This is a genomic window from Acidovorax sp. GW821-FHT10E04, assembly GCF_059415185.1.
Genome location: NZ_JBWKMT010000007.1, coordinates 56,165 through 110,275, shown reverse-complemented (window position 1 = coordinate 110,275; position 54,111 = coordinate 56,165). Strand labels below are relative to the sequence as shown.

The 54,111-nt window shown below is 68.6% G+C and carries 57 protein-coding genes (2 of these 57 only partly in view); 22 read left to right on the top strand and 35 right to left on the bottom strand.

The genetic code is table 11. The annotated features are described in order from the left end of the window. The 6 genes from AC07OC_RS21420 to AC07OC_RS21395 form a co-directional block, all read right to left on the bottom strand. Positions 1-101, bottom strand: partial view of a DSD1 family PLP-dependent enzyme gene (locus AC07OC_RS21420; RefSeq protein ID WP_218293113.1) — the beginning only. Its footprint begins 1,069 nt before the window's first position; the window shows 101 of its 1,170 coding nt (coding positions 1-101); the start codon lies at positions 99-101; its stop codon lies off the left edge, out of view. Then, entirely contained in the window at positions 85-723 is a 639-nt protein-coding gene (locus AC07OC_RS21415) for a histidine phosphatase family protein (RefSeq protein ID WP_218340554.1), read from the bottom strand. The genes AC07OC_RS21420 and AC07OC_RS21415 overlap by 17 nt, the downstream gene beginning before the upstream one ends. Positions 724-783: 60 nt before the next feature. Further along, positions 784-1,395, bottom strand: coding sequence for a DUF4136 domain-containing protein (locus AC07OC_RS21410; protein WP_494602155.1), 612 nt, complete (start codon positions 1,393-1,395; stop codon positions 784-786). A gap of 63 nt (positions 1,396-1,458) precedes the next feature. After that, positions 1,459-2,397, bottom strand: a complete 939-nt coding sequence (gene ttcA, locus AC07OC_RS21405) for a tRNA 2-thiocytidine(32) synthetase TtcA (protein ID WP_494602298.1) — start codon at positions 2,395-2,397, stop codon at positions 1,459-1,461. A gap of 84 nt (positions 2,398-2,481) precedes the next feature. Further along, the gene (locus AC07OC_RS21400; protein ID WP_218293118.1) at positions 2,482-2,853 is read right to left on the bottom strand and encodes a dihydroneopterin aldolase; all 372 of its coding nucleotides are present in this window, start codon (positions 2,851-2,853) and stop codon (positions 2,482-2,484) included. Between the two features lie 29 nt (positions 2,854-2,882). Further along, positions 2,883-3,668, bottom strand: a complete 786-nt coding sequence (locus tag AC07OC_RS21395; RefSeq protein WP_494602153.1) for an SDR family oxidoreductase — start codon at positions 3,666-3,668, stop codon at positions 2,883-2,885. A gap of 15 nt (positions 3,669-3,683) precedes the next feature. On the opposite strand from AC07OC_RS21395, the gene AC07OC_RS21390 reads away from it, so the two are divergent. Next, complete coding sequence (locus tag AC07OC_RS21390; protein ID WP_492254554.1) at positions 3,684-4,802, top strand: class I SAM-dependent methyltransferase; 1,119 nt, start codon at positions 3,684-3,686, stop codon at positions 4,800-4,802. Here AC07OC_RS21390 and eutC read toward each other — a convergent pair whose 3' ends face one another. After that, positions 4,803-5,618 (bottom strand): ethanolamine ammonia-lyase subunit EutC, encoded by an 816-nt coding sequence (gene eutC / locus AC07OC_RS21385; protein WP_494602151.1) that lies wholly within the window; start codon positions 5,616-5,618, stop codon positions 4,803-4,805. Next, positions 5,615-7,024, bottom strand: a complete 1,410-nt coding sequence (locus AC07OC_RS21380) for an ethanolamine ammonia-lyase subunit EutB (RefSeq protein ID WP_218340550.1) — start codon at positions 7,022-7,024, stop codon at positions 5,615-5,617. The genes eutC and AC07OC_RS21380 overlap by 4 nt, the downstream gene beginning before the upstream one ends. Positions 7,025-7,219: 195 nt before the next feature. On the opposite strand from AC07OC_RS21380, the gene AC07OC_RS21375 reads away from it, so the two are divergent. From AC07OC_RS21375 to AC07OC_RS21355, 5 genes are all read left to right on the top strand, one after another. Beyond that, on the top strand, positions 7,220-8,140 hold the full coding sequence (locus tag AC07OC_RS21375) for a TauD/TfdA dioxygenase family protein (protein ID WP_218340549.1): 921 nt from the start codon (positions 7,220-7,222) through the stop codon (positions 8,138-8,140). An 86-nt stretch (positions 8,141-8,226) separates the two neighbouring features. Beyond that, positions 8,227-9,279: an ABC transporter substrate-binding protein gene (locus AC07OC_RS21370; RefSeq protein ID WP_494602148.1), complete on the top strand. Its 1,053-nt coding sequence runs from the start codon at positions 8,227-8,229 to the stop codon at positions 9,277-9,279. A 13-nt stretch (positions 9,280-9,292) separates the two neighbouring features. After that, positions 9,293-10,318, top strand: coding sequence for an ABC transporter ATP-binding protein (locus AC07OC_RS21365; protein ID WP_218340547.1), 1,026 nt, complete (start codon positions 9,293-9,295; stop codon positions 10,316-10,318). Then, positions 10,315-11,190: an ABC transporter permease gene (locus AC07OC_RS21360; protein ID WP_218340546.1), complete on the top strand. Its 876-nt coding sequence runs from the start codon at positions 10,315-10,317 to the stop codon at positions 11,188-11,190. Before AC07OC_RS21365 ends, AC07OC_RS21360 begins: the two co-directional genes overlap by 4 nt. A 106-nt stretch (positions 11,191-11,296) precedes the next feature. Next, complete coding sequence (locus AC07OC_RS21355; RefSeq protein WP_056164478.1) at positions 11,297-11,491, top strand: DUF2905 domain-containing protein; 195 nt, start codon at positions 11,297-11,299, stop codon at positions 11,489-11,491. 51 nt (positions 11,492-11,542) lie between these two features. Here AC07OC_RS21355 and otsA read toward each other — a convergent pair whose 3' ends face one another. From otsA to otsB, 3 genes are read right to left on the bottom strand one after another with little or no spacing between them, the layout of a single operon-like run. Then, positions 11,543-12,922 (bottom strand): alpha,alpha-trehalose-phosphate synthase (UDP-forming), encoded by a 1,380-nt coding sequence (otsA, locus tag AC07OC_RS21350; protein WP_218293127.1) that lies wholly within the window; start codon positions 12,920-12,922, stop codon positions 11,543-11,545. A 48-nt stretch (positions 12,923-12,970) separates the two neighbouring features. Beyond that, on the bottom strand, positions 12,971-14,776 hold the full coding sequence (locus AC07OC_RS21345) for a glycoside hydrolase family 15 protein (RefSeq protein ID WP_218340545.1): 1,806 nt from the start codon (positions 14,774-14,776) through the stop codon (positions 12,971-12,973). Continuing rightward, positions 14,773-15,510 carry a trehalose-phosphatase gene (gene otsB, locus AC07OC_RS21340; RefSeq protein WP_218293129.1) on the bottom strand — a complete coding sequence of 246 codons (738 nt, stop codon included), beginning with the start codon at positions 15,508-15,510 and terminating at the stop codon, positions 14,773-14,775. Before otsB ends, AC07OC_RS21345 begins: the two co-directional genes overlap by 4 nt. A gap of 206 nt (positions 15,511-15,716) precedes the next feature. Here otsB and trxC point away from each other — a divergent pair, with 206 nt between their 5' ends. Beyond that, a complete protein-coding gene (gene trxC / locus AC07OC_RS21335) occupies positions 15,717-16,154 on the top strand; it encodes a thioredoxin TrxC (protein ID WP_218293130.1) in 438 nt (145 codons plus the stop codon). A gap of 14 nt (positions 16,155-16,168) precedes the next feature. Here trxC and AC07OC_RS21330 read toward each other — a convergent pair whose 3' ends face one another. From AC07OC_RS21330 to AC07OC_RS21315, 4 genes are read right to left on the bottom strand one after another with little or no spacing between them, the layout of a single operon-like run. Beyond that, positions 16,169-16,642, bottom strand: coding sequence for a DoxX family protein (locus tag AC07OC_RS21330; protein WP_369641324.1), 474 nt, complete (start codon positions 16,640-16,642; stop codon positions 16,169-16,171). 9 nt (positions 16,643-16,651) lie between these two features. Continuing rightward, positions 16,652-17,419: an HvfC/BufC N-terminal domain-containing protein gene (locus AC07OC_RS21325; protein WP_494602144.1), complete on the bottom strand. Its 768-nt coding sequence runs from the start codon at positions 17,417-17,419 to the stop codon at positions 16,652-16,654. Beyond that, complete coding sequence (gene bufB / locus AC07OC_RS21320; RefSeq protein ID WP_494602142.1) at positions 17,410-18,255, bottom strand: MNIO family bufferin maturase; 846 nt, start codon at positions 18,253-18,255, stop codon at positions 17,410-17,412. The genes AC07OC_RS21325 and bufB overlap by 10 nt, the downstream gene beginning before the upstream one ends. Positions 18,256-18,259: 4 nt before the next feature. Continuing rightward, complete coding sequence (locus AC07OC_RS21315; protein WP_492246353.1) at positions 18,260-18,547, bottom strand: BufA1 family periplasmic bufferin-type metallophore; 288 nt, start codon at positions 18,545-18,547, stop codon at positions 18,260-18,262. 207 nt (positions 18,548-18,754) lie between these two features. On the opposite strand from AC07OC_RS21315, the gene AC07OC_RS21310 reads away from it, so the two are divergent. Then, positions 18,755-19,399: a sigma-70 family RNA polymerase sigma factor gene (locus AC07OC_RS21310; protein ID WP_218293135.1), complete on the top strand. Its 645-nt coding sequence runs from the start codon at positions 18,755-18,757 to the stop codon at positions 19,397-19,399. After that, a complete protein-coding gene (locus tag AC07OC_RS21305) occupies positions 19,386-20,027 on the top strand; it encodes an NrsF family protein (RefSeq protein ID WP_218293136.1) in 642 nt (213 codons plus the stop codon). The genes AC07OC_RS21310 and AC07OC_RS21305 overlap by 14 nt, the downstream gene beginning before the upstream one ends. Positions 20,028-20,062: 35 nt before the next feature. Here AC07OC_RS21305 and AC07OC_RS21300 read toward each other — a convergent pair whose 3' ends face one another. Next, on the bottom strand, positions 20,063-20,521 hold the full coding sequence (locus AC07OC_RS21300) for a GNAT family N-acetyltransferase (RefSeq protein ID WP_218293137.1): 459 nt from the start codon (positions 20,519-20,521) through the stop codon (positions 20,063-20,065). A gap of 134 nt (positions 20,522-20,655) precedes the next feature. Then, positions 20,656-21,909 carry a multifunctional CCA addition/repair protein gene (locus AC07OC_RS21295; protein ID WP_218293138.1) on the bottom strand — a complete coding sequence of 418 codons (1,254 nt, stop codon included), beginning with the start codon at positions 21,907-21,909 and terminating at the stop codon, positions 20,656-20,658. Positions 21,910-21,954: 45 nt separating this feature from the next. Between AC07OC_RS21295 and AC07OC_RS21290 the strand changes: the two genes are divergently transcribed. Further along, positions 21,955-22,410: a hypothetical protein gene (locus AC07OC_RS21290; protein ID WP_494602139.1), complete on the top strand. Its 456-nt coding sequence runs from the start codon at positions 21,955-21,957 to the stop codon at positions 22,408-22,410. A 24-nt stretch (positions 22,411-22,434) separates the two neighbouring features. Here the strand turns inward: AC07OC_RS21290 and AC07OC_RS21285 are convergent, their stop codons facing one another. The 3 genes from AC07OC_RS21285 to AC07OC_RS21275 all read right to left on the bottom strand — a co-directional run bounded on the left by AC07OC_RS21285 (position 22,435) and on the right by AC07OC_RS21275 (position 24,155). Continuing rightward, positions 22,435-22,743, bottom strand: a complete 309-nt coding sequence (locus AC07OC_RS21285) for an NIPSNAP family protein (protein WP_492254562.1) — start codon at positions 22,741-22,743, stop codon at positions 22,435-22,437. Positions 22,744-22,751: 8 nt separating this feature from the next. After that, entirely contained in the window at positions 22,752-23,444 is a 693-nt protein-coding gene (locus tag AC07OC_RS21280; RefSeq protein ID WP_494602137.1) for a glutathione S-transferase family protein, read from the bottom strand. A gap of 138 nt (positions 23,445-23,582) precedes the next feature. After that, complete coding sequence (locus tag AC07OC_RS21275) at positions 23,583-24,155, bottom strand: 5-formyltetrahydrofolate cyclo-ligase (protein WP_218293142.1); 573 nt, start codon at positions 24,153-24,155, stop codon at positions 23,583-23,585. 14 nt (positions 24,156-24,169) lie between these two features. Between AC07OC_RS21275 and AC07OC_RS21270 the strand changes: the two genes are divergently transcribed. Continuing rightward, the gene (locus tag AC07OC_RS21270; protein ID WP_494602135.1) at positions 24,170-26,155 is read left to right on the top strand and encodes a lytic transglycosylase domain-containing protein; all 1,986 of its coding nucleotides are present in this window, start codon (positions 24,170-24,172) and stop codon (positions 26,153-26,155) included. Positions 26,156-26,266: 111 nt separating this feature from the next. Then, a complete protein-coding gene (locus AC07OC_RS21265; protein ID WP_494602133.1) occupies positions 26,267-26,866 on the top strand; it encodes a DUF4124 domain-containing protein in 600 nt (199 codons plus the stop codon). Between the two features lie 107 nt (positions 26,867-26,973). Here AC07OC_RS21265 and AC07OC_RS21260 read toward each other — a convergent pair whose 3' ends face one another. The 9 genes from AC07OC_RS21260 to AC07OC_RS21220 all read right to left on the bottom strand — a co-directional run bounded on the left by AC07OC_RS21260 (position 26,974) and on the right by AC07OC_RS21220 (position 37,060). Further along, positions 26,974-27,906, bottom strand: a complete 933-nt coding sequence (locus tag AC07OC_RS21260; protein ID WP_218293145.1) for an MBL fold metallo-hydrolase — start codon at positions 27,904-27,906, stop codon at positions 26,974-26,976. 147 nt (positions 27,907-28,053) lie between these two features. After that, positions 28,054-28,443, bottom strand: a complete 390-nt coding sequence (gene rbsD, locus AC07OC_RS21255) for a D-ribose pyranase (RefSeq protein WP_494602130.1) — start codon at positions 28,441-28,443, stop codon at positions 28,054-28,056. Continuing rightward, positions 28,440-29,390 carry a ribokinase gene (gene rbsK, locus AC07OC_RS21250; protein WP_494602128.1) on the bottom strand — a complete coding sequence of 317 codons (951 nt, stop codon included), beginning with the start codon at positions 29,388-29,390 and terminating at the stop codon, positions 28,440-28,442. The genes rbsD and rbsK overlap by 4 nt, the downstream gene beginning before the upstream one ends. Next, on the bottom strand, positions 29,387-30,412 hold the full coding sequence (locus tag AC07OC_RS21245; protein WP_218293149.1) for a LacI family DNA-binding transcriptional regulator: 1,026 nt from the start codon (positions 30,410-30,412) through the stop codon (positions 29,387-29,389). The genes rbsK and AC07OC_RS21245 overlap by 4 nt, the downstream gene beginning before the upstream one ends. Positions 30,413-30,468: 56 nt before the next feature. Next, complete coding sequence (locus tag AC07OC_RS21240) at positions 30,469-31,461, bottom strand: ABC transporter permease (protein WP_218340529.1); 993 nt, start codon at positions 31,459-31,461, stop codon at positions 30,469-30,471. Further along, entirely contained in the window at positions 31,458-33,125 is a 1,668-nt protein-coding gene (locus tag AC07OC_RS21235) for a sugar ABC transporter ATP-binding protein (RefSeq protein ID WP_494602125.1), read from the bottom strand. The genes AC07OC_RS21240 and AC07OC_RS21235 overlap by 4 nt, the downstream gene beginning before the upstream one ends. Positions 33,126-33,163: 38 nt before the next feature. Further along, positions 33,164-34,117: a sugar ABC transporter substrate-binding protein gene (locus AC07OC_RS21230; protein WP_218293152.1), complete on the bottom strand. Its 954-nt coding sequence runs from the start codon at positions 34,115-34,117 to the stop codon at positions 33,164-33,166. Positions 34,118-34,558: 441 nt separating this feature from the next. Then, positions 34,559-36,244 (bottom strand): AMP-binding protein, encoded by a 1,686-nt coding sequence (locus AC07OC_RS21225; protein WP_218340527.1) that lies wholly within the window; start codon positions 36,242-36,244, stop codon positions 34,559-34,561. A gap of 69 nt (positions 36,245-36,313) precedes the next feature. Then, positions 36,314-37,060 (bottom strand): FFLEELY motif protein, encoded by a 747-nt coding sequence (locus AC07OC_RS21220; protein WP_218293154.1) that lies wholly within the window; start codon positions 37,058-37,060, stop codon positions 36,314-36,316. A gap of 93 nt (positions 37,061-37,153) precedes the next feature. Here AC07OC_RS21220 and AC07OC_RS21215 point away from each other — a divergent pair, with 93 nt between their 5' ends. Next, entirely contained in the window at positions 37,154-38,050 is an 897-nt protein-coding gene (locus tag AC07OC_RS21215) for an esterase/lipase family protein (RefSeq protein ID WP_218340526.1), read from the top strand. A 936-nt stretch (positions 38,051-38,986) separates the two neighbouring features. On the opposite strand, the gene phhA is transcribed toward AC07OC_RS21215, so the two are convergent. From phhA to AC07OC_RS21190, 5 genes are all read right to left on the bottom strand, one after another. Beyond that, entirely contained in the window at positions 38,987-39,826 is an 840-nt protein-coding gene (gene phhA, locus AC07OC_RS21210) for a phenylalanine 4-monooxygenase (protein WP_218340525.1), read from the bottom strand. 62 nt (positions 39,827-39,888) lie between these two features. After that, positions 39,889-40,866: a Bug family tripartite tricarboxylate transporter substrate binding protein gene (locus AC07OC_RS21205; RefSeq protein WP_218293157.1), complete on the bottom strand. Its 978-nt coding sequence runs from the start codon at positions 40,864-40,866 to the stop codon at positions 39,889-39,891. A 73-nt stretch (positions 40,867-40,939) separates the two neighbouring features. Continuing rightward, positions 40,940-42,052 carry a 4-hydroxyphenylpyruvate dioxygenase gene (hppD, locus tag AC07OC_RS21200; protein ID WP_218340524.1) on the bottom strand — a complete coding sequence of 371 codons (1,113 nt, stop codon included), beginning with the start codon at positions 42,050-42,052 and terminating at the stop codon, positions 40,940-40,942. 180 nt (positions 42,053-42,232) lie between these two features. After that, a complete protein-coding gene (locus AC07OC_RS21195; protein ID WP_218340523.1) occupies positions 42,233-43,228 on the bottom strand; it encodes a lipase secretion chaperone in 996 nt (331 codons plus the stop codon). Positions 43,229-43,231: 3 nt separating this feature from the next. Beyond that, on the bottom strand, positions 43,232-44,170 hold the full coding sequence (locus AC07OC_RS21190; protein ID WP_218340522.1) for a lipase family alpha/beta hydrolase: 939 nt from the start codon (positions 44,168-44,170) through the stop codon (positions 43,232-43,234). 165 nt (positions 44,171-44,335) lie between these two features. On the opposite strand from AC07OC_RS21190, the gene AC07OC_RS21185 reads away from it, so the two are divergent. The 6 genes from AC07OC_RS21185 (at position 44,336) to fabB (ending at position 50,331) form a co-directional block, all read left to right on the top strand. Continuing rightward, positions 44,336-44,818, top strand: coding sequence for an Lrp/AsnC family transcriptional regulator (locus AC07OC_RS21185; RefSeq protein ID WP_218293161.1), 483 nt, complete (start codon positions 44,336-44,338; stop codon positions 44,816-44,818). A 272-nt stretch (positions 44,819-45,090) separates the two neighbouring features. Beyond that, complete coding sequence (locus AC07OC_RS21180) at positions 45,091-45,828, top strand: GNAT family N-acetyltransferase (protein ID WP_218293162.1); 738 nt, start codon at positions 45,091-45,093, stop codon at positions 45,826-45,828. Between the two features lie 97 nt (positions 45,829-45,925). Then, on the top strand, positions 45,926-46,810 hold the full coding sequence (locus AC07OC_RS21175; RefSeq protein WP_218293163.1) for a CorC family transporter: 885 nt from the start codon (positions 45,926-45,928) through the stop codon (positions 46,808-46,810). Next, positions 46,810-48,429: an apolipoprotein N-acyltransferase gene (gene lnt / locus AC07OC_RS21170; RefSeq protein ID WP_218340521.1), complete on the top strand. Its 1,620-nt coding sequence runs from the start codon at positions 46,810-46,812 to the stop codon at positions 48,427-48,429. Before AC07OC_RS21175 ends, lnt begins: the two co-directional genes overlap by 1 nt. A gap of 160 nt (positions 48,430-48,589) precedes the next feature. Beyond that, a complete protein-coding gene (gene fabA, locus AC07OC_RS21165) occupies positions 48,590-49,120 on the top strand; it encodes a 3-hydroxyacyl-[acyl-carrier-protein] dehydratase FabA (RefSeq protein ID WP_218293165.1) in 531 nt (176 codons plus the stop codon). Next, complete coding sequence (gene fabB / locus AC07OC_RS21160; RefSeq protein WP_218293166.1) at positions 49,117-50,331, top strand: beta-ketoacyl-ACP synthase I; 1,215 nt, start codon at positions 49,117-49,119, stop codon at positions 50,329-50,331. The genes fabA and fabB overlap by 4 nt, the downstream gene beginning before the upstream one ends. Positions 50,332-50,384: 53 nt before the next feature. Here fabB and AC07OC_RS21155 read toward each other — a convergent pair whose 3' ends face one another. Next, complete coding sequence (locus AC07OC_RS21155; RefSeq protein WP_218293167.1) at positions 50,385-51,290, bottom strand: LysR family transcriptional regulator; 906 nt, start codon at positions 51,288-51,290, stop codon at positions 50,385-50,387. 169 nt (positions 51,291-51,459) lie between these two features. Here AC07OC_RS21155 and AC07OC_RS21150 point away from each other — a divergent pair, with 169 nt between their 5' ends. The 3 genes from AC07OC_RS21150 to glyS all read left to right on the top strand — a co-directional run. Beyond that, complete coding sequence (locus tag AC07OC_RS21150) at positions 51,460-52,530, top strand: type II asparaginase (protein ID WP_218293168.1); 1,071 nt, start codon at positions 51,460-51,462, stop codon at positions 52,528-52,530. Positions 52,531-53,013: 483 nt separating this feature from the next. Continuing rightward, the gene (gene glyQ, locus AC07OC_RS21145) at positions 53,014-53,919 is read left to right on the top strand and encodes a glycine--tRNA ligase subunit alpha (RefSeq protein ID WP_010462637.1); all 906 of its coding nucleotides are present in this window, start codon (positions 53,014-53,016) and stop codon (positions 53,917-53,919) included. A gap of 11 nt (positions 53,920-53,930) precedes the next feature. Next, positions 53,931-54,111: the 5' end (the start) of a glycine--tRNA ligase subunit beta gene (gene glyS / locus AC07OC_RS21140; protein WP_218340519.1), read on the top strand. 1,988 nt of this gene lie beyond the right edge of the window; the window shows 181 of its 2,169 coding nt (coding positions 1-181); the start codon lies at positions 53,931-53,933; its stop codon lies beyond the right edge, outside the window.

Sequence of the window (54,111 nt, the reverse complement as noted above, 5' to 3'; positions counted from 1 at the left end):
TTGCGGTCCATGGCGTCCAGGTCGATGACGAGGGAGGGGGTGTCGATCAGGTCCACCCGCAGGCCGACGGTGGCCTGGAGGGCGTCAGGAATGGGTTTCATCGCGCGCTGCGTTGTCCAGGTGCTGGGTGTCGGCCCAACCCACGAGGGTCAGGCCATCCGGGGTCCACAGCAGCCGGTTGATGGCCGCGTTGGAGAGTTGCCAGGTGCGCGGCGCCTGGATGTCCTGGCGGGTGGCCAGGCGGTACAGCACGTCCAGCACACCGCCGTGCGCCACCATCACCACCTGCTCGCCCACATGCTGCTGGGCCAGGGCCGTCACGGTGCGCTCGATGCGCTCGCGCAGCGCCACCAGCGATTCGCCGCCCTCGGGCGTGTAGTGCGGATCGCGCTTGCGCCAGCGCAGGGCATCTTCGGGCAGCTCGGCCTCAATCTGCGCGAAGGTGCGCCCCTGGAAATGCCCGAAACTGCGCTCGCGCAGGCCGGGCTCCGCCGTGAGGGGCGCACCGGTGGCGCGGGCCACGGCCTGGGCCGTGGCGTGGGCGCGCTGAAGGTCGCTGGTATAGATGGCGGCGATCGGCTCGCCCGCCAGGGCGCGGGCGACCTGGTCGGCCTGCCACAGGCCGGTGTCGTTGAGGGGGATGTCCAGGTGGCCCTGGATGCGGGTGTCCACATTCCAGGCGGTTTCGCCGTGGCGGATGGCGACGATGCGGGTGGCGTGCATGCAGGTGGCGGTGTGTGTGGGCGGGCGGGCGGAAATGAAACAGTGTTTGGTGAGCGTTCTTCAGGGCGCGGGCGGCGCCAGCGGCAGCCGCACCTGGCGTACCCCGCCGGGCGGCTTGGGGAATCCGCTGAGCGCGGCATCGAACAGCACGCCATAGACGGCCGGGTCGCTCACCCACACGTCCTCGTGCACGGCGGAGGTCTCGTACACCACGGCCTGCGTGGCCGCGTCGCGCAGCACGATGCTGACCGCGCGGCGGTGCAGGGGCGTGGGTTCGCTGAACCGCCAGGCGCCCTGCATGCCCCAGCCCCGGCCGTACCAGCCGCCAAAACCCCAGGGATAGGGGCCGTAGGGGCCGTACGGACGGAAGGGGTCGTGGCGCGGCACGGCGTCGGCGTGGGCGCCGATCTGCACGAGCAGCCGGGGGGCGGTCTCGTCGCGCTGCAGGCCCGCGCGCGCCAGCGCCTGGTCAGCCAGGGTGGCGATCGGGTCGAACGACGGCGTCTGTTGCGATGGCAGGCGCTCGATGCGGTAGGTGGCGGGCGTGGGCAGGGCCGCCAGGGTGGAAAAGCTCTGCACCTGGCCCTCGACGATCCGGGGGGCGCTGCTGCAGCCCATCAGGACGGCCGCGGCCGCATGCAGGAACAGGGTGGAAATCCATCGGCGCGTCATGGTGAAGCCTCCTGGGCGGAAGGAAAAGGGATTCCCGTCAGAGTGCTGCGGCACCCGGGAGGTTCACGACAGCTGGACCACCTGCACACCCGGCAGCGAGGGCGACGGCGCCGAGAACTCCTCCTTGTCGAAGGCCTTGTCGCCGTCCTCGTTCGCCACGCCCGTGGCCTTGGCATTCTTGAAGTCGTACAGGCCGCCGTCGAGCAGGTGCGAGGGCACCACGTTCTGCAGGGCGTTGAACATGTTCTCCACGCGGCCGGGGAATTTTTTCTCCCACTCGCGCAGCATCTCGCCCACCTGCTTGCGCTGCAGGTTCTCCTGGCTGCCGCACAGGTTGCAGGGGATGATGGGGAAGTCGCGGTGCGCGGCCCAGCGGGCGGTGTCCTTCTCGGCCACGTAGGCCAGCGGGCGGATCACCACGTGCCTGCCATCGTCGCTCACCAGCTTGGGGGGCATGCTCTTCATCTTGCCGCCAAAGAACATGTTGAGCAGCAGGGTCTGCAGGATGTCGTCGCGGTGGTGGCCCAGCGCGATCTTGGTGCAGCCCAGCTCGTCGGCTACGCGGTACAGGATGCCCCGGCGCAGGCGGCTGCACAGGCTGCAGGTGGTCTTGCCCTCGGGGATCAGGCGCTTGACGATGCTGTACGTGTCCTCGTTCTCGATGTGAAACGGCACGCCGGTGCTCCGGAGGTACTCGGGCAGCACGTGCTCGGGAAAGCCGGGCTGCTTCTGGTCGAGGTTGACGGCCACCAGGCCGAAATGGATGGGCGCCCGCGCCTTGAGCTTGAGCAGGATGTCGAGCAGGGCATAGCTGTCCTTGCCGCCGGACATGCAGACCATCACCTTGTCGCCTTCCTCGATCATGTTGAAGTCGACGATGGCCTTGCCGACCTCGCGGCACAGGCGCTTCTCGAGCTTGTGGGTTTCGCGCTCGATCTTCAGTCGTGCCGGAGCGCCGGCCTCTGGCACCGCGGGCGCGGCGGCCTCGGGCACGTCCGCCATGGCCCAGGTGGAATCCGGCCGGGTCTGGGCACCGGGGTGAGTTGCTGTCGTCATCGTCATCGTTGCTGCGCTCATGGGGTCACCTCACCACTGTCCTGTCTCTACGCGAATCGCCACTTCGCAGTCATCAAAAATCTCCAGCTTGGCGATCTTCACGCGCACGCCCAGCACGCCGGGCAGCTGCATGAGGCGGTGGGCCAGCTTGCCGATCAGGCTCTCGAGCAGGTTCACATGTTCGGCCCGGCATTCGTCGATGATGATCTGGCGCACCTTGCGGTAGTCCAGTACATGCAGGATGTCGTCGTCGCGCGGCGTGAGCGGCTGCACGCCCAGGCTCAGCTCGGCATCCACCTGGATGGGCTGCGGCGTCGTCTTCTCATGCGACAGGATGCCCAGGTTGGCGTCAAAGCGCAGTCCGGTGAGCGTGAGGATCTGGGTGCCAGCGGCGTTGTTCATGGATGGATGCTTTCTGCGTGAGCATGTGCTCACATCATGGAGAAGTCGCGCTCGAACTTCATCAGGTGCTGGCCGCCGTCGACCAGCAGCGTGGTGCCGGTGATCGAGCGGTTCTCCAGCGCGAATTTCACGGTCGCGGCCACGTCCTCGGCCGTGGACGATCGGCCCAGCGGGCTCAGCGCATGCAGCTGCTGGAACTTTTCCTGCGCCAGCATGTGGCTCGTGATCGTGAGGCCGGGAGCCACGCCGACCACGCGCACCCGCGGTGCCAGGGCCAGCGCCAGCATGGTGCCGGCGGCTTCGAGCGCCGCCTTGGACAGCGTGTAGCTCACGAAGTCGGGGTTCTGGTTCCAGAGCTTCTGGTCCAGCAAGTTGACCACGGCGCCCTGCGCGTCGGCCTCGCCCTTGGCAACGCGGTCGGCCACGTGCTGGTGCAGCGCCTGGGCCAGCAGCATGGGGGCGGCGGTGTTGCTGCGCAGGTGCTTTTCGAGCGCGGCAAAGCCAAAGGTGGCGGCGTTGTCGTGCTCAAACAGCGAGGCGCTGTTGACCACCGCATCCACGCCGCCAAAGTGCGCCACCACGCGGGGCAGCAGGCCACGCACGGCGGCCTCGTCCTCGAAATCAGCGTCAAAATGGGCGCTGGCGCTTGTCAGTTGTGCGCAAGCAGCTACGGTATCGATAGCATCCTGCTTGGATGAACGGTAGTGCACCGCCACCTGCCAGCCCCCCGCCGCCAGGGCCAGCGCAATGCTGCGGCCCAGGCGCTTGGCGGCGCCTGTGACCAGAACGGTGCGTGCGGGGGCGGGGTGGGACATGTGGGGTGGGAGACAATGCGGGCCGTGACCCAAAGACCCGACAGTTTAACGACCGCCCTGCACCAGCACATTGCCCAGGCCATTGCCGCCGAGGGTGGATGGCTGGGTTTTGACCGCTTCATGGCGCTGGCCCTGTACACCCCGGGCCTGGGCTATTACGCCAACGATTCCACCAAGTTCGGCGCCATGCCCGAGTCCGGCAGCGACTTCGTCACCGCACCTGAGATGACCCCGCTGTTCGGCCAGGCGCTGGCCGTGCAGGTGGGCGAGGCCCTGGCGCAGACTGGTACCTCCGAGGTGTGGGAGTTTGGCGCGGGCTCAGGCGCGCTGGCGCTGCAACTGCTGGATGCCCTGGGCGACCAGGTGCGGCGCTACACCATCGTCGATCTGTCGGGCAGCCTGCGGGCTCGCCAGCAGGCCAAGCTGGTGGCGCATGCCGACAAGCTGCGCTGGGTGGATGCACTGCCCGACCAATTCAGCGGCGTGGTGGTGGGCAACGAAGTGCTCGATGCCATGCCCGTGCAACTGCTCGCCCGCCACGGCGGCCAGCAGAATGGGGCGTGGCACGAGCGCGGCGTGGTGGTGCAGGCTGACGGCAGCTTTGCCTGGGCCGACGTCCCCACCGGCCTGCGCCCGCCCGTCGACATCGACGGCCCGCAGGATTACCTGACCGAGATCCACACCCAGGGCGAGGGCTTCATCCGCACGCTGGCCGACCGGCTCACGCGCGGCGCGGCTTTCCTGCTGGACTACGGTTTTGGCGAGAGCGAGTACTACCACCCCCAGCGCCACATGGGCACCGTGATGTGCCACCAAGGCCACCAGGCCGATGGCGACCCGCTGGTGGAAGTGGGGCGCAAGGACATCACCGCCCATGTCAACTTCACCGCCATGGCCCTGGCCGCGCAGGAGGCCGGGTTGAACGTGCTGGGCTACACCACGCAGGCGCACTTCCTCATCAACTGCGGGTTGCTGCAAAAAATGGAGCAACTACCGCAAGCACAGCGGGCGATAGCGGCCAAATTGATCATGGAACATGAAATGGGCGAGCTGTTCAAGGTGCTGGCCCTCGGCGCGGGCGAGGCGTGGGAGCCCGTGGGGTTCGTGCACGGGGACCGGTCGCACCGGCTGTAGTCAGGCCGCGGCGGGCCCGCCGGGCAACACCTTGCCTGCCGCGTTTCCCACCACCACGCCATCACTGCGGTCCTTCAGGCCCACGCCCGTCAGGGCCAGGCGCCGGGCCTCCTGGCACAGCCACCACAGGCGGGCTGCGGCAGCCGACGGCGCCAGCCCCTCGGCCCGCACGTTGGAGATGCAGTTTCGCTCGGCGTCGCTGCGGCCCACCTGCGGGTGCCAGGTGAGGTAGATGCCCAGGCTGTCGGGCGAGCTCAGGCCCGGGCGTTCGCCGATCAGCACCGCGACCATGCGTGCGCCCAGCAGCGCGCCCACCTCGTCCCCCAGCGCCACGCGGGCCTGGGTGGCGACGATCACCGGACCGATCTGCCAGCCCTGCGGCGCGGTGCGCACGATGGTTTCCACAAGGGGCATGGCGTTGCGTTCGACGGCCAGGGACGAGAGCCCGTCGGCCACGACCACAAGCAGGTCGCAGGGTGTGTGGCCGTCCCCCAGACCGCGCAGCCGCTCCGCATCCGCATCGCCAAGCCGCCGGCCGAGGTCGGGCCGCAGCAGGTAGGTGGCGCGGTCGGGTGCGGCGCTGGCCACCTGCAGCGTGCTGCAGCCCAGCGCCCTGATTTGTGCCGCCAGCGCCTCCGCGCCGAGCTGCAGGTGCACGGCATCGCGCGCCTGCGCGTGGGCCAGGCCAAAACGGAGCAGCTCGCGCGTGGGGACGGCCGTGCCCGCGCGGCCCAGCGCCAGCCGCGCGGCGGTGTGGGCGCGCAGGTCATCCCAGGGGTCGGGCAGAGGGCCGGTGATAGGGGCCGGCTCGCTCATCTCCGCATCCCGATCTGCCGCAACTGCGCAATGGCGGCCTGCTGCTGTGCGGCAGGCAGCAGCCGGCCCGCGCCATCGGCCAGGTGCATGTGCTGCAGCCAGGCCTCGAACTCGGGCGCGCGTTGCAGACCCAGCACCTCGCGCAGGTACAGCGCGTCGTGGAAGGAAGTGCTCTGGTAGTTGAGCATGATGTCGTCCGCCCCCGGCACGCCCATGATGAAGGCCACGCCCGCCACGCCCAGCAGCGTCATCAGCGTGTCCATGTCGTCCGAATCGGCCTCGGCATGGTTGGTGTAGCAGACGTCGCAGCCCAGCGGCACGCCCAGCAGCTTGCCGCAGAAATGGTCTTCGAGGCCGGCGCGGATGATCTGCTTGCCGTCGTACAGGTACTCCGGGCCGATGAAGCCGACCACCGTGTTGGTGAGCAGCGGCGAGAACGCGCGCGCCACGCCGTAGGCCCGGGCCTCGCAGGTCTGCTGGTCCACGCCATGGTGGGCGTTGGCCGACAGCGCGCTGCCCTGGCCGGTCTCGAAATACATCACGTTGTCGCCCCGGCCATCGCCAAAGTCCGTGCCGCGCTTCAGGGACAGGGCCGCCTCGCGTGCTTCGCGCAGCAGCGCCAAGTTGATGCCGAAGCCGGTGTTGGCCTTCTCGGTGCCTGCGATGGACTGGAACACCAGGTCCACCGGCGCGCCCTGCTCGATCATCTGCACCGTGTTCGTCACGTGCGTGAGCACACACGACTGCGTGGGAATCTGCAGCTTGGTGATGACGTCGTCCAGCATGTGCACCAGCCCCGTGAGGGCAGCGATGCTGTCCGTCGCCGGGTTGATGCCGATCACCGCGTCGCCCGCGCCGTACAGCAGGCCATCGACCATCGACGCCGCGATGCCACGCACATCGTCGGTCGGGTGGTTGGGCTGCAGGCGCACGGCCAGGTGGCCGGGCAGACCGAGGGTGTTGCGAAAGCGCGTGACCACGCGGCAGTTGCGCGCCACGGCGATCAGGTCCTGGTTGCGCATGAGCTTGCTCACGGCGGCCGCCATCTCGGGCGTGAGGCCCGGTGCCACGGCGGTCAGGGCGGCCGTGTCAGCTGCCAATAGCCAGTCACGCAGCCCGCCCACGGTGAGGTGGGCGATGGGCGCAAAAGCCGCCGCGTCGTGCGTGTCGATGATGAGGCGCGTGACCTCATCGCTCTCGTAGGGCACCAGCGCCTCGTTCAGGAAGCGCGCCAGCGGCACGTCGGCCAGGCACATGCGCGCGGCCATGCGCTCCACCGCCGAGCCTGCGGCAATGCCGGCCAGCGTGTCGCCCGAGCGCGCGGGCGTGGCCTTGGCCATCACCTCGCGCAGGTCGCAGAACGACCAGCGCTGGCCGCTGACGGTGTGGTGGTAGGTCGCAGGCATCGGCAAGGATGGAAGTGGGCCCGGTGGCGATGATGGCATGTGCGTGCCGCAGAGCGCCATAGCGGGTGGGAGCCACAGGGCACGTTAGCTGTTTTGGTTGTTAACAACTGAGAAAACCTTCGTTCCCTGAATAAGCAACGCGGCCTAGAGTGCAGACCTCGGGGCACGCCTGTCCCCATTCCCCACGAGGCTCCCATGTCGGCTGTTCCGTCATTCCCGTCCCTTTCCGCCACCGATGGCGACGCGCCACCGCAAGGTCTGGTGATCCGCACTGTGGCGGGCTCTGCCGGCCCGCTGGGGGCCGAGGTGCTGGGCCTGGACCTGTCGCGCCCGCTGGGCCGCGAGGACTTCGCGCGCATCCACCGCGCGCACCTGGACCACCATGTGCTGGTGTTCCGCGACCAGCGCATCACGCCGCAGCAGCACATCGACTTCAGCCGCCTGTTCGGGCCGCTGCAGATCCACGTGCTCAAGAACTTCCAGCTCGCGGACCACCCCGAGATCCTGATCGTCTCCAACATCAAGGATGCGGCCGGCCAGCCCATCGGCCTGGGCGACGCGGGCCACTACTGGCATTCGGACCTGTCGTACAAGGACAAGCCCAGCCTGGGCTCGCTGCTGCACGCGCAGGAGCTGCCGGGCGAAGGCGGCGACACCCTGTTCGCCGACCAGCATGCCGCCTACGATGCGCTGCCCGAAGCGTTGAAGGCGCGCATCGCGCCGCTCCAGGCCGAGCACAGCTACCTGGCCAAGTACGAAGAACTGCGCGCCAGGAGCCCCTGGCGCCCGAAGCTCACCCAGGCGCAGATCGCCGAGGTGGCGCCCTCCATCCACCCCGTGGTGCGCACCCACCCCGAGACGGGCCGCAAGGCCCTGTTCGTGAGCGAGCACTTCACCACGCGCATCGTCGGCCTGCCCGAGGACGAAAGCCAGGCCCTGCTGGCCGAGCTGTTCGCCGCCAGCGTGCGCCCCGAGTTCACCTACCGCCACCCGTGGCAGCCGCACGACCTGGTGTTCTGGGACAACCGGTCTGTCATGCACCTGGCGGCGGGCACGCCAGACACCGAACGCCGCAAGCTGTACAGAACCACGATCGAAGGCGACCTGCCTTTCTGAGTTTGCTCTGTTTTTAATAGCTGTCAGCGCTTGTTGGATAAGCGCTGAGGCCATATTTTGTTTGATTTTTGATTTGAAGGACTTCCATGACCACCTCCACCCACCACCGTTTTGACCGCCGAAGCCTCGGCCGCAAGACCGCCGCGTGGCTCGCTGCCACGGGCCTGCTGCTGGCCGGCGGGTTGAGCGCTACTGCCCATGCCGCTGAAGGCCAGCTGCGCATCGCGCAGCAGTTCGGCATCGTCTACCTGCTGCTCAACGTGGCGCAGGAGAACAAGCTCATCGAGAAGCACGGCAAGGCCGCGGGCGTGGACATCAAGGTCGAGTTTTTGCAGCTGTCGGGCGGTTCGGCCGTCAACGATGCGCTGCTGTCGGGCAACATCGACATCGCGGGTGCCGGCGTCGGCCCGCTGTTCACGCTGTGGGACCGCACCAAGGGCCGCCAGAACGTCAAGGGCGTGGCCTCGCTGGGCAACTTCCCCTACTACCTGGTGAGCAACAACCCGGCCGTGAAGACCATTGCCGACTTCACCGACAAGGACCGCATCGCGCTGCCGGCCGTCGGTGTCTCGGTGCAGTCGCGCGTGCTGCAGATGGCCTCGGCCAAGCTCTGGGGCGACAAGGAGTTCAACCGCCTGGACAAGAACCAGGTGGCCCTGCCGCATCCCGATGCGGCGGCCGCCATCATCAAGGGCGGCACCGAGATCACGGGCCACTTCGGCAACCCGCCCTTCCAGGAGCAGGAACTGGCCGGCAACCCCAAGGCGAAGATCGTCCTCAACTCGTACGACGTGCTGGGCGGCCCGGCATCGGCCACCGTGCTCTACGCCACGGAGAAGTTCCGCGCCGAGAGCCCCAAGACCTACAAGGCCTTCGTCGATGCGCTCGACGAGGCCGCGAAGTTCGTCGCCGCCAACCCCGAGAAGGCGGCCGACATCTACCTCAAGGTGTCGGGCGGCAATACCGACCGGGGCCTGCTGCTCAAGATCATCCAGAACCCCGAGGTGCAGTTCAAGGTGCGTCCCGAGAACACGCTGGGCATGGGCCAGTTCCTGCACCGCGTGGGTGCCATCAAGAACCAGCCGGCCGCGCTCAAGGACTATTTCTTCGAAGACGCGCACACGGCGTCGGGCAACTGAGAGAGTCTCGGGCATGAGCGAGCACACCCTCCGCATGGGCCCCTTCTCGCCGCCGCTGCAGAGCGAACGCAATGCGCTGGAGGACGAGGCGCAGGCATTGGCACTGGGCTGGGCCATGGGCGAGGGCCGTGCCTCCGCCGCGCCCACCCGCCCCAACGCCGCCTTGCTGCAGGTGCAGGGCGTGAGCATCGACTACCGCACGCGCGAGCGCGTGGTGCGCGCCACGCACCGCGTGGGTTTCGACGTGTTTGCGGGCGACCGCTTCGTGCTGCTCGGTGCCTCGGGCTGCGGCAAGTCCACCTTGCTCAAGTCGATCGCCGGCTTCATCGCGCCCAGCGAGGGCCAGATCCTGCTGGATGGCCGCGCCGTCACGCGGCCCGGGCCCGACCGGGTGGTGGTGTTCCAGGAGTTCGACCAGCTGCCGCCGTGGAAGACCGTGCGCGACAACGTGATGTTCCCGCTGCTGGCCTCGCGCAGCGTGGGCCGCAAGGAGGCGGCCGAACGCGCGGCTCTGTACATCGACAAGGTGGGCCTGTCCAAGTTCGCCGACGTGCATCCGCACCAGCTCTCGGGCGGCATGAAGCAGCGCGTGGCCATTGCGCGCGCGCTGGCCATGCAGCCCCAGGTGCTGCTGATGGACGAACCCTTTGCCGCGCTCGACGCCCTCACGCGCCGGCGCATGCAGGAGGAATTGCTCTCGCTGTGGGACGAGTTCCGCTTCACGCTGATCTTCGTCACGCACTCCATCGAAGAGGCACTGGTGGTGGGCAACCGCATCGCCATCCTCTCGCCGCATCCGGGGCGGCTGCGCGCCGAGGTCAACAGCCACCAGTTCGGCCTGCACAGCCTGGGCGGCACCGAGTTCCAGGCCACGGCCCAGCGCATCCACCGCCTGCTGTTCGACGAACCCGCCGCCGGTGCCGTGCCGGGGTCGGTACAGGCCGATGCCGAAGCTCTGGCACCTGGCCGCCGTGGTGGCGTGCCGCTCATTCCCCCACAGCGGCCTGCGGGTTCGCTGCCCTTCCAGATTTCCGTATGAGTGCCTCCCTGCTGACCCCTCCCGTGCGCCCCGAGTTCGAGCGCAGCCTGGAGCCGCTGGGCGGTATCGCGCCCGTGTTGCCCCTGCCGCTGACGGCGCGCATCTGGCAGCAGGCCTTTGTGCGCAAGCTCGTGATCCTGGCGGTGCTGGCCGTGCTGTGGGAGGTGGTGGCGCGCTGGCAGGACAACGACCTGCTGCTGCCCACCTTCCTGCAGACCGCCAGGGCGCTGGTCGAAGGACTGGCGTCGGGCGAGCTGATCGGCAAGACTGCGATCTCGCTGTCGGTGCTGCTCAAGGGCTACCTCGCGGGCATCCTCGGGGCCTTCGTGCTCACCACGCTGGCCGTGTCCACCCAGTTCGGGCGCGACCTGCTGTCCACGCTGACCTCCATGTTCAACCCCTTGCCGGCCATCGCGCTGCTGCCGCTGGCGCTGCTGTGGTTCGGCCTGGGGCAGGGCAGCCTGGTCTTCGTGCTCATCCACTCGGTGCTGTGGCCGCTGGCGCTCAACACCTACGCGGGCTTCCAGTCCGTACCCGAGACCTTGCGCATGGCCGGCCGCAACTACGGCCTCACCGGCATCCGCTATGTGCTGCAGATCTTGGTGCCGGCCGCGCTGCCGTCTATCCTGTCGGGCCTGAAGATCGGCTGGGCTTTTGCCTGGCGCACGCTGATCGCGGCCGAGCTGGTGTTCGGCGCCTCGTCGGGCAAAGGCGGGCTGGGCTGGTACATCTTCCAGAACCGCAACGAGCTCTACACCGACAAGGTGTTCGGGGGCCTGGTGCTGGTGATCCTGATCGGCCTGGCGGTGGAGAGCCTGGGTTTCCACACGCTGGAACGGTTGACGGTGCGGCGCTGGGGCGTGCAGCGCTGAAGGGGTCGGCGCCAGCCCGGCGCTCGCGGCGCGGGATGCCGTGAGGGCACGCCGCATGCCTGCGCCGTGGGGGGGGCGACCGGGCCTGCAGCCCTACACTGTGGGCATGATCCGCTGGCTTCTCGTCATCTTCCTGGCTCTGATGTTGCTGAGCTGGCTGTCGCCCCTGCTCAGGCGCATGGGGTTTGGCCGCCTGCCCGGCGACCTGCGCTTTCGCTGGCTGGGCCGGGACTGGGACGTGCCCTTGGCGTCGACGCTGCTCCTGAGCTTTGTGGTGAGCCTGCTCACGAAGTTGCTCTGACCCCCTGCGGCACGCGCACCGGGGCAGAATGTGCCGCCGCGCGTGGCGGCTTCAGTCGCCTGCCGCCTGGAGCGCCTGCAGGAACGACCTGCGCCACCAGTGCACGTCATGTTCGCGGATGCGGGCCATGAGCTTTTGGTGGCGTGCCTGGCGCTCGGCCAGCGGCATCTGCAGCGCCTGCTGGATGGTGTCGGCCATGCCCTGGGTGTCGTAGGGGTTCACCAGCAGCGCTTCCTTGAGCTGCTCGGCCGCTCCCGCGAAGCGGGACAGCACCAGCACCCCCGGGTCGTCCGGGTCTTGCGCCACCACGTATTCCTTGGCCACCAGGTTCATGCCGTCGCGCAGCGGCGTGACCAGGCCCACGGCGGCGGCGCGGCACAGCCCCGGCACCCGCTTGCGCGCCACCATGCGGTGGATGTAGCGCACCGGCATCCAGTCCAGCTCGCCATAGTCGCCGTTCACCGCGCCGCACAGCCCCTCCAGCTCCTGGCGCAGGTCGGCATAGGCATGCACGTCGTCGCGCGAGGGCGAGGCGATCATGATCATGGTGGCGCTGTTGCGGTTCTCGGGGTAGCGGTCGAGCAGCTCGCGGTAGGCGCGCACGCGGTGCGGTATGCCCTTGGAGTAGTCCAGCCGGTCGATGCCCAGCAGCAGGCGCCGGCGCGAGTACTCGTCGCGCATGTTCTCGTAGGTTTCCACCGCGTCGGGGGCCTGCGTGAGGCGCGTGAACTCGTCCACGTCGATGCCGATGGGAAAGGCCTTGACGTGCACCGTGGCGCCAAAGGCGCGCAGGCGCTGGGCATCCACCTCCTCGGCACTGCCTTCGTTGCGCACGTAGCGCGTGAAGTGCGACACGTCGGCTTCGCTCTGCAGGCCCACGAGGTCGTAGGCGAACAGCGAGCGCATCAGCCATTCGTGCTGCGGGATGGCCGCCATGATGAGCGGCGGCGGCATGGGGATGTGCAGGAAGAAGCCGATGCGCTGCCTGCAGCCCATGGCACGTAGCTCGGCGGCCAGCGGAATCAGGTGGTAGTCGTGCACCCAGATGATGTCGTCGTCGCGCAGCAGGGGCAGCAGCTTGCGCGCGAACATCTGGTTCACGCGCCGGTACCCCGCGATGTAGCGGGTGTTGAAGTCCGCCAGGTCCAGCCGGTAGTGGAACACCGGCCAGAGCACGCTGTTGCTGTAGCCGTGGTAGTACGTGTCATGGTCTTCGCGGCACAGGTCCACGGTGGCGAGCGTCACGGGGCCCGCCTGGCGGGTCTGGAGCTCGCCTTCGCCGGGCGTGCCCGCCTCCGCGATGTTGCCGCTCCAGCCAAACCACAGGCCGCCCGTGCGGTTGAGGGTGTCGCCCAGTGCCACGGCCAGACCCCCGGCTGCGGGTTTGCGGGGGTCTGCGATGCGGTTGGATACGACGACGAGGCGGCTCATCCCCCGATCATCGACGGGGTTGGGGGGCGCCGCCTGTCGGACACGGCCTCAAATCACGCTGTCCCAGGGCGCGGACAGGCGCACGGCGGCGTTGATCACGCCCACCATCGAATAGGTCTGCGGGAAGTTGCCCCACATCTCGCGCGTTTCGGGGTGCGTGTCTTCGGACAGCAGGCCCAGCGGGTTGCGCGCGGCCAGCATGGTCTCGAAGATGGCGCGGGCCTCGGCCTTGCGGCCGATGCGCGCCAGCGCGTCGATGCGCCAGAAGGTGCAGATGTTGAAGGCGGTCTCGGGCTTGCCGAAATCGTCGGCCGCCTCGTAGCGGCGCATGTAGGGGCCGTCGCACAGGCTCTTTTCCATGGCCTCCACGGTGCTCACGAAGCGCGGGTCCCTGGGGTCGATGAGGCCAACCTCGGCCATCAGCAGCACGCTGGCATCGAGTTCATGGCCGCCAAAACTCTCGGCGAACGCCTGGCGCGCTTCGCACCAGGATTTGTCGAGGATCTCGGCGCGCATGCGGTCCGCATGCTGCTGCCAGTGGCTGGCGCGGTCTGCCAGTTGCAGGGTGGCGGCGATCTTGGCCAGCCGGTCGCAGGCCGCCCAGCTCATCAGCGCGGACGAGGTGTGCACCCGGGCGCGCGTGCGCAGCTCCCACATGCCCGCATCGGGCTGGCCATAGACGCGCACCGCGTTCTCGCCCACCTGCTCCAGCCGCGTGAATTCGGCCAGGCCCGCGCGGTGCAGCAGGCGGTGGTCGTGGAAGGCCTGGGCCGCGCCCAGCACGATGTTGCCGTACACGTCATGCTGGAAATGCTCGGCCGCCTGGTTGCCCACGCGCACGGGGCCCATGCCCCGGTAGCCCGCCAGCTGGGGCACGAGGCTTTCGGGCAGGTCGTGCTCCAGGCCAATGCCGTACAGCGGCTGGATGTGGCCGTCGCCGCCTTCCACCACCACGTTGCTGAGCCAGCGCAGGTAGTCCTCCATGGTGCCGACCTCGGAGATGCTGTTGAGCGCGCGCACCACGAAGAACGCGTCGCGCAGCCAGCAGAAGCGGTAGTCCCAGTTGCGCCCGCTGTGGGCGGATTCGGGGATGCTGGTGGTCATGGCCGCCACGATGGCGCCCGTGTCCTCGTACAGCGAGAGCTTGAGCGTGATGGCCGCGCGGATCACCGCGTCCTGCCACTCCAGCGGCACGGCCAGGGCGCGGGTCCAGTTGCGCCAGTACGAGGTGGTTTCCTGCTCGAACAGGCGGGCGGTGTCGGCGATGCCCTCCACCAGCGTCTCGTCGGCTCCCAGCAGGAAGTTGTGCTCGCGCGTGAGCACGAAGGCCTGGCCCGACAGCACGTGCGAGACCGGCGCATCGGTGGACAGGCGCAGCGTCATGCCCTCGCCTACATAGCGGATGTGGTTGCTGCCGCGCGTGATCCGGGGTTCCGTCTGCCCCCAGTCGTAGCGCACCTTGAGCGCCACGCGGATGCGCGGCGCGCCCTGGATGGGGCGCACCCGGCGTACCAGCGTCATGGGCCGGAAGTAGCGCGAGCGGCTGTAGAAGCGCGGGGCGAAGTCGGTGATCTCGATGCCGTGGCCGGCCTTGTCGAACAGCTGCGTGCGCAGGATCGCGGTGTTGGGCTCGTACCACTGGTGGGCCGAGGCCAGGTCTTCCAGTTCGACGGCGAAGTGGCTGCCCTCATCGCCGGGCTGCAGCAGGGCGTTGAAGACCGGGTCGCCGTCGAACCGGGGCAGGCAGCACCACACCATGCGGGCGTGGTCGTCGATCAGCGCGCTGATGGCGCAGTTGCCAATCATGCCCAGGTTCAAGGACCCGGGCTGGGGTTCGGTGGCTGGCGTGTTCATCGTTCGCGCTCCCAGGTGGTGCGTGCAGAAGACAGCCAGCCGCGCAGCGCGGCGGATGTCATGCAGCGGTGTTGTGCCATGGTCGGCCCCTCGCCGACCTTGATGCCCCATCCCCCCAGCGCCTGCACGGCGGCAAAGCCGGCCTCGTCGGTGACGTCGTCGCCCACGAAGACCGGCGTGCGGCCCGCGAACGGCGGCTGGGTCATGAAGTCGACGATGGCCTGGCCCTTGTGGACTCCACGGGGCTTGACTTCAAAGACACATTTGCCGCGCAGCAGTTCCACGCCGTCCAGGTGCTGCATCGCGCGCACCAGGGTGTCGTGGCACAACGCTTCCAGCGGGGGGGCCAGGCGGTAGTGCAGGGCCACGCTGGCGCGCTTTGCCTCCACCAGCAGGCCGGGGTGCCGCGCCGCGAGGTTCCGCGCGGCCTGCAGGACGGGCGCCAGGTCCGGCGGCTCGATGGCGGGGTGGGAGGTGTCGCCCAGGCGGTATTGCGCCCCGTGTTCGCTGGCCAGCGGCAGGCGCAGCGGCGCGAGGAATCCATCGATGTCGGACTCGGGCCGCCCGGTCACGATGGCCAGCGCCCCCCCCAGATGGGCATGCAGGGACGCCAGTGTGGGAACCAGGCCGGAGGCTACGCGCACCGCCTCGGGGCGCGGTGCCAACTCGGTCAGCGTGCCGTCGAAATCGAGAAAAAGCGCATGGGCAGTTGTCAGTAACGGGAGCAGCTGCATGGGGCAGGACCTTAGCAGATGGCGCTAAACCGCCTCCCGTGGAAGGGGGCTTTGGCCGTGGTAATCGTGCGTAACTTCCTGCCACTGGCCGTGCGCGGGTTTGCGCCGGGCGAAGAGTTGCCGGCCGCGGCTTGAAATGCCACGCCTTGGCCGCACTGTGCAGAAGGAAGCGATCCCCTTACCCCTCCACCCACCACGTCCACCGCATGACCGACGCCCTGCACATCGTCTGCCCGCACTGCCACACCACCAACCGCGTGCAAGGTGCCGACCTGGCCAGCGCGCCCGACTGCGGCAAATGCCACCAGCCCCTGTTCGCGGGCGCGCCGCTTGCGCTCGACGCCGACACTTTTGATCGCCATGTGGGCCGAAGCCACATCCCGGTGCTGGTCGATTTCTGGGCGCCGTGGTGCGGGCCATGCCGGCAAATGGCCCCGGCGTTCGCGCAGGCCGCCCGCGAGCTGGAGCCGCGCGTGCGCCTGGCAAAGCTCGACACCGAAGAGCACCAGGCGATCGCGGCGCGCTATGCGATCCGCAGCATTCCGACCATGATCCTCTTCCAGCAGGGGCGCGAGGTGGCGCGCATCTCGGGGGCGCTCGGCGCGGCGGACATCGTGCGCTGGGTGCGGACGGCGGCGGGCTAAAAAAAGCCCACGCGTCAGCGAATTCCGAGCGCCCGGTCGAGCGACACCTTGCCCGCGCCGCGCCCCGCCAGGTACAGCAGCAACCCCGCCCATGACAGGTGCGTGGGCCAGGCATCGGGGTAGACAAACACCTGGATGACCAGCGTCATGCCGAGCAAGGCCAGTGCGGACAGGCGCGTGCACAGGCCCAACACCAGAAGGACAGGGAACACATGTTCGGCCACGGTGGCCATCTGCGCAGCCAGCTCCGGCGCGATCAGGGGCAGCCGGTACTCCTCGCGGAAGAGCGCATGGGCGCTGTCGGAGAGGGTGAACCAGCCCTCGACCTTGGTGCGCGCCGATCGCCAGAAGATGCCCGCCACCGCCACCCGGTTGACCAGGGCCAGCAGGCCGTGCGGGGTGAGGCGGGCGGCGGCATCGGCCAGCCGTGCCAGCAGCACGCGGGGGCCCTTGGCGGGGGCGGTGGGGAAGTGGGTGGTTGTTGCCATGGGGGCTCCTCAGCCTGTGTGTGAAGGGGGCTGGACCAGGGCGCCCGCGTCCAGCAGGGCGCCCATCAGCGCGGCAAGATCGGTGGCGGGGTCGGTGGCCAGTGCGCAGGTGGCGGCAGCCTCCAGGGGCAGGCCCCCGGCACAGGCGTCCAGCAGGGCCATCCCCGGACGCGATAGGGGGCGCCATGCCACTTCGGCCCGGGGCCGGGTGAGCAGGCCGCCATCACCCACCCAGGCCAGGTGCGTGGGGATGTCCAGGCCATCGCGGTGCCTTTGCCATAGGGCGTAGGCGGGGTGTTCGTCGCACCAGGGCCAGCGCGCTGCGGGGTGCGGCCGCAGCCGCATGCCGGGCAGCGCACCGGGCGCTTGCCGGGCCCACCAGCCACGGTCCACGGCGGTGGCATCCGCCGCCAGGTGGCATTCGGTCCAGCAGCGGTCCAGGCGCGCCACCGCGGGCAGGTAGGGCAGCCCGGCGGCCGGTTCGAACCCGGCCAGAAAACCGCCAAACCCCGCGCCGTAGTCCATCAGCAGCCCGTCACGGGGCGGCCGCGCACGGGCATACACCCCCGCTGCCGCGCGGAACCAGTCTTCGCCCACCAGCTGGCACACCGTGGGGTAGCTGGCCTGCAGGGCGTCGATGCAGCCCTTGAGCACGGTGTTGCGGTACACGGCAAAGCCGGGCTGGGCCTCCAGGGCCGCTGACCACGCGGTGGCCGGGGCACGGCCGGTGCCGAGCACGGCGGCCGAGAAACCGTCCTGAAATTCGGTCAGCTGCATGCGGCCTCCCCGGCGTGCGCGGCCATGAGTGCGTGGTGGACCTGGTCGCGCTCGCCCAGCAGTTCACTGAAGCCGGGCAGGTTGCCATCGCGCTCGATGAGGGTAGGGATGGGACCTGTGCGCTCGATCACGCGTTGGTACAGCGCCCACACGGCGGGGGCCACCGGGGCGTCGTGGCTGTCGATGAGCAAGGCGTTGCCATGCACCGGGTCGGCGTGGTGGCCCGCCAGGTGAATCTCGGCCACGGCGTGCAGAGGGAATGCGTCGAGGTAGGCCTGCGCGCGCCAGCCCAGGTTGTTCGCGCTGACATGGACGTTGTTCACGTCCAGCAGCAGGCCGCAGCCGGTGCGGCGCACCAGCTCGGCCAGGAATTCGGTTTCGGCCCAATCGTGGCCGTCGATGTGCAGGTAGTGCGTGGGATTCTCGATGGCGATGGGCCGCTGCAGCACGTCCTGCGTGCGGGCGATGTTGCCAGCGATGCGGTGCAGCGCCGCGTGCGTGCGGGGAAACGGCAGCAGGTCGGGCAGGTACTGCCCGCGCCAGCGGGACCACGCCAGGTGTTCGGACACCAGGACGGGTTCCACGCGCCGCGCCAGTGCGGCCAGGCGGGCCAGGTACGCTGTGTCGGGCGGTTCATCGGCAGCGAGCGACAGGGACACGCCATGCAGCGCCACGGGGTGGCGCGCGCGGATGGCTTCCAGCCAGGCCAGGCGCGGGCCGCCGTCGGCCAGGTAGTTCTCGGGGTGCACCTCCCACCACAGGCCGGGGGCGGTGCACCGCAGCGCCTCGTCGTAGTGCGGGGGCTTGAGGCCCAGGCCAGCGGTGGGAAGCGCCATGGCCTCAGGCCTTGGCGGGTGTCAGCGAACCCATGCCCTTGGGCGTCCTGATCGATGCGCAGGTGCCCGCGGGCACGAACTTCCAGGCGTTGCCCTGGTAGTCCATCTTCGAGGTGCCGGCGCAGGTGGTGCCGGGGCCGGCGGCGCAATCGTTCTTTCCGGCCATCGAGACGCCGTAGCACTTCTCCATGGCGGGCTTGGCGCCGTCCATCGGGGCGGTCTGGGCGATGGCGGCGCCAGAGGCCAGGGCGGCAAGGGCCAGGGCGCCGAGGCTGAGGGTGCGTGTGGTCATGGTGGGATCTCCAAGGGTTGAGGGTTGCATCCGACCGGGGCGCTGCACGAAGGTGGATTCCAGCTGCCCGATCTGCGTTGTAATTCGCGCAGTGCGGCGGGCCGGTTACGGTGCTGCGCAAAAAAATGCGGTGGCAGTGCAAGAAAATTTTTTGCGGTGCCTGTAACCCGTTGGCCCCGGCATACGAATTGCCTGCAGGGAGACGCCATGGAGATTGTGGAAGAGCGCCTGCGCGGTTTGCTGCTGCAGGGGCTGGATGCCGATGCAGCCGCTTACCAGCGCTTTCTGAAGGAGCTGAGCGCGCACCTGCGCGCCTTCCTGCGCCGCCGCCTGGCGCAGCGGCCCGATGAGGTGGAGGACCTGGTGCAGGAAACATTGCTGGCGGTGCACAACCAGCGCCACACCTACCGGCCCGAGATGCCGGTGACGGCCTGGGCGCATGCGATTGCGCGCTACAAGCTCATCGACTGGCTGCGTTCGCACGCCGTGAAGGAAGGGCGCAACGACCCGCTGGACGATGCCAGCGAGCTGTTTGCCAGCAGCGACAGCGAGGCCGCCGAAGCCCGGCGCGACCTGGGGCAGCTGCTGCGCACCTTGCCGGACAAGCAGCGCCTGCCGATCGAGTACGTGAAGCTGGAAGGTCTGTCGGTGATCGAGACGGCGCGCCTCACGGGGCTGTCGGAGTCGGCCGTCAAGGTCGGCGTGCACCGGGGGCTCAAGGCCCTGGCCGCCAGGATGAGGGATATGACTCACGCAAAACAGGGCTTGCGCAAATCCCCCGCCACGGCCGACGGGTCGTTGGCGCGTCCTGATTTGCGCAAGTCCCAGGAGGAATGGCATGAAAACCGATGAATTGATCCACCTGCTGGCCGCTGATGGCGGACCGGTGCGGACCACCGCGATAGAGCAACGGTTTGCCGTGGCCGCCGCCGTGGGCATTGCCGGTGCCGGGGTGCTGATGCTGGGCCTGTTCGGCCTGCGCCCGGACCTGCCGGCGACCCTGGCGCAGCCCATGTTCTGGGGCAAGCTGGTGTTTGCCGCTGCACTGGCCGCCGCCGGGCTGGCGCTGCTGCGCCGCATGGCCCGGCCTGGCATGGCGGTGCGGCCTGCGGCGCTGCTGCTGGCGGTGCCGCCGCTGCTGCTGTGGGCCCTGGCCTTGCTGGCCCTGTCACAGGTGACGGCGGCGGAGCGGGTGCCGCTCATCCTGGGCAGCACCTGGCGCACCTGTCCGTTCAATATCGCCGCGCTGTCGGTGCCTGCGCTGGCCGCGGGCTTCTGGGCCCTCAGGGGTGCCGCACCCACGCGCCTGGCCTGGACGGGCGCGGGTGCCGGCCTGCTCGCGGGCGCGCTGGGCGCGCTGGTGTATGCCCTGCATTGCCCCGAGATGGCCGCGCCGTTCCTGGCGGTCTGGTACCTGGCGGGCATGGCCATCCCGACGGCGCTGGGGGCCGTGCTGGGGCCGCGCCTGCTGCGCTGGTAGCCGCTATCGGCGCAGGCCCGGCGGCGGGCCGCCGCTCAGGCCGCCACCCGCCTGTTGTAGGCGCGAAAGACCGTGTCCAGCGTCCATCCCAGCGATTCATACAGCGCCTGCGCGGCGGTGTTGGTGTGCGCCGTGGTCAGGTCCATGCGCACCTTGCCGTGGGCGCGGGCCGTGGCCTCGGCGGCCACCAGCAGGCTGCGCCCGGCGCCCGCCTTGCGCGCCGTGGGGGCCACGAACAGGTCGTACAGCGTGTAGATGGGCGCCGCCTCCACCGAGCAGAACGTGGGGTACAGCTGGCAAAAGCCCACTGCCGCCCGGGACGCGTCCTGCGCCAGCAGGATCACCGACTCTGCGCGCTCCAGCCGCTCCGCAATGAATGCCCGTGCTCCGGCGAGGTCCGGCGCCTGCTCGTAGAACTGCCGGTAGGCATCAAACAGCGGGGCGATGGTGTCGGTATCGGCCGGGGTGGCCAGGCGGATGTGCACAGTGGTCATGGAGGCGTGGAGAGGGCCGCGGGGCGCGAAAATGCGCCCCCGGGGCTGGCAAGAGGCGCACCCCGGAGGGGGTGCGAGCGGACGCGGATTGTAGGCAGGGTTCTGCCCGCGCTGTGGCGGCGTTTTGCGCGGGGTCAGTCAGCCTCGCTGCGGGGGTGTTGCCACCGCGCCACCGCCGCCACCCGCGCCTGGTGGATCAGCGTGCCCACCTGCGGGCCGCTCAGGCCCTTGGCCGCCGCCTGCGCGGCAATGTCGCGCGTGGCCACCGACTGCACGGCACCCAGCACGGCCAGGAGCCGGGGGCGTTGCGGGTAAGCCGATTCCTCGAACCCCAGGCGCCCGCGCGCATCGCATTCGCAGGCCAGCAGGATGTCGGCAAAGCGCGCAGGCTTGCGAATGGCGTCGCAGCGCTCCAGCAACCGCACCAGGGCGGCGGCCGACAGCTCGTTGCTGCGGTGGATGTGGCCGTGCTCGCGGGCCACCACCTCGGCCGTCTCGCGGCAGTCCACGGGCACGCGCAGACGCTCGGCCACGTCCTTGAGCAGCGCGGCGCTGCGCTCCTCGTGCCCGATGTGGCGCGGCAGCACGTCGGCGGGCGTGGTGCCCTTGCCCAGGTCGTGCGCCAGGCAGGCAAAGCGCACCGTCAACGGGGATTGCAGGCGGGCGGCCATGTCCAGCACCATCATCAGGTGCACGCCCGTGTCCACCTCGGGGTGGTACTCCGCCCGCTGGGGCACGCCCCACAGGCGCGCCACCTCGGGCAGCAGCACCTGCAGCGCGCCGCACTCGCGCAGCACCTCGAACATGCGCGACGGCTTTTCTTCCATCAGCCCGCGCGCCAGCTCCTGCCACACGCGCTCGGCCACCAGGTGGTCCGCCTCGCCATGCTGCACCATCTCGCGCATCAGCTGCATCGTCTCGGGCGCCACCGTGAAGTCGGTGAACCGCGCCGCAAACCGCGCCACGCGCAGGATGCGCACCGGGTCTTCGCGAAAGGCATCCGTCACGTGGCGCAGCACCCGCGCCGCGATGTCTCTGGCACCAAGATAGGGATCAAATAGGCCTGTGGCGCTTGTCCCATCAGCGCTGCTAGCTATCGCATTGATAGTAAGGTCGCGGCGCGACAGGTCTTCTTCCAGTGTCACGTCGGGCGAGCTTTGCACCACAAAACCCCGGTAGCCCCGCCCGCTCTTGCGTTCGGTACGGGCCAGCGCGTACTCCTCGCGCGTCTCGGGGTGCAGGAACACGGGGAAGTCGCGCCCCACGGGCAGGTAGCCCAGCTTCAGCATCTGCTCGGGCGTGGCGCCCACCACCACCCAGTCGTGGTCGTTCACGGGCCGGCCCAGCAGCTTGTCGCGGACGGCGCCGCCCACCATGTAGATTTGCATCGGTGTAGTTTAGGCCGGGCCCCCGGCCGTATATTCCAGCCCACCATGCCCCTATCGTCCGACCTCACCATTGCCCAGCTCAACCCCGACGGCAGCGTGCCCGTACCCACGGCGCCCGACGCAGCCGCCAACGCTGCAGCGGAAGCCCTGCAGCGCGAGGTGCAGTTCGAAGCTTTGAAAGCCAAGGTGGACGACCTGCAGGAGATCCTGGCCAAGCCGCTGAATGAAATCCTGGCCGATCGCGACAAGTTCAAGGAAGCGATGGCCGCATGGGATGCCTTTGGCGCGATGTGGATGCTGTCGCAGCGCGCCATGAAACGCGTGGCGCTCGACCTGGCCGCGCAGCAGGGGGTGAGCGAAGAGGACGTGGTGGCGCGTGCGCTGGCCTATGCCAACCAGGTGCTCAACGCGCAAGAGGAGGACCTGGGCGGCACCGTGGCCCCCGCCCAGTTGGCGCACATCGCGCGGCACAAGCCGTTTTTGCGCAAGCAGTTTCGGTAGCGTGGCCGGGCTGCCCGTGCCCGTTCAGCTGAACACCGGCCTGAAAAAACTCCGCTCGTAGCTCACGATGCAGCCCGTTTCCTCGGCGTAGCGGAACGCCGCCTGGCATTCCGCATCCTGCATCGACTGCTGGCGGTACACCTCGTAGGCCGCCAGGCTCTCGAACGTGAACAGCGCCAGCGCGATGTTGTTGGCGCCCTCGCTGGGCATGAAATAACCGTGGTGTTTACCGCCGAACTTCTCGACCAGCGGGATCCACAGTTTTCCGTAGTGCTCGAACTCTTTCAACTTGCTGGTGTTGAGCACGTAGCGCAGGTAGATGGTGACGGCCATGGCGCTGCTCAGCCTTGCGTGTGGCGCAGGCGGTAGGGCTCTTCGAAGTCCAGGAAGTCCTTCTCGGCCAGGGCCTCGTCGATCCAGGCCTTCACGCCGGGCAGGGCGCGCACGCGCTGCACGTAGTCGGCGATGTGGGGTGGCACGGGCAGGGCGTAGGTGTGCAGGCGCATGCACACGGGGGCGAAGTAGGCGTCGGCCACGGTGAATTGGCCGAACAGCATGGGGCCGCCATGTTCCTGCAGCAGCGCGCTCCACATGTCCACCAGCCGCTGCACATCGGCGCGCACGCCGGCCTGGTCGCGCCAGATCAGGGCGCCGGTGTCGGCCAGGTTCGCCTCGATGTTCATGGGGCAGTGGCTGCGCAGGGCGGTGAAGCCGCTGTGCATCTCGGCGCAGATGCTGCGGGCGCGTGCGCGGGCCTTGGCATCGGCGGGCCAGAGCTTTTGGACGGGGTGGGTTTCGGCCACGTATTCGGCAATCGCCAGGGTGTCCCACACCACCAGGTCGCCGTCGACCAGCACGGGCACCTTGCCCGTGGGGTTCACGGCGCCGATGGCGCGCTTGAATTCTGAATTGGCTTCGAAGCTGTCGAAGCGCACGCGCACTTCCTCGAACACGATGCCCGCCTGCTTGAGCAGCACCCAGGGGCGCATGGACCAGGACGAGTAGTTCTTGTTGCCGATATAGAGCTTGAGCATGGGGCACCTGCCGATGGAAATCAGAGAAAAGAAAGCCAGTCCGCCATGCTAGCGGCAGTGGCGCGCGCCAGCGATGCGAAAACGCGGCCCCAATGATGCGCGGCACGCATCACGGGCCGTGCGGGCCCTGTTGGCGGGTCAGACCGGCCAGACCACGCCGTTGTCGTTCAGGATGGCATCGAGCGGCAGGTCGAACGCTTCGGGCTCGAAGTCGTCCAGGTAGCCATGGGTGAAGCCCAGGCCCACGGTGAACGGCTTGGGCTGCAGCGTGGCCAGGGTGCGGTCGTAAAAGCCGCCGCCATAGCCCAGCCGGTAGCCGCCCGGCGCGTAGCCCACGCAGGGCACGAAGAGCAGGGTGGGCACGATGACCTCGGTGTCCTTGGGCTTGGGGATGCCGTAGGCGTCCTCCTCCATGGGGCAGCCGGGGTACCAGGCGTGGAAGGTGAGGGTCTTGTGCAGCTTGTTCACCACCGGCAGGCCGATGCGGCGCAGTTGGGGTTCATCGAGCAGCTCGCCGTCTTCCTTCCAACGGTGCAGGGCGGGCAGGGGGTCGAATTCGCCCTTGATGGGCCAGTAGGCGCCGATCACGGTGTCGGGCCGGTTGACCAGCCAGATGCGCATCACCTGCTGTAACAGGTCGGCCCGCTGTAGGCGGTCGGGCAGGTTGAGGCGTTCTTCTATCAACGCGCGCCGAAGGGCTGCTTTGTCCATCAGATAATTCCCCCATGCAATTTCTCAGAGCGATTCTGACACCCCTTGTCGCGGCCAGCCTGCTGGCCGCCACCGCGCCCCTTGTCATGGCGCAAAACCGTGGTGACGATACCCTGCTCGAAATGCAGCAGGCCTTCCGCAAGGGAGACCGCAAGAAACTCGAGCAGCTCCTGCCCGCCGCACGCGGCCATGCGCTGGAGCCCTGGGCGGCCTATTGGGAGCTCAAGCTGCGCCTGGGCGAGGCGTCGCCATCGGAGATCCAGTCCTTCCTGCAGCGCTACGCGGGCAGCTACCAGGAAGACCGCCTGCGCAACGACTGGCTGCTGCTGCTGGGCCAGCGGCGCGACTGGGGCCAGTTCGCCGAGCAGCATCCCGGCTACCGCATGTCGGACGACCGCGAGGTGCGCTGCTACGCACTGCTGATCGACCAGATCAAGGGGACGGCCAGCCCCACGGTGGCCGAGGACGTGCGCAGCAACTGGTACGCCCAGCGCGATGGCGACGACGGCTGCACCCACGCGGCGCGGGAGCTGCATGGCTACAAGAAGCTGTCGGCCCTGGACATCTGGCGCAAGGCCCGCCTGGGCGTGGAGGCCAACCGCCCCCGCGTCGTGCGCACGGCGGTCGAGATCGTCTCGCCCGAATCGCTGCCGCAGGTCAAGGAGGTGCTCGACGCGCCCGCCAAGTACCTGCTCTCGCGCGCCACGGCCGCCGGCAAGGCCAGGCAGGAACTGGTGCTGCTCGCGCTCCTGAAGCTGGCCACCACCGACCCGGAAGGCGCTGCCCACCAGCTCGACAGCAAGTGGGGCGTGCACCTTTCGTCCGAGGAGCGCAACTGGGCCTGGGCCGTGATCGGCAAGACCGCCGCGCAGAAGCTGGCCAGCAACGCCCACGGCTACTTCGCCAACGTGACGCGCGACAGCGACCTGAACGACGACCTGCTGGGCTGGAAGGTGCGGGCCGCGCTGCGCGCCGGCCAGTGGAAGACAGTGGGCAAGGCCGTGGACGCCATGGGCCCCGAGGCGCGCCAGGAAAGCACCTGGGTGTACTGGAAGGCGCGCTCGCTCCTGGCGGGCCGCGTGACCGACGCGGAGCGCGCCGAGGCGCGCCAGCTGCTCGAAGGCATTGCCAGCACGCGCGGTTTCTACGAGCAGCTGGCGCTGGAAGAACTGGGCCAGCGCATCACCGTGCCGCCCGCGCCCGCGCCGCTCACGCCGGAAGAAAAGGCGGCAGCCCGCGCCAACCCGGGCCTGAACCGCGCGCTGTACGCCATCCTGCTCGGCCTGCGCAGCGAGGGCGTGCGCGAGTGGAACTACACCACCAACCTGCACCAGAGCGGCGGCATGGCCGACCGCGAGCTGCTGGCCGCCGCCGACTTCGCGTGCCAGCGCGAGGTGTGGGACCGCTGCATCAACACCAGCGAGCGCACCAAGGCCGTCGTGGATACCACGCAGCGCTTTCCCACGCCGTTTCGCAGCGCCGTGGTGGAGCGCGCCACCGGCATCGGCCTGGACCCGGCGTATGTCTACGGCCTGATCCGCCAGGAAAGCCGCTTCATCATGGATGCGCGCTCCCACGTGGGCGCCTCGGGCCTGATGCAGGTGATGCCCGCCACGGCGCGCTGGACGGCCAAGAAGATCGGCCTCGCCAACTTCACGCCCGACCAGATCAACGACCGCGACACCAACATCACCATCGGCACGGCCTACCTCAAGCTCGCGCTGGACGATTTCGCTGGCTCCATGCCCATGGCCGCCGCCGCCTACAACGCCGGCCCCGGCCGCCCGCGCAACTGGCGCAACGGCCCGGTGCTCGACGCCGCCATCTGGGCCGAAAACGTGCCCTTTGCCGAAACGCGCGACTACGTGAAGAAAGTGCTGGCCAACACCACCAACTACGCCGCCATGCTCACGGGCCAGCCCCAGTCGCTCAAGAGCCGCCTGGGCACCATCGGCCCGCGCGATGCGTCCGCGCCCGAGGTGAACAAGGACCTTCCCTGACACGGGGAGGGGGTGACTGCCGCATGGGATTGCTATAAAAACATGAGCTGCCGGCGCTTTGGTGAAAAGCGGTGGAGCCCATTGGAATCAAAAACTACGGAGGGAAGCGAGATGAGCGATGCCAAAAAGATGGCGGCCCGTGCCGCCATGGCGGTGGCGGTGATGGCCATGGTCCTGGGCACCGGTGCCCAGGCGCAGCCGGTCTACAAATGGGTGGATGCCGAGGGCAAGACCCACTATGGCTCCCAGCCGCCGCCGTCCAAGCAGGATGCCGAGCCGCTGAAGCTGCAGGGCACCAACGGAACCGGTGGCGCCGGTGCGAGCGGCAAAGGGGGCGGCAAGCCCGGCAGCGTCCAGTACAACGCGGACGGCACCAAGAAGATTCCCAAGGACGTGCAGGAGTTTGCCGAGGGGGCCACGAAGGCCCTGGGCACGGTCGACAGCAAGCAGGTGCCGCTGAACTGCCAGGCCGCCGTGGGCAACATCCACGACCAGGCCGACTCCATGCTGGAAGTGGGGCAGAAGAATGTGCGCGATGGCTACATGGCCCAGGCCGACTTCGACAAGACGGCGCCCAAGATCCGCGAGGCGAAGGGCAAGTACAGCGTGTCGGACTGCCAGGGCGCGTCGGGCAACAAGAAGTCGTTCTACCAGTGCATGTCCAGCAGCTACAACCACGTGATGGGGTGCGACAAGCAGTACAAGCATTGAGCCTGCCGTGAGGCGCCGCGCGCCTTCCCGCAGGGGGGGCCCGCGCTGGCCGGACGCCGCCGGGCCACGTGCGGTGGCGCGGCCGCCTGCAGCCGCCCCCGCGCTGCTTACACGTTGTGCAGCACCTCGCCCTGGCGCAGCGCGGCGCCGGAGCGCACCAGGTCATCGGCCAGGCTGCGCAGCCACTCGGCCTGCGTCTGCTCCGCGAAGTAGCGCTCGCGCAGCATCCCGAAATAGGGCGTGGCCTCGGCCCAGGCCGTGAGGTCGGCCATGCTGATCTGCTGCCACTCCAGCAGCTTGTACTTGAGCAGCACCTTCGCGGCGTAGAGCGCGTGCTTGGCCGGGTTGCGCACGAAGCCGTCCAGGCGCCGGCGCGCGCCGTCGATGGCGCGGGGCGCATCGGCAAACACCGGCCCGTGGCCGGGGATCACCACCTGGGGCGAGAGTTTCTCGATCACGTCCAGCGTGGCGCCCACCTCGGCAAAGGCATCGTCGCCTTCCAGCTCGGGAAACACCACGCCAAAGCCGCTTTCCCAGAGCGCATCGGCCGAAATCAGCACGCGGCCCTGGGGCTCGAACAGCACCACCGAATGCGGGTCGTGCCCCGGGGCGGCATGCACCTGCCAGGGCTTGTCGCCCAGCAGCACGCAGGAGCCGGGCGTGAGCAGCGTGTCGGCCCGAAAGGGCGGGCATTCCTGGCCCGTGGGGGTGTAGCTCAGCGCATAGGCGTCCCATTGGCGCACATGGTCCGCCTGGCCGGGCGGGATGGCCGTGAGCACGCCCGGCCAGGCCTTTTGCAGCGCGGCGTTGCCGCCGCAGTGGTCGCTGTGCAGGTGGGTGTTGAGCACGCGGTCCAGCGGGCGGCCGGCCAGCGCGTCACGCACCAGGGCGACGGTCTGCTCGGCATGGCTGCAGTAGCCCGTGTCCACCAGCGCGGTGTCGTGGTGGCCGATGAAGAGAATGTTGTTGGCCGACAGCCAGCCGCGTTCGAGGACGGTGATTTCGGGGGGCAGGAGGTCGTGGGGCGCGGTGGTGGGCATGGGGGCGGGAATTCGATGGCGTCGGTGGCGGGCATGCGTGCCGCGCCGTGGGCTGCTGCCCAGCGTACCGCAGGTGGGGGCCGCCCGAAGCCCTCCAAAACCCGCAAACAGCTTCTCCGCCTCGTGGCCCCGCAGGCCCAGCCTGTATCAGAACGTCACACCCGCCACCAGGATCACGTTGGCGTATGGCGTGCACTCCCCCGTGCGCACCATCACGCGGGCCTGCTGGGTCAGGCGCTTGAAGTCGTCGTGGGGCACGGCCTGCGGCTCCACCGGGAGCTGGCACCAGCCGGGCAGATGGCCTGCGCCGCGCTCCACGGCCTCGGTGGCGATCACGGCCTTTTCCACCTGCATCTCCGACAGCACCACGCGCAGCACGTCGGCCACGGCCGGGATGCCCGGGGTGAGCGCCAGGTCGATGCGGCGGGGGCCGGGCGGGATGGGCAGGCCCACGTCGCCGATCACCATCATGTCGCCGTGGCCCAGGCTGGCGATGGCGTGGGAGAGTTCGGCATGCAGCAGGGTGGTGCGTTTCACAGGGCGATCCAGTCGGGAGGCAGGGGGCTGTGCGCCACGGCGGCGCGGGTGGGGATGGAGGGCTGGGCGCCCGGCTGCGTCACGCACAGCGCGGCGGCGCGGATGCCGTCGCGCACGCCGGCATCCAGGGGCTCGCCGCGCGCAAGCGCCACGGCCAGCGCGCCCAGGAAGGTGTCGCCCGCCGCCGTGGTGTCCACGGCCCGCACCACCCTGCCGGGGTGGTGGCGGCTGCCGGCAGCGTCGGCGGCCACGGCGCCTGCCGCGCCCAGCGTCACCACCACCTGGGCCGGGCCCTTGGCGCGCAGGGCTTGCGCGGCCTTGGCTGCTTCCACGGGCGTGGTCACGTTCTGGTCTGCCAGCGCCGTGGCTTCCAATTCGTTCACCACCAGCGTGTGCACCAGCGGCCACAGGGCTTCGGGCAGGGGCTGGATGGGCGAGGGGTTGAGCACCACAGGGCAACCAGCGGCATGCGCCATCTCGGCGGCGGCCAGCACCTGGGGCAGGGGCGTTTCAAACTGCAGCACCAGGCCGCCTGCGCCTTGCAGTGCGGTGCCCAGCGCGGCGGCATCCAGCACAAAGCGGCCATTGGCGCCCGGCACGACCACGATGCGGTTTTGCCCGCTGGCCTCCACGGTGATGGCGGCCACGCCGGTGGTGGTTTCTGTGTCGGTTTGCACGCCGCCGTGGTCGATGCCGTCGGCGTCAAGCCCCGCGCGCAGCGTGTGGCCGTAGCCATCGTCGCCCACGCGGCCAAACAAGGCCACCCGGGCGCCCTGGCGGGCGCAGGCCACGGCCTGGTTGCCGCCCTTGCCGCCGGGCACCAGGTGCAGGGCGTCGGCCAGCACGGTCTCGCCGGGGCCGGGGGCGTGTTGCACCTGCAGCACCAGGTCCATGTTCAGGCTGCCGACCACGGCGATGCGCGGCACGCGCGCGGCGGAGGCGCTCATGCGCGGGTCTCCAGGGCGGGCGGCGCGGTGGAGGCGCGCACGCGCAGCTCGGGCTGCAGCATCACCTTGCGCGCGTCCTGGCGCTTGCCGTCGATGCGTTCGAGCAGCATGTCCACCGCCAGCGCGCCGATGCGCTGCTTGGGCTGGGCCACGGTGGTCAGCGGCGGGCTGGTGAAGGCGGCCAGCTCGATGTCGTCGAAGCCCACGATGGACAGCGCCTCGGGCACGCGCAGGCCCCGTTCATGCGCGGCGCACAGCGCGCCCATGGCCATGAGGTCGTTGCAGACGAAGACGGCGGTGGGCGGCGTGTCCGCGCGCAGCAGGGCGTGCATGGCGTCGTAGCCGCCCTGGCTGGTGAAGTGGCCGTTGCACAGCATGGGCGCCTCGCCGCGGGCATCCGCAGCCGCGGACAGGGCGGCGCGCCAGCCCGCGATGCGCTGCTCGCTCGGCACCAGGCCCTCGGGGCCGCTGATGCACGCGATGCGGCGGTGCCCCAGGTCCAGCAGGTGCTGCGTGGCGAGCTGCCCGCCTTGCATGTGCGCGGTCTCGACGAGGTCGCAGGGCTGTTCGGCGATCTCGATCTCGCGGTCCACCAGCACGGTGGGGATGGACAGGCCCGCCAGCTGTGTGGGCAGGGTGGCGTCATGCCCGGTGGAGACGACGATGAGTCCGTCGATGCGCCGCTCGGCCAGCACCTGCAGGTAGGTGCCCTGGCGGTGCGCCTCGTCGTTGGTGTTGCACAGGATTAGGTTGTAGCCCGCGCCGAAGCAGCGGTCTTCCACGCTGTGCACGATCTCGGCGAAGTAGGGGTTGGAGCTGTTGGGGATCAGCATGCCCAGCGTGCGCGTGTTGTTGCTCTTGAGGCTGCGCGCGATGGCGCTGGGCACGTAGCCCAGCGCGCGGATGGCTTTTTCGACGCGCTCGCGCCCCTCGGGGCTCACGCGGCGCGTGCCGTTGACCACGTGCGACACCGTGGTGACCGACACGTCGGCGTGGCGCGCAACGTCCTTGATAGTGGCCATGGGAAGAAGAAAAAAATTGGGAGGAGAGGAAGTCGGTGGGCAAGGAGGGAGGGGTGTCAGGCGGCGGCGCGGCGCTGGCGCAGCGTGTCCACGATGACGGCCGCCACGATCACGAACCCCGTGATGATGCGCTTGCTGGGCTCGCTCGCGCCCACCTGGGCCAGGCCCGCCTCCAGCACCGCGATGATGAGCACGCCAAACGCGGTGTTCACCACCGAACCGCGCCCGCCCATGAGGCTGGTGCCGCCAATCACCACGGCGGCGATCACCTGCAGTTCCATGCCGGTGCCGGCGTTGGGGTCGGCGGCTTCGAGCCGGGCCGACTGCATCAGCCCCGCCAGCCCCGCGAGCAGGCCGGTCATGGCAAACACGATGACGCGGATGGGGCGCGGGTCCACGCCCGCCAGGCGCATGGCTTCCTCGTTGGTGCCGATGCCCACGACGCAGCGGCCGAACACGGTGCGCGACAGTACCAGCTGCGCCACCACCACCAGCAGCACCGCCAGCAGAAAGGCGAACGAGATGCCGCCGAAAAACGGCGCCGACAGCCACGAGATCGCATCGCCGACGTACTGCGTGCGCGAGTCGGTGACCACGTACGCGCTGCCGCGCACGGCTTCGAGCATGCCCAGCGACACGATGAACGAGGGCAGCCGCCAGGCCACCGAGATGGCGCCCGTGATGGTGCCGCACACCAGGCCGGTGGCCAGCGCCAGGGCTGCGGCGGCGGGCACCGTCCAGCCCCATTGCAGGATGGCGGCGGCCGAGGTGGCGGCGGCCAGCGCCATCACCGAGCCCACCGACAGGTCGATGCCCGCGATGATGAGCACGAAGGTCATGCCCACCGCCATCACGGCCAGGGCCGGGATCTCGTTGGCGATGGTGATGAAGGTCTCGGCGCTCCAGAAGTAGTCGGACAGCGACGAGAACAGCGCCACCATGCCCGCCAGCACGGCCAGCAGGCCCAGGTAGGTGCCCAGCTGGCTGCGCCAGACGGAGGAGGCGGAAGGTGCCGCCGCGGGGGCGGCAGAGTGTGCGGGGGCGTTCATGCGGTGACAGGAGAAGGGGTGGAAGGGGTGGTGCCGGTACGGCCGCCGGGCTCGGAAAACGCGGCCGCCAGCAGCGATTGCTCGGACCACTCGCCGCGCTCGAACACGGCCACCAGGCGGCCCGCGCTCATCACGCCGATGCGGTCGGCCATGGCCATGAGTTCGCGCAGGTCGGACGACACCATGAGCAGCGCGCGGCCTTCCGAGGCCATGCGATCGAGTTCGCCATACAGCTCGGCGCGCGCGCCCACGTCCACGCCGCGCGTGGGTTCGTCGAGGAGCAGCACGCGGCCCTGGCGGTGCAGCCAGCGGGCGAACACCACCTTTTGCTGGTTGCCGCCCGACAGCTGCCCCACGGGTTGCTCGGGGCTGCGGCAGCGGATGCCCAGCGTGCGCACAAAGCCCTGCACCAGCCGGCTTTCGAGCCCGCGCAGCAGCCAGCCGCCGCGCGAGACGGCCGACAGGTCGGACAGCGTGGCGTTGATGCGGATGGGCTGCGCCAGCAGCAGGCCCTGCGATTTGCGGTCTTCGGTGACCAGGCCCACGCCGGCGGCGATGGCCTGCAGGGGGGATGCGAAGCCACGCGCAATGGTGCGTGGTGTGGCGAGGGGCGCCTTGGCCGCCTGGTTTGCTATGTTTTGTGTAGCTGCTTGCGCTTGTTCATCAAGCACTGGGGGCTGTTTTTGCTCAAATTCCGGGTGCAGCGTGATGCTGCCCCGGTCTGCCCGGTCGGCGCCAAACAGCAACCGGACCAGCTCGGTGCGGCCGGAGCCGACCAGCCCGGCAATGCCCAAGATCTCGCCCGCGCGCAGTTCCAGGCTCACGTCCTGCACGGCGGTGCCCCGGCCCAGGCCCCGGGCGCCCATCACCACCGGGCCGGCGGGGCGGCGCGGGCGGTGGTCCAGGTCGCTCACCACGCGGCCCACCATGCGCTGCACCAAGTCGTCCTCGCTCATCCCGGCCATGGGGCGCGCGTCCACCAGGCGGCCGTCGCGCAGCACGGCCACGCGGTCGGCGATGCGCCGCAGCTCTTCGAGCCGGTGCGACACGTAGATGATGGCCACGCCGCGCGCGGTGAGGTGCGCGATCTGCTCGAACAGGTAGTTGGTCTCGCGCGGCGTGAGCATGGCCGTGGGCTCGTCGAGCACCAGGATGCGCGTGTCGTCCTGCAGGTTGCGCGCGATCTCCACCATCTGCTGCTGGCCGATGCCCAGCTGCGACACCGGCGTGGCGGGGTCGATGCCGCGCAGGCCAATCTTGTCCAGCTGCGCGCGCGCGGCCGTGTGCAGCGCATCGCGCCGCAGCCAGCCCAGGCGGTGCGGCAGGCGGCCCATCAGCAGATTCTCGGCCACGGTGAGCGTGGGCACCAGGCCCAGCTCCTGCATCACCATGCGCACGCCCTGGCGTTCGGCGTCGCGGCGGGAGCCGGGGGTGTAGGTCTGCCCCGCCAGGCGCATGCCGCCCCGCGTGGGCGACTCCAGCCCGCAGATGATCTTGGAGAGCGTGCTCTTGCCCGCGCCGTTCTCGCCCGTCAGCGCCAGCACCTCGCCCGCGTTCAGCGCCAGCGTCACGCCGTCCAGCACCGTGGCCGTGTAGTCCTTGCCCACGGCGTCGATCGTGAGCAGGGGAGTGGCCAGGGCGGGGGCGGCGGTCGTGCGGGGCATGGCGGGCGAAGCGGGTGCGGCTGGGGTCGGGGTGCGTCTTACTTGCTGCCCTTGGTCACGAGCACCACGTCGGTCTTCACCAGGGCGGGCAGCTGCGCCTGGGGTGTCTTGGCGGCCAGGGCCTTCTGCGCCAGCTCGATGCCGAACACGGCCTGCTTGGCGGCGTACTGGTCGGCGGTGGCCAGCACGCGGCCGTCGGCCAGCATGGGCTTGATGGCGCCGATGTTGTCGTAGCCCACCACCTGCACCTTGCCGGTCTTGCCGGCGGCCTTCACGGCGGCCACGGCGCCCAGGGCCATGCTGTCGTTGCCGGCCAGCAGCGCCACCAGGTCGGGGTGCTCGCGCATCATGCCGGCGGCCACGGTGTTGCCCTTTTCAATTTCCCAGTTGCCGGACTGCACGCCCACCACGGTGATGTTGGCGGCCTTCATCGCGTCCTGGTAGCCCAGCGTGCGCTGCTGCGCATTGAAGGTGGTGGACACGCCTTCGATGATGCCCACCTTGTCGCCGGCCTTCAGTGTCTTGGCCAGGTGGTCGCCCACCAGCTTGGCGCCCGCGCGGTTGTCGGGGCCCACGAAGGGCACGGTGATGTTCTTTTCCTTCAGCGCGTCGGCATCGAGCTGGTTGTCGATGTTGACCACCAGGATGCCCTTGTCGATGGCGGATTTGACCACGGGCACCAGCGCCTTGGAGTCGGCCGGGGCCAGCACGATGGCGCTGACCTTCTGCGCCACGGCCTGCTCGATCATCTTGATCTGCGCGGCGGTGTCGGTCTCGTTCTTGATGCCGTTGGCCACCAGCGTGTATTCGCTGGCGTGCGCCTTCTGGTGCGCCTTGGCGCCGTCTTCCATGGTGCGGAAGAACTCGTTGGCCAGCGACTTCATGACCAGGGCGATCTTGGGCTTGTCCTGCGCGAACGCAGGGCTGGCCAGCAGGCTGCCCACAACGGCAAGGGCGGCGGCGGTCTGAACGGAACGGCGGGTGAACTGCATGGTGTCTCCTGTTGGAATGGGGCTTCAAGCGCCAGCGGCGCCCACAAAAACGCTTCGGGCGACCCGCCAAAGCGATGCCGCGGCGCGAATCATATCGAAAGCAAACGTTTGCGCAAACGTTTGCTAGTGGGTGAAAACCCTGAAATAGCACGCAATGGCCTGGCGGGGAGAAAGCCGGGAACGGCTTTGCCGCCGTGCCGCCCTGCGCGGAGCCCGGCCCTGGCTTCGCGGGGCTTGGAGGGGGTGGATGGGAGGAGGGGCCCCGCAGAGAAGAGCAAGGGCCGGGCCGTGGCGCCAGGGCGTGGAAACCTGCGCGCTGCCTTGCCAGGAACACCGCGCAAGGCCCGCCCCGCCGCGCCGGTGTTGTGCCCCCTTTCCCTGGCGCGAAGCGCGTGAGGAGAAGGGGGAAAGGAAGGAGAAGAGGAAAGGAGGCGGAGCCGCTCAGGCGGCGGTTCTCAACTCCCGCCGCAGGATCTTGCCCACGTTGCTCTTGGGCAGCTCGTCGCGGAACTCGATGTACTTGGGCCGCTTGTAGCCGGTGAGGTTCTCCTGGCAGTAGCGGGCCACGTCTTCCTCGCTGAGCGTGGGGTCGTTCTTGATGATGAACACCTTGATCGCCTCGCCCTGCTTTTCGTCGGGGATGCCGATGGCCGCGCATTCCACCACGCCGGGGCACAGGCTGATGACCTGCTCCAGCTCGTTGGGGAACACGTTGAAGCCGCTCACCAGGATCATGTCCTTCTTGCGGTCGATGATGCGCGTGTAGCCCTCGCTGTCCATGATGCCGATGTCGCCCGTGCGCATGAATCCATCGGGCGTGAAGGCCTTGGCGTTCTCCTCGGGCTGGTTGTAGTAGCCCGTCATCACGTTGGGGCCGCGGATGCAGATCTCGCCCGGGTCGCCCTGGGGCACGCTGTGGCCGGCGTCGTCCTTGATGGCGATGTCGATGCCCGGCAGCGGCAGGCCGATGGTGCCGCTGAAGGTGGTGTTGTTCACCGGGTTGTTGGTGCCGATGGCGCAGGTCTCGCTCATGCCCCAGCCTTCGATCATGGTGCTGCCCGTGACCTTTTGCCACTGCTTGGCCGTGCCTTCGCTGGCGGCCATGCCGCCGGCCTGCGACACGCACAGGTGCGAGAAGTCGAGCGTGCGGAACTGCGGGTTCTGCAGCAGCGCGTTGAACAAGGTGTTCACGGCGGGCAGCATGTGGAAGGGGCGCTTCTTGAGCTCGGCCACGAACTTGGGAATGTCGCGCGGGTTGGGGATCAGCGTGAGGCTGGAGCCCTGGCGGATGGCCAGCAGGCACAGCGTGAGCGCGAAGATGTGGTACAGCGGCAGCGCGGCGATGGAGTTGGCCTTGCTGATGTCGCCCACCTTCGACAGCGCGGGCGTGAACCAGGCCTCGGCCTGCAGCGTGGCGGCCACGATGTTGCGGTGGGTGAGCACCGCGCCCTTGGACAGGCCCGTGGTGCCGCCCGTGTACTGCAGGAAGGCGATGGAGTCGAGCGTGGCCTGGCTCGGGGCCAGGGACTTGTGCTCGCCCAGCGACAGCGCCTTCTTGAAGGTGACGAGCTTGCGGCCGCCGGTCAGAGGCAGCTCGTAGGCCGGCACCATCTTGGCCAGGTGGCGCACCGCGAAGGTGATCCAGGCGCCGAACGCGGCGCCCAGCAGGTCGCCCATCGAGGTCATCACCACGTGCTGGATGGCGGTGCGGTCCACCACCTCGGCCAGCGTGTGCGCGAAGTTCTCCAGGATCACGATGGCCGTGGCGCCCGAGTCCTTGAGCTGGTGCTCCAGCTCGCGCGCCGTGTACAGCGGGTTCACGTTCACGCAGGTGTAGCCCGCGCGCAGCACGGCCGCCATGGTCACGCCGAACTGCGGGATGTTGGGCAGCATGATGGCCACGCGCGCGCCGGGGGCCAGGCCCAGGCTCTGCAGGTAGGCGCCCAGCGCGGCCGAGCGGCGCTCCAGTTCGCCATAGGTCATCCACCGGTCCATGCAGACCGAGAAGGGGCTCTTTGCGTGCTTGCGGAAGGATTCCTCCAGCAGGTGGGCCACGGAGCGGTATTGCTCGGGCTGCACATCGTGCGGTACGCCCGGGGGGTAGCTCTTGAGCCAGATCTTTTCCATGCGCTTGTTTCCTTGTGCTCGCCAGTGAAAGGGTGGGCACAGATTGTGGAAGCGCGGGCGTGCAGTCAGCTACCGGGCTTGTCCTAGGGTGCGCGCCAGTTGGGTCTCGCAGGTGACAGGATCGGCATCGAACAGCTGCGCCATCAGCGCGCCTTCGCGCTCCTGGATGGTGGCCAGGAACTGCTCGACCCCGCCGCGCTGGCGCGCGAGCTGGCCAAAGGTGTCGAAGCCCGCCTCCAGGAACCGCTGCAGCGCGCCCATGCCGGCCGCCTGGGCGGGCGCGCGCATCATGCGCAGCATCATGCGCAGGCCGGGGGTGCGGGTCAGGCGGGCGAGGTCGGTGCCCATGGCCAGCACGCGCTGCAGTTGCTGCTGGCGCGCATGGCGCTGCCCCACGGCGCGCCAGGCGGCGGTGTAGCGGGCGGCGTCCGGCATGCCGCCCCCGCCGGAGGCGTCGAGCCAGGCGCGGCCCATCTCCTGGTCGAGCCCCTCGGTCTGCGCATGCAGCACGGCCAGCGCCACGGCGGTGGCCACCACGGGCTGGGGGAACATGGTCTGCAGCGTGCCCGCGATGCGGCCGAACTGCAGGTCGCGCTCGGTGTAGTCGGTGTCGCTGTACAGCTCCTCGAGGAAGAACCGGGCCGCGGGGCCGAACGAGGGCGAGCCCATGAGGTCGGCATAGGTGCCCCTGAAGCGCCGTGCCTGCAGGGTCTTGACCTGGCCCACCGCCGCGCCCAGTGCGGCATCGCCGGTGCGGTGCAGGCGCAGGGCCGTGACGTCGGCGATGCAGTCGCGGATGGTCTGGGCGGCATCCATGGGGCGGGGTCCTTTCTACGTGCGGGGGGCGCCAGGGCAGGGCCCAGACCGCACAATGCGGCTGGTCAATTACAACATCTGCCCATCACCACCATGATCGCGCGCTGGCAACGAACCCTGCTCCTGTTCATCCTGCTGACCATGGCCGCCTGGCTGGTGTGGCAGTGGCCGCATTCGCCCTTGCGTGCCGTGCTGGGGGCGTTGCTGCCCCTGGGGATATACCTCGCGGTGATGGCGGTGGAGTTTGTGCTGATGCACCTCACCAACCGCCAGGACGCCGCGCCCCGTGCGCGCCTCTCCCAGGTGCTGGCCGCCTGGTGGGCCGAGGTGTGGGTGGCATTGATGGTCTTTGGCTGGCGCCAGCCGTTTCGCCACCAGTCATTGCCCGACTGGCTGCCTGCGCAGCCGACCGGAAAGCGCGGCGTGGTGCTGGTGCACGGCTTCATGTGCAACCGGGGCCTGTGGTTACCGTGGTTCGCGCCATTGCAAGCCCGGGGCCATGCCCATGTGGCGGTGAACCTGGAGCCGGTGATGGGCTCGATTGACGAGTACGCCGACATCATCGAAGAGGCCGTGCGCAAGGTGACGGCGGCCACGGGCCAGGCGCCGGTGTTGCTGTGCCACAGCATGGGCGGGCTGGCGGTGCGGGCCTGGCTGCGCGCGCACCAGGCGGACGGGCGGGTGCACCGGGTGCTGACGCTGGGCACGCCGCATGGGGGCACGTGGCTCGGGCGCTTCAGCCGGGCGGTGAATGGGCGGCAGATGAGCCTGGCGGGGGACTGGGTGGTGGCGCTGCAGCGGGCCGAGCCGGCGGGGCGGGCGGCGTTGTTCACGTGCTGGTATTCGAACTGCGACAACATCGTGTTCCCGGCGAGCACCGCGGCGTTGCCAGGGGCGGACAACCGGTTGGTGGAGGGCGTCGCGCATGTGCAGATGGCGGTTGACCCTGGGGTGATGGAGGCTTGTCTGGAGGAGATAGGTCGAGGGTGATTTTGTGAGTTTTTTTGACTGCTGGCGCTTTTCTATAAAGCGTTGGTAGCTATCAATTTTGTAGTTTTTGTTAGGTGTGCTGATTTAGCCGTATGCCTTTGCTGAGGGCGGGAGCCGGGTTGTCGCCCCGGCAGGCGAGTAACTTTCTTTTGCTTCGCCAAAAGAAAGTCACCAAAGAAAAGGCGACCCCCAGTCTGCGACCCCTGCGCTTTGCTCCGGGGCAAACCTGCGTCGTGTCGGTTGCGGGGTGCGCCGTGGAACTCGCTTTGCGCTGCGCGCGCCGCTCAGACAGCCACGGCGAGTCAGAGCACGAAGCATGGGCGCTGCGACGCCCATGCCACCCCGCAACCGCCCCGCCGCAGGCGCAGCCAGCAGGGGGTGGACAGCAGAACATCCAAACAACCGAACAGCCGGACATCCATTCGGGCCATCGCTGCGCTCGGCCCAGTTTGCGCAGCGCGTGGCGCTTGCGCCCGCGAGAGGGGGCCGAGCGAAGCAATGGCCCGTGTGGATGTCCGTTTCTGGGTTCCCTTCTGCGCGTGCCGAGAAGCGCAGGGCAGGGGGTGCGTGCGTGTGCCGAAGGACACACGCACTTCGTGTACTGACTTGCCGCAGTTGTTTGAACGGAGCGCGTAGCGCGCAGTGAGTTCTGCGGCGCACCCCCTGTCCGAGCATCGCAGGTTGCCCGTAGCGTAGCGAAGGGACGCGCGCAGTAGGGTCGCCCTTTCTTTGGTGACTTTCTTTCGGCGACGCGAAAGAAAGTTACTCGCATGCCGGGCGACTCCCGGCCTCCGCCCTCAACCCAGGCACGGAGACCGATACATCCACAACCTCCGACAGCCTCGGCCAAGTATTGCTGGGTGCAAAAGGGGTGCTATCAAAGACGTAGCTGTCAATGCATGATTCACTAGCGCTAGCAGCCAATATCACCAAAAATCAAGCCGCCACAGCCTCCCGCTCATCCGCCGCAAACTCCGGCAACCCCCGCAGCCGCTCATAGATCGGCGCAAAGTCCGCCGCCGTCATCTCGAACAGCTGCTCGAAACTGTCGATCACGAAATACGTCTGCTGGTACGTATCGATCTTGTAGCGCGTGCGCATGGTGCGCTCCAGTTGCAGCGCAATGCGCTGTGGCTCCGGGCTCTGCACGGAATACGCCAGTTCGCCCGAAGAACTCAGAATCCCCGCGCCGTACGCCCGCAACTGCCCCGCCTCGCGGATCAACCCGAACTCGATCGTGTACCAGTACAGGCGGCTCAGCATCTCGCACGACCCCAGCCCCTGCGCCTTCAGCCCGCCCTGGCCATAGCGCTGCACATAGTCCGCGAACACCGGGTTGAACAGCAGCGGCACGTGGCCGAACAGGTCATGAAAAATGTCTGGCTCGACGATGTACTCGAACTCCTCGGGCTTGCGGATCCAGTCCGTCACCGGGAACTTGCGGTGGGCCAGCAGCGTGAAGAAGGGCACCTCGGGGATCAGGCCGGGCACGCCCACCAGCTCCCAGCCCGTGGCCTTGTAAAGGCGCTCGTTGACTTCCTCAAAACGCGGAATGCGGTCGCTGGCGCCCAGCGAGGGCAGGGCGTCGATGAACGCCTGGCTCGCCAGGCCCGGCAGCAGGGCGCGCTGGCGCTCGTACAGGCGGCGGTAGGTGTCGTGGTCTGCGGCGGTATAGGCCGCGTAGTCCTGCGGGCAGGTGTAGTCCTCGCTGGCGCGCGAGTAGTCGCCCCGGGGTGGGCGGGTGGATTGGCCATAGACGACGGGGGCTTGTCCCATTTTGTGCTCCTTGGCCGTCCTGGTGCGGCGCGCCGGGTGGCGCGCACCTGCCCGGGCGGCGGTTATTCGATCTTGATTTTTGCGGCCCGGATCAGGAACTCGTACTTGCTGTTTTCCGAGCGCACGAATTGCGCGAACCCGTCGAGCGTCAGCTCTTCGGGCGTGATGCCCATCTTCTTGAACTTCTCCTTGCCAGCGGGCGACTGCATGGCCGCCGAGAACGCGTTGGCGTAGCGGCGCGCGTCGGCGTCCGGCAGCGAGGCGGGCGCGAACAGGCCAAACCAGGTGGACACGTTGAAGCCCTGCACGCTGTCGTTGATGCTGGGCACGCTGGGCAGCGACTCGTTGCGGCTGAGCGTGGTCACGCCCAGCGCCAGCAGCTTGCCCGACTGGATCTGCGGCAGCGCCGAGGCCAGGTTGTCGAACACCATCAGCACCTGCCCCGACTCCAGCGCCGCCAGGGCGGGCTTGGAGCCCTGGAACGGCGTGTGGCCCATGCGGGTGTTGGTGAGCGACTTGAACATCTCGGCCGAGATGTGGCCGATGCTGCCGTTGCCGCCCGAGCCGTACTTGGCCTGGTCCGGGTTCTTCTTGAGGTACTGCACCAGGTCCGGCGTTGTCTTGATGCCCAGCCTGGCGGCCTGCTCCGCGTTCACCACCAGCACATTGGGCGTGCGCGCCACCAGCACGAGGGGCTTGAAATCCTTGAGCGGGTTGTACGGGAAGTTCTTCTTGTACAGCCAGGGGTTGACGGCATGCGTGGCCACCGCGCCCATCAGGATCTGGTTGCTGGTCTTGGGTGCCTTGGCCACCTGGTCGGCCCCGGTGCCCCCGCCGGCGCCAGGCTTGTTCTCCACGGTGATGGAGCCCAGCTGGGCTGCGGCGCCTTCGGCCACGATGCGTGCCGAGGTGTCCAGCGGGCCGCCGGCAGGGTAGGGGACCACGATGGTGAGGGGGGCGGACGGGTTCTGCGCCTGCGCCGCCGTGGCGGCGCAGAGCAGGACGAGAACAACACTGGACAAGGTGCTACGGAGCGACATCGGGATCCTTTTGAGTTCCGGGGAGCGCGCAGTATAGGCATCTGGTCAGGGTTAACCCGGGATGTCTGATGTCTTAGGTGTTGAGCACCCCACGGCGGATCTGGTCGCGCTCCAGCGATTCGAACAGTGCCTTGAAGTTGCCTTCGCCGAATCCGTCGCGGTAGTCGCCTTCGCGCTGGATGAACTCGAAGAACACCGGGCCCAGCATGGGCGTGGAGAAGATCTGCAGCAGCAGGCGCGGCGTGCCGTCGGCCGTGGTGCCGTCGAGCAGGATGCCGCGCGACTGCAGCTCTGCCACCGGCTGGCCGTGGCCGGGCAGGCGGGTGTCCAGCATCTCGTAGTAGACGTCGTTGGGCGCGGTGGCCAGCGAGACGCCGGCCATGCCCAGCTTGTCCACCACGTCCTGCAGGTTGTCGCAGATCAGCGCGATGTGCTGGATGCCTTCGCCGTTGAACTGCATCAGGAATTCCTCGATCTGGCCGCCGCCCTGCTTGGACTCTTCGTTCAGCGGGATGCGGATCTTGCCGTCGGGCGCGGTCATGGCCTTCGACGTCAGGCCCGTGTACTCGCCCTGGATGTCGAAGTAGCGGATCTCGCGGAAGTTGAACAGCTTCTCGTAGAAATTGGCCCAGAAGCCCATGCGGCCCCGGTACACGTTGTGCGTGAGGTGGTCGATCAGGTTCAGGCCGTGGCCCACGGGGCGGCGGTCCACGCCTTCGATGAATTCAAAGTCGATGTCGTAGATGGACTTGCCGTCCTCAAAGCGGTCGATCAGGTACAGCGGCGCGCCGCCGATGCCCTTGATCGCGGGCAGGCGCAGCTCCATGGGGCCGGTGGGGATCTCGATGGGCTGGGCGCCCAGCTCCAGCGCGCGGTTGTAGGCCTTGTGCGCATCCTTCACGCGGAAGGCGAGGCCGCAGGCCGACGGGCCATGCTCGGCGCCGAAGTAGGCCGCCTGGCTGTGGGGCTCGCGGTTGAGGATGAAGTTGATGCCGTTCTGGCGGTACAGCACCACGTCCTTGGAGCGGTGCTTGGCCACCAGGGTGAAGCCCAGCTTCTCGAACACGGCTTCCAGCACGCCGGGTGTGGGCGAGGTGAATTCGACGAACTCGAAGCCCATCAGGCCCATGGGGTTGTCCCAGGCTTCCAGCTGGGTGGCGGTTGTTTGGGGCAAGGCGGCGTTCATGGGGTGTCTCCGGCATTCGTTGAGGAATGCCATGGACTGTAGGCGTGCCCTGCCTCATGTTTCTGGCGAAATCAAGAGGCTTTGGCCTTTGATTTGCAGGAATGTTGCGAATGGTCAAAAAATGGCGCAGGACAGGCGCGCCACCCGGGCGCACCGTCGAATGGCACCGGCGCCCTGCGCTCAGGAGCCCGGCGTGGCCGGCGGGAGCTTTCGCAGCGCCAGGGCGGCATCGAGGCGCTGCTGCTCCTGCGGTGAGAACAGCTGCTGGCGCAGTGATTCCAGTGCCCTGCCGTCGCCCGGCTGGGCACGGGCCTGGCTGTACTGGTCCAGGCGCTGCTGCCAGCTTTGCTCCTCCCGGTCCAGCTGGGCCATGGCGTGGGCCGCGGCCTCGCCGTACTGCGCGCTGCGCGCGGCGTGGCGGGTGCGTTCGTCGGTGTTTTGTGCGTTGAACGCGGCGGTCTGGGCCGCCGCGCTCAGGTGTTCGGTGGCCGCTGCGCGCTCCGCGCGGCGCGCCTGGGGCAATTCGTTCTCTGCATCGCGCAAGGCCTGGGTGCGCTGTTCGGCGGTGAGCCGGGGGTTGCGCTCGATCTCCAGGCGCGCCAGCGTGTAGCGGTCCAGGTCCGCCTCGCGGGCGAACAGGGCGTCGTGCTCGGGGCCGTCAAAGAACTGCTGGCGCACCTTGTGGCGCGCCTCCAGCGCTTCGCGCAGCGCGCCGGGGTCGGTCGGGTCCGGGGGCGTGCGCAGCTGGCCCAGCGCCACGCGGTAGTCCACGTAGCGCTCGGCCAGTGCCAGTGCCCGGGCGGCCAGTGCCGCCGGGAAGTGCTTGCCCACCAGGCCCGCCAGGCGCTGCTTGAGCGTGGCGGGGTCCGCCGCGCCGCCGTCCTGCGCCTCCATCAGCAGCGCCTCCAGCGTATCGCGCAGGCCGTGCACCAGCAGGGGGTCTTCGTGGCGGTCCGGGCCGGCGGCGCGGCGGGCGGCGAAGAAGCTGCTCTCCATGGGCCGTGCCGAGCCCGACGGGTTCTGGCGCGCGCTGCCGGCCTGCGGGCCGGCGCCGCCGGCGCCTGGATGCGGGTCCTCCGCGCTCTGCAGGCCGTGCGGGGCCGTCCACCAGACCACGGCGGCCGTGGCGGCGGCCAGGGCCACTGCGGCGGCGAAGGCGCGGGACCTTTTTTCCACGGCTTACAGGCCCTGCGTCTTGAGGCGGTTGGCGTGCTGGCGGTACAGCGTCACCGGGTCGGTGGAGAACCAGTCGCGCAGGCCCAGCAGCTGGTTCACTTCGTCCAGGTGGTTCTGCCGGTGGTCGCCCAGGTGTTTGCCCAGGCGCGACGAGCAGGCGGAGACCAGGCCGTCGTTGGCCTCGCCAAAGACCAGGCTGAGCACGCTCAGCAGGCCATCGCTGGCATCGAGCACGTTGGTCAGGGGCTGCGTGCCCGTCCAGGAGTAGTAGCGCACGCCGTTGGCCAGCTCCGCACCGCTGCCGCAGCCGCTGGGCAGGGCCTGCGGAAAGCGGCGGTTGAAGTCCGCGAGCCCGGCGGTGGTCAGCGAATCGAGCGCGGCGGTCGGCATCTGGGGCAGGGCCGAACCCCCGGACGTGAGGTTGATCAGGCTGACCAGCGCCCTGGCCGCGCCGCTGGCCACGGCCTCCGACACCGAACCGGCGGGGGCCACGCCCCGCAGGATGTCCGCCACGCGCGATCCCTTGTTGACCCCGCCCACCGAGGTGACCGACGCCACCAGCTGCGGCGCGACGCCCGCCACATAACGCGTGGTGGGTCCGCCATGGGAGTGGCCCACGAGGTTGACCTTGGCCGCTCCGGTGATCGCCAGGATGGTCTTGACCTGCGCCAGCAGCTGCTCGCCCCGGACCTCGGTGCTGTTCGCGGCGGACACCTGCGCCACGTAGACCTTCGCGCCGCCCTGGCGCAAGGCGTCGGGAATGCCATAGAAGTAGTCGATGCCCAGGGCCGAGTCGAAGCCGAAAAGGCCGTGCACCAGCACGATGGGGTAGCGCGTCTGGGTGTAGCCGCTCTGGGCCTGGGCGCTGGCCCCCAGGAGCAAGAGCCCGGCGCTGGCCGCCAGCGCGAGGCGCCGCAGAAAGCGGCTGAGGAATCCGGTCATGTGGTTGTCTCCGTTGGATATGGTTTTTGTGCCTGCAAAAAACGAACGACCGTGCGTTTTTGCGGGATTCATTCTTCTGGTCCCGGCGTGGTGTCACTATCGGGACATACCCCAGCATGCAATCTGGCAAGCGAAAAATGCGCGGATTCCATAAAATCCTGCGCTATGCAAGCCTCAAGCGCACTCGACAAGCTGGACAGGGCCATATTGCGCCGTCTGCAAGAAAATGGCCGGGAGACGTATGACGTCATCGGTGAGCAGGTGGGCCTGTCGCCCAGCGCGGTGCTGCGCCGCGTCAAGCGCCTGGAGGAAAGCGGGGTGATCGACCGCTACGTGGCGCTGGTGCCCCCCGAGGCCGTGGGCCTGGGGCTGACCGCCTACCTCAATGTGCGGCTGGAAAAGCACACCGAAAGCCACAAGCGCAACCCCATGGACCTGTTCCGCGCCAGCGTGCAGACGTGGCCCGAAGTGGTGGAATGCGCATCGCTCACGGGCGAGATGGACTACCTGCTGCGCGTGGTGGTGGCGGACATGGCGCACTACAGCCGCTTCATCATGGACACCCTGCTCAAGCACCCCAGCGTGCAGGACTGCAAGACCAGTTTCGTGCTCGACCGGGTCAAGGCCACCACCGCCGTGCCGGTGTGATGGCCTCGCGCCCCGGGCCGCTTGCCGCGCGATGGCCGCCGCTATACCCTTGCGGGCGGCCGGCACCCGGCGCTGCGGGGCCGGGATGGGTCGCGCAGAAGACATCCGTGGGCCCTGGCGCAAGGCAATTGCTATGAATTTAGTAGCTTATAGCGCCCATGGACAAAGCGCTGAAAGCTATTTTCTGCCTTGATTTGAGGCATCTCACTACTTTGTTGCAATGCAGCAATTTGTACTGGAAATAATGAGGGAAAACCCTTATATTTACAGCCATGTTCGCAACGAAAGACTGGCTCAAGGCATCCTGGCACGCAGGCAGGGACATGCTGCGCCCGGTGACGGGCGGCCCGTCTCCCCATGACACCCACGCAAAGCAGGAGGTGCCCATGATGGTTCCCATCCGCGCCCTGGGCCCGTCCTACCGCGAGCGGATCACCCAGCATCTGCTGAAGCTCGAACCGGCGGACCGCTATCTGCGCTTCGGCTACGCGGCCAATGACGAGCAGATCCGCCGGTATGCCGAGCACCTCGATTTCAACCGCGACGAGATCTTCGGCATCTACAACCGCCGCCTGGAACTCATCGCGATGGCCCACCTGGCGTTCTCGGAGCATCCCGAGCACAAGCACTGCGCCGAGTTTGGCGTTTCCGTGCTCAAGCAGGCGCGGGGCCGTGGTTTCGGCGCACGCCTGTTCGAGCGCGCGGTGATGCATGCGCGCAATGAAGGCGTGAACATGGTCTTCATCCATGCGCTGTCCGAGAACACCGCGATGCTCAAGATTGCCCGCAAGGCGGGCGCCACCGTGCGCCGCGACGGCTCGGAGTCCGAGGCCTACCTCCAGATCCAGCCCGCCAGCCTGGACACGCGCATGGCCGAGATCGTGGAGCAGCAGTTTGCCGAGGTGGACTACCAGATCAAGAAGCAGGCCAAGCAGTTCTGGGATTTCCTGGCGGGCGTGCAGGAAGTGCGCAGCGGCGTGCAGCACGCGCGCCACCAGTCCGCCGAGTGACGGGCGGCGGGCCCGGGCCGCAAGGCGCGGGCGCCATGGCGCGCTGTCACAACAATCCGCTATCCTAGGGGCCTGATTCACTACCCGCACGTCCTCAGTGTCTGACCCGCACCCTGCGCACCCCGGGCGCTTGCCCGAGAGGGAAGACAAGCGCACCTTCCTGCAGAAAGTGGCCGAGTTCATCCATCCGGGGCCGGACTCCACGGAAGAGCTCATCGAAACCCTGGCCGAGGCCGAGGACAACGAGGTCATCGGGGCCGAATCGCGCGTGATGCTCGAGCGCGTCATCCGCATGGCCGACATGACGGCGGGCGACGTGATGGTGGCCGCGCCGCGCATGGACCTCGTCAACATCGACGCGCCGTTCGACGAGCTGCTGCACCTTGTCATCAACACCGCGCATTCGCGGTTTCCGGTGTACCAGGGCGAGCGCGAGAACATCATCGGCATCCTCATGGCCAAGGACCTGCTCAAGCTGCAGCGGGCACCCGAGCTGAACATCCGCGCGCTGCTGCGCCCCGCCGTCTTCGTGCCCGAGAGCAAGGGCCTGAACGACCTGCTGCGCGAATTCCGCGGCAACCGCAACCACCTGGCGATCGTGATCGACGAGTTCGGCCGCGTGGCCGGGCTCATCACCATCGAGGACGTGCTCGAGCAGATCGTGGGCGAGATCGAGGACGAGTTCGACATTCCCGAGGACGACGGCGACATCTTCGGGCTAGCCGACCGCACCTACCGCGTGAGCGGCGACACCTCGGTCGAACGGGTTTCCGAGGCGTTCGACGTGCTGGTCCAGGGCAGCGACCCCGACGAAACCTTCGACACCATCGGTGGCCTGATCGCCCACGAAATGGGCCATGTGCCCAAGCGCGGTGAGCACCTGCAACTGGGCGGGCTGCACTTCGTCGTGCTGCACACCAAGGGCGGCGCCGTGCGCTGGTTCAAGGTGTCGCGGGTCGAAGACGCCAGCGCCGGCGGCTGATGGCCCGCGCGCGCACGACGCCGGGGCTGCCGCTGGCCCTGCAGGCGCTGCTGGCCGTGGCTGCCGGCGTCGCGCAGGCGGCCTCGCTGGCCTGGCCGTGGAGCGGCGAGCCCCTGTGGTGGCTGCAGATCGCCTCCATGGCGGTGCTGGCCTGGCTGGTGCGCCCGCAGGCCACCGCGTCCGTGGCCTGGCGGCGCGGTGCCGCCATCGGCGGCCTGTTCGCCACGGCCTGGCTCGCGGGCACGTTCTGGTGGCTTTTCATCTCCATGCACACCTACGGCGGGCTGGCCGCGCCGCTGGCGGTGGCGGCGGTGCTGGGCCTCGCGGCGTTCCTGGGCAGCTACTACGCGGTGATGCTGGGGCTTTTTTGCCGCCTGGCGCTTGCCAACAGGGCGCTGACAGCTATTGTTTTCGGAGCGTTCTGGCTGCTGGCCGAACTGGCGCGCGGCACGCTGTGGACGGGTTTCCCGTGGGGCGCGGGCGGCTACGCCCACGTTGACGGGCCGCTGGCGGTGCTGGCGCGCATCCTGGGCGTGTACGGCATCGGGGCGGTGGCTGCGATGCTGGCGATGCTGGCCGTGCAATGGCGCCCGGGGGACCTGCGCCACTGGCGCCTGTGGGGGCTGGCCGGCGTTCTCGCGGCGGGCCTGGCGGGCGCCACGCTGGAGCGCCATTGCGCGGTGAACCTGTGCCACACGCCGTCGGCCCGCGCGGCGCCGCCGATGACCCTGGAACTGCTGCAGGGGAACATCCCGCAGGACGAGAAGTTCCAGCAGGGCAGCGGCGTGCCGATGGCGCTCAAGTGGTATGCCGATGCGCTGCGCGACGCCAGGGCCGACCTGGTGGTGGCGCCCGAAACCGCCATCCCGCTGCTGCCCCAGCAGCTCATGCCGGGCTACCTGGAAGGCATCCAGCAGCGCTACGCGCAGGGCTCCCAGGCGGCGCTGCTGGGCATTCCGCTGGGCAGCGAAACGCTGGGCTACACCAATTCGGTGCTGGGCATGGGCCCCGGCCGCCAGAAGACGCCGTACCGCTACGACAAGCACCACCTGGTGCCGTTCGGGGAATTCATCCCGCCGTTCTTCAGATGGTTCACGGCCATGATGGACATCCCGCTGGGCGATTTCAACCGCGGAACCGTGGGCCAGGCCCCGTTTGCCTGGGCAGGCCAGCGCATCGCCCCCAACATCTGCTACGAAGACCTTTTTGGCGAGGAACTGGGCGCGCGGTTCGCCAACCCGGCGCAGGCGCCGACGGTGTTCGTCAATTTCAGCAACATCGGCTGGTTCGGCGACACCGTGGCCATCGACCAGCACCTGCACATCAGCCGCATGCGTTCGCTGGAATTCGAGCGCCCCATGGTGCGCGCGACCAACACGGGCGCCACCGCCATCATCGACCACCGGGGCGTGGTCACCCACCAGCTGGCGCGGCACACGCGGGGCGTGCTCAAGGGCGAGGTGTGGGGCCGGGGGATGGATGCCGCCAGTGGCTGGCACATCACCCCGTACGCGTGGTGGGTGTCGCGCTGGGGGCTGGTGCCCCTGTGGATCTTCGGGGGGCTGGCCCTGGTTTTTGCCCTGGTGGCGAGGCGGTGGCAGACGGTGCGCGGGAATTGATCCAGGTCATGTGCTGCCGGGGTGTCCCGGTGCCTTGCCGGGCCAAAACCGGGATGTGTCTTTCTCTGCCTTGATAATGGAGCCCCACAAGCGGGGGCTTGTGTTTGCATACAACGATGATTTGAAGCGGGCCCACCGCTGTTCTGGAGCACGACTGAAGATGGCTGATTCCTTTTCCTACGAACAACTGATCGCCTCGGGCGAGGGCCGGCTGTTCGGCGCTGACAGCGGGCGCCTGCCGCTGCCGCCCATGCTGATGTTTGACCGCATCACGCACATCGACAGCGATGGTGGCGCGCACGGGCTGGGAAAGATCCGCGCCGAACTTGACGTGCGCCCGGACCTCTGGTTCTTTGCCTGCCACTTCCAGGGCGACCCGGTCATGCCCGGCTGCCTGGGGCTGGACGCCATGTGGCAGCTCATCGGCTTTTACCTGACCTGGCTGCAATTGCCTGGCCGCGGCCGGGCGCTGGGCGCGGGCGAGGTCAAGTTCACCGGCGAAGTGGGCCCGGACGTGAAGCTCGTCACCTACGAAATCGACATCAAGCGCGTCATCAAACGCAAGCTGGTCATGGCCATTGGCGATGCCCGGCTGCTGGCCGATGGCAAGGAAATCTACGTGGCCAACGACCTGCGTGTGGGCTTGTTCAAACGCGAGGAAGATGGCGCCGCACAAGGAGCCGCAGCATGAAACGCGTGGTGATCACGGGCGCGGGCATTGTCTCGTGCATCGGCAACGACATGGGCACCGTCACGCAGTCGCTGCGGGAGAGCCGCTCGGGCATCCGTGCCATGCCGCAGTTCACCGAGCTGGGCATGCGCAGCCAGGTGGCGGGCGTGCCGCAGATCAACCTCGAAGAGCTGATCGACCGCAAGCAGCTGCGCTTCATGGGCGATGCGGCAGCCTATGCGCACATCTCGCTGGCCAACGCGATCGCCGAATCGGGCCTCACGCCCGAACAGGTGTCGCACCCGCGCACCGGCCTCATCATGGGCTCGGGCGGCGGCTCGCCCGCCAACCAGATCGAGGCGGCGGACATCCTGCGCAGCAAGGGCATCCGCCGCGTGGGGCCCTACCAGGTCACGCGCTGCATGAGCTCCACCGTGTCCGCTTGCCTGTCGACCAACTTCGGCATCAAGGGCATCAACTACTCCATCACCTCGGCCTGCAGCACCTCGGCCCACTGCATCGGCGCGGCCGCCCAGCAGATCGCCTGGGGCATGCAGGACGTGATGTTCGCCGGCGGCGGCGAGGAGGTCACCTGGGGCATGGGCCTGCTGTTCGACGCCATGGGCGCCATGTCCAGCGCCTACAACGCCACGCCCGAGAAGGCCTCGCGCGCCTATGACGCCAACCGCGACGGCTTCGTGCTGTCGGGCGGCGGCGGCGCCGTGGTGCTGGAGAGCCTGGAGCATGCGCAGGCGCGCGGCGCCACCATCCTGGGCGAGGTCATCGGGTTCGGCGCCACGTCCGACGGCGCCGACATGGTGGCCCCTTCGGGCGACGGCGCGATCGCCTGCATGCGCCAGGCCATCTCCACCGTGAGCGAACCCATCGACTACATCAACACCCACGGCACCTCCACGCCCGTGGGCGACGTGCCGGAGCTGCGCGCCATCCGCGAGGTGTTCGGCGACGCGATTCCGCCGTTCTCGTCCACCAAGTCGCTCACCGGCCACTCGCTGGGCGCCACGGGCGTGCAGGAGGCGATCTACTGCCTGTTGATGCTGCGCCAGGGCTTCATCGCGGGCTCGGCCCACATCGAGACGCTGGAGCCCGCCGCCGAGGGCATGCCCCTGGTGCGCGAGACGCGCGATGCGCCCATCCGCACGGCGCTGTCCAACAGCTTCGGCTTTGGCGGAACCAACGCCAGCCTGGTCCTGCGCCGCTGGGATAACTGAGCCGCGAGGTTTTCAGCGCAACCCGCCATCCTGCGAGGGATGGGCGGGTTTTTTCATACCGCCTTTGCCGAAAGGGCTCGGTGCAGCAGCCCCGGCAGCATGGCCAGCATGCGCGTGGCGGGCAGGCCCTGGGGCAGGGCGCGGGCGTGGTAGCTGTACAGCGACATGGGCGGCAGCTCGTGCAGCTCCAGCGCCACCATGGTCCCGGGGTCGAGCTGGGTGGCGGTGAGAAAGTCGATCACCGTCCAGCCCATGCCCCGGCGCACCAGGTCCAGCGCCAGGCGCGAGGTCTGCACCTGCAGGCCCGGCCCCGCGGGCGTGCCCAGGCGCTGTGCGAGGTCGTCGATGGACTGGCGCATGGGGTCGTCCCCCACCAGGCGGATCACCGGCACCTGCGCCAGCCGGGCGCTGGGCGCCACGGCGCGCGGCGCGCGCGTCCACACGGACTGCGCCACCGCCAGGTACATGCGCCCGCTGACCAGCAGATCGCTGCGGATCTGCGGGTGCGGGTGCTTGTAGAAGCCCAGGCAGAAATCCACGCTGCGCGTGAGCAGGGCCTGCGTCATCTGGTCCTGGTGGATGGTGCGCACTTCCACGCCCACCTGCGGGTAGCGCAGCGCATGCTCCTGCAGCACCAGGGGCAGGAACTCGTGCGTGATCGAGGGGATGGCCGCCAGGCGCACGTCGCCCGTGTCGCTGGTGCCCAGGTTGCGCGCCGTGCGGCGCAGGGCGTCGAGCTGGCGGTGGATGCCCGTGGACTCGGTGGCCAGCACCTGCGCCTCGGGCGTGGGCGTGAGGCCGGCCGGCGTGCGCACGAACAGCCGGTAGCCCAGCTGCAGCTCGGTGTGCGCCACGGCCTTGCTCACGGCCGAGGGGGTGATGCACAGCAGCCGCGCCGCGGCGCTCATGTTGCCGGTTTGCAGAACGGCCTGGAACACCTCGAGTTGCCGCAGGTTCATGGCCAGGGTCCGGTGGTAGGGGTATGAGTGAAATTCACAAGAAGAGGCTGATTATTCCCTAACGATGTGTGTGACTCTCTCATACGATCCGGCACCGCCAACGAGCGGCCGGGTTGTCAGCGCATTCCGCTGGCGGCCTCTTCATAACAACTGTCTGGAGATTTCTGTCATGCGCATTTCCCCCCCCGTGCACCGCTGGCTGGCCGGCCTGCTGCTGTCCGCCGCCTCGGCCGTGGCCATGGCCCAGGCCGCCAAGCCCCATGTCGTGGTGCTTGCCACGGGCGGCACCATCGCGGGTGCGGGCGCCTCGGCCGCCAACAGCGCCACCTACGCCGCGGCCAAGGTGCCGGTCGACAAGCTGCTGGCGGGCCTGCCGGAGCTGGCCAGCGTCGCCAAGGTCTCGGGCGAGCAGGTGTTCCAGATCGCCTCCGAGAGCTTCACCAACGAGCACCTGCTCAAGCTCGGCCAGCGTGTCTCGGCCCTGTCCAAGCAGGCCGACGTGGACGGCATCGTCATCACCCACGGCACCGACACCCTGGAAGAAACCGCGTACTTCCTGAACCTGGTCGTGCGCACGAACAAGCCCATCGTCGTGGTCGGCTCCATGCGCCCCGGCACGGCCCTGTCGGCCGATGGCGCGCTGAACCTGTACGACGCCGTGAGCGTGGCGGCCAGCAAGGACGCCGCCGGCAAGGGCGTGCTCGTCACCATGAACGACGAGATCCAGAGCGGCCGCGACGTGAGCAAGACCATCAACATCAAGACCGAGGCCTTCAAGAGCCAGTGGGGCCCGCTGGGCATGGTGGTGGAGGGCAAGAACTACTGGTTCCGCGCGCCCGTCAAGCGCCACACCGCCAATTCCGAGTTCAACATCGACGAGATCCAGGCCCTGCCCGCCGTGGACATCGTGTACGGCTACGGCAACATGAACACCACGGGCATCGAGGCCTACGGCAAGGCCGGCGTGAAGGCGCTGATCCACGCCGGCACGGGCAACGGCTCGGTGGCCGCGCAGGCGGTGGATTCGCTCAAGGCCTTGCGTGCGGCGGGCGTGCAGATCGTGCGCTCGGCCCGCGTGCCCGACGGTTTCGTGCTGCGCAACGCCGAGCAGCCCGACGACAAGTACGACTGGGTGGTGGCGCATGACCTGCGTCCGCAAAAGGCCCGCATCCTTGCCATGGTGGCGCTCACCAAGACCAACGACAGCAAAGAGCTGCAACGCATCTTCTGGGAGTACTAGTCTCCCCCTGAGGCGCTGCGCGCCTTCCCCCTAAGGGGGAACCTGGTGGACTGGCGGAGCCAGATCCACGGGTGCTCTCGCGATGGCCGCGTGTCCAGTTGGACCTTGGGTTGTGCGAGTCGAGCGACGGATTTTTGTTGATTTGGCGTGCTGCTGTGCGCCGATGGTTGCCTGCAAGGGCGGCACCTGCACGCGGTGGCTTATGGGCGGCGCGGATGGGTTGGAAAGGCTGGGGCTCCACGAGGGCTCTGGCCTTTTTTCATGGGGCGGGCGGTTTCGACCTCTGGCTGCTGGCAGCGACTGGCGGTGGCGTCGCGGTGTTTGCAGGGCGGCCTTGCTGCGGCGCCGTAAAATGATCGGTTCGCGTGTGCGATGCCCGTCCGTGCTGCCCGGGGTGGTCGGCAGGCCTTGCGCCCACGCCTTGCATCGTTTTCTTTTCTCCTCCTACTTGCCCGGCCCTGGCTTGCCAGTGCCACAGACGCCATGTTGACATTCCAGCAAATCATTCTGAAGCTGCAGTCCTACTGGGACGCGCAAGGTTGCGCTCTTTTGCAGCCCTACGACATGGAAGTGGGCGCCGGCACCTCGCACACCGCCACCTTCCTGCGCGCCATCGGACCCGAGCCCTGGAAGGCCGCCTATGTGCAGCCCAGCCGCCGCCCCAAGGACGGCCGCTACGGCGAGAACCCCAACCGGCTGCAGCACTACTACCAGTACCAGGTGGTCCTGAAGCCCGCGCCGGCCAACATCCTGGAGCTGTACCTGGGCAGCCTCGAAGCCCTGGGCTTCGACCTGAAGAAGAACGACATCCGCTTCGTCGAAGACGACTGGGAGAACCCCACGCTGGGCGCCTGGGGCCTGGGCTGGGAGGTGTGGCTCAACGGCATGGAGGTGACGCAGTTCACCTACTTCCAGCAGGTCGGCGGCATCGACTGCAAGCCCGCCACGGGCGAGATCACCTATGGCCTGGAGCGCCTGGCGATGTACCTGCAGGGCGTGGACAACGTCTACAACCTGAAGTGGACCGACACGCTGAGCTATGGCGACGTCTACAAGCAAAACGAGGTGGAGCAGTCCACCTACAACTTCGAGCACAGCGACGCGGACTTCTTGTTCACCGCCTTCAACGCGCACGAAAAGCAGGCCAAGTACCTGATGGAGCAGCAGCTGGCGCTGCCCGCCTACGAGCAGGTCCTCAAGGCCGCGCACAGCTTCAACCTGCTGGATGCGCGCGGCGCCATCAGCGTGACCGAGCGCGCCGCGTACATCGGCCGCATCCGCAACCTGGCCCGTGCCGTGGCGCAGAGCTACTACGAGAGCCGCGAGCGCCTGGGCTTCCCCATGGCGCCGCGCGAGTGGGTGGAACAGATGACGAAGAAGGCTGCGTGAGAGAAATGACGATGACAACCCAAAACCTTCTCGTTGAACTGTTTGTCGAAGAGCTGCCGCCCAAGGCGCTGCAGAAGCTGGGCGATGCCTTTGCCACCGTGCTGGGCGACCAGCTCAAGGCGCAGGGCCTGGCCACGGCAGCGTCCGTGGTCACGCCCTTTGCATCGCCCCGCCGCCTGGCCGCGCATGTGA

What these genes read in the sequence shown, in the direction of transcription:
- glyQ (WP_010462637.1), top strand. Translation starts at nt 53,014, where the DNA reads ATGTTGACATTCCAGCAAATCATTCTGAAGCTGCAGTCCTACTGGGAC.
- AC07OC_RS21190 (WP_218340522.1), bottom strand. Translation starts at nt 44,170, where the DNA reads ATGACCGGATTCCTCAGCCGCTTTCTGCGGCGCCTCGCGCTGGCGGCC.
- AC07OC_RS21315 (WP_492246353.1), bottom strand. Translation starts at nt 18,547, where the DNA reads ATGACCACACGCACCCTCAGCCTCGGCGCCCTGGCCCTTGCCGCCCTG.
- AC07OC_RS21400 (WP_218293118.1), bottom strand. Translation starts at nt 2,853, where the DNA reads ATGAACAACGCCGCTGGCACCCAGATCCTCACGCTCACCGGACTGCGC.
- AC07OC_RS21415 (WP_218340554.1), bottom strand. Translation starts at nt 723, where the DNA reads ATGCACGCCACCCGCATCGTCGCCATCCGCCACGGCGAAACCGCCTGG.
- trxC (WP_218293130.1), top strand. Translation starts at nt 15,717, where the DNA reads ATGACCGACGCCCTGCACATCGTCTGCCCGCACTGCCACACCACCAAC.
- AC07OC_RS21235 (WP_494602125.1), bottom strand. Translation starts at nt 33,125, where the DNA reads ATGCCCCGCACGACCGCCGCCCCCGCCCTGGCCACTCCCCTGCTCACG.
- AC07OC_RS21300 (WP_218293137.1), bottom strand. Translation starts at nt 20,521, where the DNA reads ATGACCACTGTGCACATCCGCCTGGCCACCCCGGCCGATACCGACACC.
- AC07OC_RS21345 (WP_218340545.1), bottom strand. Translation starts at nt 14,776, where the DNA reads ATGAACACGCCAGCCACCGAACCCCAGCCCGGGTCCTTGAACCTGGGC.
- AC07OC_RS21180 (WP_218293162.1), top strand. Translation starts at nt 45,091, where the DNA reads ATGTTCGCAACGAAAGACTGGCTCAAGGCATCCTGGCACGCAGGCAGG.
- AC07OC_RS21410 (WP_494602155.1), bottom strand. Translation starts at nt 1,395, where the DNA reads ATGACGCGCCGATGGATTTCCACCCTGTTCCTGCATGCGGCCGCGGCC.
- AC07OC_RS21365 (WP_218340547.1), top strand. Translation starts at nt 9,293, where the DNA reads ATGAGCGAGCACACCCTCCGCATGGGCCCCTTCTCGCCGCCGCTGCAG.
- fabA (WP_218293165.1), top strand. Translation starts at nt 48,590, where the DNA reads ATGGCTGATTCCTTTTCCTACGAACAACTGATCGCCTCGGGCGAGGGC.
- otsA (WP_218293127.1), bottom strand. Translation starts at nt 12,922, where the DNA reads ATGAGCCGCCTCGTCGTCGTATCCAACCGCATCGCAGACCCCCGCAAA.
- AC07OC_RS21360 (WP_218340546.1), top strand. Translation starts at nt 10,315, where the DNA reads ATGAGTGCCTCCCTGCTGACCCCTCCCGTGCGCCCCGAGTTCGAGCGC.
- AC07OC_RS21285 (WP_492254562.1), bottom strand. Translation starts at nt 22,743, where the DNA reads ATGGCCGTCACCATCTACCTGCGCTACGTGCTCAACACCAGCAAGTTG.
- AC07OC_RS21225 (WP_218340527.1), bottom strand. Translation starts at nt 36,244, where the DNA reads ATGGAAAAGATCTGGCTCAAGAGCTACCCCCCGGGCGTACCGCACGAT.
- AC07OC_RS21375 (WP_218340549.1), top strand. Translation starts at nt 7,220, where the DNA reads ATGTCGGCTGTTCCGTCATTCCCGTCCCTTTCCGCCACCGATGGCGAC.
- AC07OC_RS21290 (WP_494602139.1), top strand. Translation starts at nt 21,955, where the DNA reads ATGCCCCTATCGTCCGACCTCACCATTGCCCAGCTCAACCCCGACGGC.
- AC07OC_RS21310 (WP_218293135.1), top strand. Translation starts at nt 18,755, where the DNA reads ATGGAGATTGTGGAAGAGCGCCTGCGCGGTTTGCTGCTGCAGGGGCTG.
- lnt (WP_218340521.1), top strand. Translation starts at nt 46,810, where the DNA reads ATGGCCCGCGCGCGCACGACGCCGGGGCTGCCGCTGGCCCTGCAGGCG.
- AC07OC_RS21240 (WP_218340529.1), bottom strand. Translation starts at nt 31,461, where the DNA reads ATGAACGCCCCCGCACACTCTGCCGCCCCCGCGGCGGCACCTTCCGCC.
- bufB (WP_494602142.1), bottom strand. Translation starts at nt 18,255, where the DNA reads ATGGCGCTTCCCACCGCTGGCCTGGGCCTCAAGCCCCCGCACTACGAC.
- AC07OC_RS21355 (WP_056164478.1), top strand. Translation starts at nt 11,297, where the DNA reads ATGATCCGCTGGCTTCTCGTCATCTTCCTGGCTCTGATGTTGCTGAGC.
- rbsK (WP_494602128.1), bottom strand. Translation starts at nt 29,390, where the DNA reads ATGAGCGCCTCCGCCGCGCGCGTGCCGCGCATCGCCGTGGTCGGCAGC.
- AC07OC_RS21215 (WP_218340526.1), top strand. Translation starts at nt 37,154, where the DNA reads ATGATCGCGCGCTGGCAACGAACCCTGCTCCTGTTCATCCTGCTGACC.
- AC07OC_RS21220 (WP_218293154.1), bottom strand. Translation starts at nt 37,060, where the DNA reads ATGGATGCCGCCCAGACCATCCGCGACTGCATCGCCGACGTCACGGCC.
- AC07OC_RS21325 (WP_494602144.1), bottom strand. Translation starts at nt 17,419, where the DNA reads ATGCAGCTGACCGAATTTCAGGACGGTTTCTCGGCCGCCGTGCTCGGC.
- AC07OC_RS21330 (WP_369641324.1), bottom strand. Translation starts at nt 16,642, where the DNA reads ATGGCAACAACCACCCACTTCCCCACCGCCCCCGCCAAGGGCCCCCGC.
- AC07OC_RS21155 (WP_218293167.1), bottom strand. Translation starts at nt 51,290, where the DNA reads ATGAACCTGCGGCAACTCGAGGTGTTCCAGGCCGTTCTGCAAACCGGC.
- AC07OC_RS21380 (WP_218340550.1), bottom strand. Translation starts at nt 7,024, where the DNA reads ATGCCTGCGACCTACCACCACACCGTCAGCGGCCAGCGCTGGTCGTTC.
- hppD (WP_218340524.1), bottom strand. Translation starts at nt 42,052, where the DNA reads ATGAACGCCGCCTTGCCCCAAACAACCGCCACCCAGCTGGAAGCCTGG.
- AC07OC_RS21280 (WP_494602137.1), bottom strand. Translation starts at nt 23,444, where the DNA reads ATGCTCAAGCTCTATATCGGCAACAAGAACTACTCGTCCTGGTCCATG.
- AC07OC_RS21150 (WP_218293168.1), top strand. Translation starts at nt 51,460, where the DNA reads ATGCGCATTTCCCCCCCCGTGCACCGCTGGCTGGCCGGCCTGCTGCTG.
- AC07OC_RS21275 (WP_218293142.1), bottom strand. Translation starts at nt 24,155, where the DNA reads ATGGACAAAGCAGCCCTTCGGCGCGCGTTGATAGAAGAACGCCTCAAC.
- AC07OC_RS21390 (WP_492254554.1), top strand. Translation starts at nt 3,684, where the DNA reads ATGCGGGCCGTGACCCAAAGACCCGACAGTTTAACGACCGCCCTGCAC.
- AC07OC_RS21205 (WP_218293157.1), bottom strand. Translation starts at nt 40,866, where the DNA reads ATGTCGCTCCGTAGCACCTTGTCCAGTGTTGTTCTCGTCCTGCTCTGC.
- otsB (WP_218293129.1), bottom strand. Translation starts at nt 15,510, where the DNA reads ATGCAGCTGCTCCCGTTACTGACAACTGCCCATGCGCTTTTTCTCGAT.
- AC07OC_RS21185 (WP_218293161.1), top strand. Translation starts at nt 44,336, where the DNA reads ATGCAAGCCTCAAGCGCACTCGACAAGCTGGACAGGGCCATATTGCGC.
- AC07OC_RS21370 (WP_494602148.1), top strand. Translation starts at nt 8,227, where the DNA reads ATGACCACCTCCACCCACCACCGTTTTGACCGCCGAAGCCTCGGCCGC.
- AC07OC_RS21395 (WP_494602153.1), bottom strand. Translation starts at nt 3,668, where the DNA reads ATGTCCCACCCCGCCCCCGCACGCACCGTTCTGGTCACAGGCGCCGCC.
- AC07OC_RS21230 (WP_218293152.1), bottom strand. Translation starts at nt 34,117, where the DNA reads ATGCAGTTCACCCGCCGTTCCGTTCAGACCGCCGCCGCCCTTGCCGTT.
- ttcA (WP_494602298.1), bottom strand. Translation starts at nt 2,397, where the DNA reads ATGGCGGACGTGCCCGAGGCCGCCGCGCCCGCGGTGCCAGAGGCCGGC.
- AC07OC_RS21305 (WP_218293136.1), top strand. Translation starts at nt 19,386, where the DNA reads ATGAAAACCGATGAATTGATCCACCTGCTGGCCGCTGATGGCGGACCG.
- AC07OC_RS21260 (WP_218293145.1), bottom strand. Translation starts at nt 27,906, where the DNA reads ATGCCCACCACCGCGCCCCACGACCTCCTGCCCCCCGAAATCACCGTC.
- fabB (WP_218293166.1), top strand. Translation starts at nt 49,117, where the DNA reads ATGAAACGCGTGGTGATCACGGGCGCGGGCATTGTCTCGTGCATCGGC.
- eutC (WP_494602151.1), bottom strand. Translation starts at nt 5,618, where the DNA reads ATGAGCGAGCCGGCCCCTATCACCGGCCCTCTGCCCGACCCCTGGGAT.
- AC07OC_RS21270 (WP_494602135.1), top strand. Translation starts at nt 24,170, where the DNA reads ATGCAATTTCTCAGAGCGATTCTGACACCCCTTGTCGCGGCCAGCCTG.
- AC07OC_RS21265 (WP_494602133.1), top strand. Translation starts at nt 26,267, where the DNA reads ATGAGCGATGCCAAAAAGATGGCGGCCCGTGCCGCCATGGCGGTGGCG.
- AC07OC_RS21295 (WP_218293138.1), bottom strand. Translation starts at nt 21,909, where the DNA reads ATGCAAATCTACATGGTGGGCGGCGCCGTCCGCGACAAGCTGCTGGGC.
- AC07OC_RS21245 (WP_218293149.1), bottom strand. Translation starts at nt 30,412, where the DNA reads ATGGCCACTATCAAGGACGTTGCGCGCCACGCCGACGTGTCGGTCACC.
- phhA (WP_218340525.1), bottom strand. Translation starts at nt 39,826, where the DNA reads ATGGGACAAGCCCCCGTCGTCTATGGCCAATCCACCCGCCCACCCCGG.